This is a genomic window from Pseudomonas sp. GW821-FHT02A11 (assembly GCF_059421985.1).
In genome coordinates this window covers 344899-401088 of record NZ_JBWKWB010000005.1, presented here as the reverse complement: position 1 = coordinate 401088, position 56190 = coordinate 344899, and the positions used below count along the sequence as shown (strand labels likewise).

55 protein-coding genes, 3 tRNA genes and 3 pseudogenes (2 of these 61 cut by a window edge) are annotated in these 56190 nt (G+C 58.5%); 28 read left to right on the top strand and 33 right to left on the bottom strand.

Translation table 11 applies throughout. The features are described from left to right. Positions 1 to 736, top strand: the 3' portion of a protein-coding gene (locus AC07V9_RS11200; protein WP_495015768.1) for a methyltransferase. Its footprint begins 254 nt before the window's first position; the window shows 736 of its 990 coding nt (coding positions 255-990); the start codon falls outside the window, past its left edge; it ends in the stop codon at positions 734 to 736. A 70-nt stretch (positions 737 to 806) separates the two neighbouring features. Here the strand turns inward: AC07V9_RS11200 and AC07V9_RS11195 are convergent, their stop codons facing one another. Beyond that, entirely contained in the window at positions 807 to 1040 is a 234-nt protein-coding gene (locus tag AC07V9_RS11195; RefSeq protein WP_495015767.1) for a hypothetical protein, read from the bottom strand. A 169-nt stretch (positions 1041 to 1209) separates the two neighbouring features. On the opposite strand from AC07V9_RS11195, the gene AC07V9_RS11190 reads away from it, so the two are divergent. The 3 genes from AC07V9_RS11190 to AC07V9_RS11180 all read left to right on the top strand — a co-directional run bounded on the left by AC07V9_RS11190 (position 1210) and on the right by AC07V9_RS11180 (position 2990). After that, positions 1210 to 1401, top strand: coding sequence for a hypothetical protein (locus AC07V9_RS11190; RefSeq protein ID WP_495015766.1), 192 nt, complete (start codon positions 1210 to 1212; stop codon positions 1399 to 1401). A 118-nt stretch (positions 1402 to 1519) separates the two neighbouring features. Further along, the gene (locus AC07V9_RS11185; RefSeq protein ID WP_495015765.1) at positions 1520 to 2749 is read left to right on the top strand and encodes a zinc-dependent alcohol dehydrogenase; all 1230 of its coding nucleotides are present in this window, start codon (positions 1520 to 1522) and stop codon (positions 2747 to 2749) included. A 19-nt stretch (positions 2750 to 2768) separates the two neighbouring features. Further along, complete coding sequence (locus AC07V9_RS11180; RefSeq protein ID WP_495015764.1) at positions 2769 to 2990, top strand: PLD nuclease N-terminal domain-containing protein; 222 nt, start codon at positions 2769 to 2771, stop codon at positions 2988 to 2990. Positions 2991 to 3233: 243 nt separating this feature from the next. Here AC07V9_RS11180 and AC07V9_RS11175 read toward each other — a convergent pair whose 3' ends face one another. From AC07V9_RS11175 to AC07V9_RS11165, 3 genes are all read right to left on the bottom strand, one after another. Next, positions 3234 to 3665, bottom strand: coding sequence for an HhH-GDP family DNA glycosylase (locus AC07V9_RS11175; protein WP_495015763.1), 432 nt, complete (start codon positions 3663 to 3665; stop codon positions 3234 to 3236). Positions 3666 to 3751: 86 nt separating this feature from the next. Next, on the bottom strand, positions 3752 to 4129 hold the full coding sequence (locus AC07V9_RS11170) for a termination factor Rho (RefSeq protein ID WP_495015762.1): 378 nt from the start codon (positions 4127 to 4129) through the stop codon (positions 3752 to 3754). A 420-nt stretch (positions 4130 to 4549) separates the two neighbouring features. Beyond that, positions 4550 to 4741 (bottom strand): hypothetical protein, encoded by a 192-nt coding sequence (locus AC07V9_RS11165; protein WP_495015761.1) that lies wholly within the window; start codon positions 4739 to 4741, stop codon positions 4550 to 4552. 203 nt (positions 4742 to 4944) lie between these two features. Between AC07V9_RS11165 and AC07V9_RS11160 the strand changes: the two genes are divergently transcribed. The 3 genes from AC07V9_RS11160 (at position 4945) to AC07V9_RS11150 (ending at position 6312) form a co-directional block, all read left to right on the top strand. Beyond that, positions 4945 to 5196 (top strand): hypothetical protein, encoded by a 252-nt coding sequence (locus tag AC07V9_RS11160; protein ID WP_495015760.1) that lies wholly within the window; start codon positions 4945 to 4947, stop codon positions 5194 to 5196. A 36-nt stretch (positions 5197 to 5232) separates the two neighbouring features. Beyond that, complete coding sequence (locus AC07V9_RS11155) at positions 5233 to 5490, top strand: hypothetical protein (protein WP_495015759.1); 258 nt, start codon at positions 5233 to 5235, stop codon at positions 5488 to 5490. A gap of 225 nt (positions 5491 to 5715) precedes the next feature. Further along, positions 5716 to 6312 (top strand): chemotaxis protein CheB, encoded by a 597-nt coding sequence (locus AC07V9_RS11150; protein WP_495015758.1) that lies wholly within the window; start codon positions 5716 to 5718, stop codon positions 6310 to 6312. Between the two features lie 252 nt (positions 6313 to 6564). On the opposite strand, the gene AC07V9_RS11145 is transcribed toward AC07V9_RS11150, so the two are convergent. The 17 genes from AC07V9_RS11145 to AC07V9_RS11065 all read right to left on the bottom strand — a co-directional run bounded on the left by AC07V9_RS11145 (position 6565) and on the right by AC07V9_RS11065 (position 20310). After that, positions 6565 to 6640, bottom strand: a tRNA-Lys gene (locus tag AC07V9_RS11145). A 63-nt stretch (positions 6641 to 6703) separates the two neighbouring features. Next, positions 6704 to 7378 carry a 7-cyano-7-deazaguanine synthase QueC gene (gene queC / locus AC07V9_RS11140; protein ID WP_495015797.1) on the bottom strand — a complete coding sequence of 225 codons (675 nt, stop codon included), beginning with the start codon at positions 7376 to 7378 and terminating at the stop codon, positions 6704 to 6706. 16 nt (positions 7379 to 7394) lie between these two features. Further along, on the bottom strand, positions 7395 to 8042 hold the full coding sequence (gene queE, locus AC07V9_RS11135) for a 7-carboxy-7-deazaguanine synthase QueE (RefSeq protein WP_495015757.1): 648 nt from the start codon (positions 8040 to 8042) through the stop codon (positions 7395 to 7397). Between the two features lie 179 nt (positions 8043 to 8221). Beyond that, a complete protein-coding gene (gene ybgF, locus AC07V9_RS11130; RefSeq protein ID WP_495015756.1) occupies positions 8222 to 9055 on the bottom strand; it encodes a tol-pal system protein YbgF in 834 nt (277 codons plus the stop codon). 6 nt (positions 9056 to 9061) lie between these two features. Further along, a complete protein-coding gene (gene pal / locus AC07V9_RS11125; RefSeq protein WP_495015755.1) occupies positions 9062 to 9562 on the bottom strand; it encodes a peptidoglycan-associated lipoprotein Pal in 501 nt (166 codons plus the stop codon). Positions 9563 to 9614: 52 nt separating this feature from the next. Then, entirely contained in the window at positions 9615 to 10916 is a 1302-nt protein-coding gene (gene tolB, locus AC07V9_RS11120) for a Tol-Pal system beta propeller repeat protein TolB (protein ID WP_495015754.1), read from the bottom strand. Then, on the bottom strand, positions 10913 to 11983 hold the full coding sequence (gene tolA / locus AC07V9_RS11115) for a cell envelope integrity protein TolA (protein ID WP_495015753.1): 1071 nt from the start codon (positions 11981 to 11983) through the stop codon (positions 10913 to 10915). Before tolA ends, tolB begins: the two co-directional genes overlap by 4 nt. Then, positions 11983 to 12438: a protein TolR gene (gene tolR / locus AC07V9_RS11110; protein ID WP_274134464.1), complete on the bottom strand. Its 456-nt coding sequence runs from the start codon at positions 12436 to 12438 to the stop codon at positions 11983 to 11985. The genes tolA and tolR overlap by 1 nt, the downstream gene beginning before the upstream one ends. A 23-nt stretch (positions 12439 to 12461) precedes the next feature. Further along, on the bottom strand, positions 12462 to 13157 hold the full coding sequence (gene tolQ / locus AC07V9_RS11105; protein ID WP_110947339.1) for a protein TolQ: 696 nt from the start codon (positions 13155 to 13157) through the stop codon (positions 12462 to 12464). Next, positions 13147 to 13617: a tol-pal system-associated acyl-CoA thioesterase gene (gene ybgC / locus AC07V9_RS11100; protein ID WP_495015752.1), complete on the bottom strand. Its 471-nt coding sequence runs from the start codon at positions 13615 to 13617 to the stop codon at positions 13147 to 13149. Before ybgC ends, tolQ begins: the two co-directional genes overlap by 11 nt. A 138-nt stretch (positions 13618 to 13755) precedes the next feature. Further along, positions 13756 to 14811, bottom strand: coding sequence for a Holliday junction branch migration DNA helicase RuvB (ruvB, locus tag AC07V9_RS11095; protein WP_495015751.1), 1056 nt, complete (start codon positions 14809 to 14811; stop codon positions 13756 to 13758). Continuing rightward, positions 14812 to 15420 carry a Holliday junction branch migration protein RuvA gene (gene ruvA, locus AC07V9_RS11090; RefSeq protein WP_495015750.1) on the bottom strand — a complete coding sequence of 203 codons (609 nt, stop codon included), beginning with the start codon at positions 15418 to 15420 and terminating at the stop codon, positions 14812 to 14814. 115 nt (positions 15421 to 15535) lie between these two features. Continuing rightward, complete coding sequence (gene ruvC, locus AC07V9_RS11085) at positions 15536 to 16060, bottom strand: crossover junction endodeoxyribonuclease RuvC (RefSeq protein WP_495015749.1); 525 nt, start codon at positions 16058 to 16060, stop codon at positions 15536 to 15538. Positions 16061 to 16185: 125 nt separating this feature from the next. After that, on the bottom strand, positions 16186 to 16932 hold the full coding sequence (locus AC07V9_RS11080; RefSeq protein ID WP_495015748.1) for a YebC/PmpR family DNA-binding transcriptional regulator: 747 nt from the start codon (positions 16930 to 16932) through the stop codon (positions 16186 to 16188). Between the two features lie 133 nt (positions 16933 to 17065). Then, positions 17066 to 18841, bottom strand: coding sequence for an aspartate--tRNA ligase (aspS, locus tag AC07V9_RS11075; protein WP_495015796.1), 1776 nt, complete (start codon positions 18839 to 18841; stop codon positions 17066 to 17068). A 277-nt stretch (positions 18842 to 19118) separates the two neighbouring features. Continuing rightward, the gene (locus AC07V9_RS11070) at positions 19119 to 19460 is read right to left on the bottom strand and encodes a ribbon-helix-helix domain-containing protein (RefSeq protein ID WP_495015747.1); all 342 of its coding nucleotides are present in this window, start codon (positions 19458 to 19460) and stop codon (positions 19119 to 19121) included. A gap of 376 nt (positions 19461 to 19836) precedes the next feature. Continuing rightward, the gene (locus AC07V9_RS11065) at positions 19837 to 20310 is read right to left on the bottom strand and encodes a Dps family protein (protein WP_495015746.1); all 474 of its coding nucleotides are present in this window, start codon (positions 20308 to 20310) and stop codon (positions 19837 to 19839) included. A 465-nt stretch (positions 20311 to 20775) separates the two neighbouring features. Here AC07V9_RS11065 and AC07V9_RS11060 point away from each other — a divergent pair. Together AC07V9_RS11060 and AC07V9_RS11055 are read left to right on the top strand one after the other, a co-directional pair. Beyond that, a pseudogene (locus tag AC07V9_RS11060) lies at positions 20776 to 21099 on the top strand (cold shock domain-containing protein membrane protein); the annotation flags it as partial. 60 nt (positions 21100 to 21159) lie between these two features. Next, a complete protein-coding gene (locus AC07V9_RS11055) occupies positions 21160 to 21381 on the top strand; it encodes a cold shock domain-containing protein (protein ID WP_218568412.1) in 222 nt (73 codons plus the stop codon). 51 nt (positions 21382 to 21432) lie between these two features. Here AC07V9_RS11055 and AC07V9_RS11050 read toward each other — a convergent pair whose 3' ends face one another. Both AC07V9_RS11050 and AC07V9_RS11045 read right to left on the bottom strand, forming a co-directional pair. Beyond that, complete coding sequence (locus tag AC07V9_RS11050) at positions 21433 to 21636, bottom strand: SlyX family protein (protein ID WP_495015745.1); 204 nt, start codon at positions 21634 to 21636, stop codon at positions 21433 to 21435. Then, complete coding sequence (locus tag AC07V9_RS11045; protein ID WP_495015744.1) at positions 21633 to 22064, bottom strand: HIT domain-containing protein; 432 nt, start codon at positions 22062 to 22064, stop codon at positions 21633 to 21635. Before AC07V9_RS11045 ends, AC07V9_RS11050 begins: the two co-directional genes overlap by 4 nt. A 996-nt stretch (positions 22065 to 23060) precedes the next feature. Between AC07V9_RS11045 and AC07V9_RS11040 the strand changes: the two genes are divergently transcribed. The 3 genes from AC07V9_RS11040 to AC07V9_RS11030 all read left to right on the top strand — a co-directional run bounded on the left by AC07V9_RS11040 (position 23061) and on the right by AC07V9_RS11030 (position 27319). Beyond that, positions 23061 to 24395, top strand: a complete 1335-nt coding sequence (locus tag AC07V9_RS11040) for an OprD family porin (protein WP_495015743.1) — start codon at positions 23061 to 23063, stop codon at positions 24393 to 24395. A gap of 172 nt (positions 24396 to 24567) precedes the next feature. After that, positions 24568 to 26283, top strand: a complete 1716-nt coding sequence (locus AC07V9_RS11035; protein WP_495015742.1) for a proline--tRNA ligase — start codon at positions 24568 to 24570, stop codon at positions 26281 to 26283. Between the two features lie 79 nt (positions 26284 to 26362). Continuing rightward, a complete protein-coding gene (locus AC07V9_RS11030; protein WP_495015741.1) occupies positions 26363 to 27319 on the top strand; it encodes a hypothetical protein in 957 nt (318 codons plus the stop codon). Positions 27320 to 27329: 10 nt separating this feature from the next. On the opposite strand, the gene dinB is transcribed toward AC07V9_RS11030, so the two are convergent. Further along, the gene (gene dinB / locus AC07V9_RS11025) at positions 27330 to 28388 is read right to left on the bottom strand and encodes a DNA polymerase IV (protein ID WP_495015740.1); all 1059 of its coding nucleotides are present in this window, start codon (positions 28386 to 28388) and stop codon (positions 27330 to 27332) included. 236 nt (positions 28389 to 28624) lie between these two features. On the opposite strand from dinB, the gene AC07V9_RS11020 reads away from it, so the two are divergent. The 4 genes from AC07V9_RS11020 to AC07V9_RS11005 all read left to right on the top strand — a co-directional run bounded on the left by AC07V9_RS11020 (position 28625) and on the right by AC07V9_RS11005 (position 33291). After that, positions 28625 to 28701, top strand: a tRNA-Met gene (locus tag AC07V9_RS11020). A gap of 238 nt (positions 28702 to 28939) precedes the next feature. Beyond that, positions 28940 to 29016 (top strand) — tRNA-Met (locus AC07V9_RS11015). 331 nt (positions 29017 to 29347) lie between these two features. Beyond that, a complete protein-coding gene (gene mprF, locus AC07V9_RS11010) occupies positions 29348 to 31990 on the top strand; it encodes a bifunctional lysylphosphatidylglycerol flippase/synthetase MprF (RefSeq protein WP_495015739.1) in 2643 nt (880 codons plus the stop codon). Then, the gene (locus AC07V9_RS11005; RefSeq protein ID WP_495015738.1) at positions 31990 to 33291 is read left to right on the top strand and encodes a virulence factor family protein; all 1302 of its coding nucleotides are present in this window, start codon (positions 31990 to 31992) and stop codon (positions 33289 to 33291) included. Before mprF ends, AC07V9_RS11005 begins: the two co-directional genes overlap by 1 nt. A gap of 249 nt (positions 33292 to 33540) precedes the next feature. Here AC07V9_RS11005 and AC07V9_RS11000 read toward each other — a convergent pair whose 3' ends face one another. Then, positions 33541 to 35439 (bottom strand): potassium transporter Kup, encoded by a 1899-nt coding sequence (locus tag AC07V9_RS11000; protein ID WP_495015737.1) that lies wholly within the window; start codon positions 35437 to 35439, stop codon positions 33541 to 33543. A 272-nt stretch (positions 35440 to 35711) separates the two neighbouring features. Between AC07V9_RS11000 and rimO the strand changes: the two genes are divergently transcribed. From rimO to AC07V9_RS10985, 3 genes are all read left to right on the top strand, one after another. After that, positions 35712 to 37049, top strand: coding sequence for a 30S ribosomal protein S12 methylthiotransferase RimO (gene rimO, locus AC07V9_RS10995; RefSeq protein WP_495015736.1), 1338 nt, complete (start codon positions 35712 to 35714; stop codon positions 37047 to 37049). Positions 37050 to 37230: 181 nt separating this feature from the next. Continuing rightward, entirely contained in the window at positions 37231 to 37686 is a 456-nt protein-coding gene (locus tag AC07V9_RS10990) for a GNAT family N-acetyltransferase (RefSeq protein WP_495015735.1), read from the top strand. A gap of 73 nt (positions 37687 to 37759) precedes the next feature. After that, entirely contained in the window at positions 37760 to 38485 is a 726-nt protein-coding gene (locus AC07V9_RS10985) for a 4'-phosphopantetheinyl transferase family protein (RefSeq protein WP_495015734.1), read from the top strand. Between the two features lie 121 nt (positions 38486 to 38606). Here the strand turns inward: AC07V9_RS10985 and fhuF are convergent, their stop codons facing one another. From fhuF to AC07V9_RS10970, 3 genes are read right to left on the bottom strand one after another with little or no spacing between them, the layout of a single operon-like run. Beyond that, a complete protein-coding gene (gene fhuF, locus AC07V9_RS10980; RefSeq protein ID WP_495015733.1) occupies positions 38607 to 39323 on the bottom strand; it encodes a siderophore-iron reductase FhuF in 717 nt (238 codons plus the stop codon). Continuing rightward, positions 39320 to 40960 carry an ATP-binding protein gene (locus AC07V9_RS10975; protein ID WP_495015732.1) on the bottom strand — a complete coding sequence of 547 codons (1641 nt, stop codon included), beginning with the start codon at positions 40958 to 40960 and terminating at the stop codon, positions 39320 to 39322. Before AC07V9_RS10975 ends, fhuF begins: the two co-directional genes overlap by 4 nt. Before the next feature lie 3 nt (positions 40961 to 40963). Then, a complete protein-coding gene (locus tag AC07V9_RS10970) occupies positions 40964 to 41701 on the bottom strand; it encodes a response regulator (protein WP_495015731.1) in 738 nt (245 codons plus the stop codon). 820 nt (positions 41702 to 42521) lie between these two features. Here AC07V9_RS10970 and AC07V9_RS10965 point away from each other — a divergent pair. The 6 genes and pseudogenes from AC07V9_RS10965 (at position 42522) to AC07V9_RS10940 (ending at position 50946) form a co-directional block, all read left to right on the top strand. Beyond that, a complete protein-coding gene (locus AC07V9_RS10965; protein WP_495015730.1) occupies positions 42522 to 45434 on the top strand; it encodes a ribonucleoside-diphosphate reductase subunit alpha in 2913 nt (970 codons plus the stop codon). 314 nt (positions 45435 to 45748) lie between these two features. After that, complete coding sequence (locus tag AC07V9_RS10960) at positions 45749 to 46996, top strand: ribonucleotide-diphosphate reductase subunit beta (protein ID WP_495015729.1); 1248 nt, start codon at positions 45749 to 45751, stop codon at positions 46994 to 46996. A gap of 1032 nt (positions 46997 to 48028) precedes the next feature. After that, entirely contained in the window at positions 48029 to 49036 is a 1008-nt protein-coding gene (locus AC07V9_RS10955) for an HNH endonuclease (RefSeq protein WP_495015728.1), read from the top strand. 313 nt (positions 49037 to 49349) lie between these two features. After that, positions 49350 to 49880, top strand: a complete 531-nt coding sequence (locus AC07V9_RS10950) for a BRO-N domain-containing protein (protein WP_495015727.1) — start codon at positions 49350 to 49352, stop codon at positions 49878 to 49880. A gap of 122 nt (positions 49881 to 50002) precedes the next feature. Continuing rightward, positions 50003 to 50492: pseudogene (locus AC07V9_RS10945) on the top strand (type VI secretion system amidase effector protein Tae4). Positions 50493 to 50521: 29 nt separating this feature from the next. Further along, a pseudogene (locus AC07V9_RS10940) lies at positions 50522 to 50946 on the top strand (type VI secretion system amidase immunity protein Tai4). A 70-nt stretch (positions 50947 to 51016) separates the two neighbouring features. Here AC07V9_RS10940 and AC07V9_RS10935 read toward each other — a convergent pair. The 4 genes from AC07V9_RS10935 to AC07V9_RS10920 all read right to left on the bottom strand — a co-directional run bounded on the left by AC07V9_RS10935 (position 51017) and on the right by AC07V9_RS10920 (position 53442). Beyond that, positions 51017 to 51256: a hypothetical protein gene (locus tag AC07V9_RS10935; protein ID WP_495015726.1), complete on the bottom strand. Its 240-nt coding sequence runs from the start codon at positions 51254 to 51256 to the stop codon at positions 51017 to 51019. Positions 51257 to 51675: 419 nt separating this feature from the next. Next, positions 51676 to 51927, bottom strand: a complete 252-nt coding sequence (locus tag AC07V9_RS10930; protein WP_495015795.1) for a hypothetical protein — start codon at positions 51925 to 51927, stop codon at positions 51676 to 51678. A gap of 157 nt (positions 51928 to 52084) precedes the next feature. Beyond that, positions 52085 to 52786: a hypothetical protein gene (locus AC07V9_RS10925; RefSeq protein ID WP_495015725.1), complete on the bottom strand. Its 702-nt coding sequence runs from the start codon at positions 52784 to 52786 to the stop codon at positions 52085 to 52087. After that, complete coding sequence (locus tag AC07V9_RS10920) at positions 52783 to 53442, bottom strand: MarR family transcriptional regulator (protein ID WP_495015724.1); 660 nt, start codon at positions 53440 to 53442, stop codon at positions 52783 to 52785. The genes AC07V9_RS10925 and AC07V9_RS10920 overlap by 4 nt, the downstream gene beginning before the upstream one ends. 332 nt (positions 53443 to 53774) lie before the next feature. On the opposite strand from AC07V9_RS10920, the gene AC07V9_RS10915 reads away from it, so the two are divergent. From AC07V9_RS10915 to AC07V9_RS10905, 3 genes are all read left to right on the top strand, one after another. Next, positions 53775 to 53999, top strand: coding sequence for a hypothetical protein (locus AC07V9_RS10915; RefSeq protein WP_495015723.1), 225 nt, complete (start codon positions 53775 to 53777; stop codon positions 53997 to 53999). Between the two features lie 323 nt (positions 54000 to 54322). Further along, entirely contained in the window at positions 54323 to 54412 is a 90-nt protein-coding gene (locus tag AC07V9_RS10910) for a hypothetical protein (protein WP_495015794.1), read from the top strand. Between the two features lie 291 nt (positions 54413 to 54703). Continuing rightward, positions 54704 to 55339, top strand: coding sequence for a DcrB/PsbP domain-containing protein (locus AC07V9_RS10905; protein ID WP_495015722.1), 636 nt, complete (start codon positions 54704 to 54706; stop codon positions 55337 to 55339). 64 nt (positions 55340 to 55403) lie between these two features. Here the strand turns inward: AC07V9_RS10905 and AC07V9_RS10900 are convergent, their stop codons facing one another. Continuing rightward, on the bottom strand, positions 55404 to 56190 hold the 3' portion of the coding sequence (locus AC07V9_RS10900) for a hypothetical protein (protein ID WP_495015721.1). The gene runs 386 nt beyond the window's last position; the window shows 787 of its 1173 coding nt (coding positions 387-1173); its start codon lies beyond the right edge, outside the window — the gene reads right to left on this strand; its stop codon occupies positions 55404 to 55406.

The following is a 56190-nucleotide window of genomic DNA, read 5'->3' as shown; positions in this document are numbered from 1 at the left end:
GCTTGCCAGTGGTGTCATCAGGGCTCATGCCGGGTTGTGGGTCAGCGATGTCAGATGGTCGAGTCTGCACGACCTGCTCTTTGTCCATTCAGGTTTTCCCACCGTTGCACAGGACTCGGTGTTTTTCGGCCCCGACACCTATCGCTTCGCCCAAGCCATCGAAGAACACCTGCGCACCTCTACGCACCCCGTGCGTACGGCGGTGGACATTGGCTGTGGCAGCGGAGCGGGCGCCATCCTGATCGCCCGTGCCCGACGCGAAGCTCAGGTGCTGGCTCTGGACATCAACCCCACTGCGCTGAGGTTCACTGCCGTTAACGCGGCTTTGGCGGAGACTGACAACGTGTCAGCGTGGCACAGTGATCTGCTCGACAGCGCCTCAGGGGATTTCGATCTCATCGTCGCCAATCCGCCGTACATGCAGGACACCCAGAAACGAGCCTATCGGCATGGCGGAGACAGGCTGGGATCTGCGCTCTCCGTGCGCATCGTCGAACAGGCGATCAATCGCCTGGCCCCTGGTGGCAGCCTTGTGCTTTACACCGGCGCCCCGTGGGTTGATGGCGTGGATCTGTTCCTGCAGCACGCCCGACCTATCGTCGATCTTCCCGGCTTCAGCTGGTCGTACCGCGAGGTCGATCCGGACGTGTTCGGTGAAGAACTCGAGACCGAAAACTACACTCAGGCAGAACGGATCGCAGCAGTGGTGCTGACGGTAACCAAAGCGCATTCATGAAGCCACGTCGATGCGCTGGGCCGAGCGTCCTTCCCCGTCCCAGCGCAGCGGACCTCCCCCCCAAAATTGATCACGTTGACTGCGGATGCTCAGTCGAAACCTCATTATTGGCATCGACGTCGGAGGTATCTTCCTCCAGTCCGGCTTCGTCGTCAGAGTCCGGCGCAATCTCTGCTTCACTGTTCGCTTCACCCCCTCTGGCAGGGTGAGGATCAGGAATCACATCTGGCCTGCCGGGCTCCAGAGGTTCAATGGAGTCGACAGCGTTTTCGGTACCGCCGGGAATGCCTGCTGAATGAGTCATACATACCTCGCTTGGCCACGAATAAGTCGTGGCTCAACGCTTTCGAATCCATGCCTGAGCCGTCGTTCGATGAAGTTCTCGAACGGTCATTCTCCAGTGATAAATCGCGAACTCTGCTACCCGTAAACCCTAAGACGAGTAGACCCGGACTGCTCGAAGGCATGCAGAGATGGAAAACCTGATGATCGCCACGCTCAACCCAACAGCATCGGCGCCCGTCTGCCCAATTCGTTGCAATGGCCTGAGCATCCAAACATTCAAGAACGCTTGGGACAGCTTGACAGCGATGCTTGGGCAAACCTGCCCATTACCCCGGCAGACCATCACTGCCGACATCCGTCGCAGAGCCGGCCTGAAATAAAGCGAGCTCCCCTGAGAAGATGCACCGCTGATCACGTCCCCCGTCAAAGTCCTGAACTTAAATCCCCGCGCCCCGCTCCCCTGCTTATAGACCCCACCAAACAGCGGAGAAAAACACTATGCGAGCTCTCACCTATCACGGTGCCCATGACGTCAAGGTAGACACCGTTCCCGACCCGATCATCGAAGCACCGGATGACATCGTCTTGCGAGTCACCGCAACGGCGATCTGCGGTTCGGACCTGCACTTGTATCGCGGCAAGATTCCTACGGTTGAGCACGGCGACATCTTCGGCCATGAGTTCATGGGCATCGTGGAAGAAACCGGCTCGGCAGTCACCGCCGTTCAGCGAGGAGATCGCGTCGTCATCCCGTTCGTCATTGCCTGCGGAGCTTGTTTCTTCTGCCAACAGGATCTATTCGCAGCCTGCGAAACGACGAATACCGGTCGTGGTGCAATCATCAACAAGAAAGCTATCCCGCCAGGCGCGGCGCTGTTTGGTTTCAGCCATATGTATGGGGGCATTCCGGGTGGCCAGGCTGAGTACGTGCGTGTGCCGAAAGCCAATACAGGGCCGTTCAAGGTTCCAGGTACGCTGGCGGATGAAAAGGTGCTGTTCCTCTCGGATATTCTGCCCACCGCGTATCAGGCAGTAACCAACACCGGGATTGGCCAAGGCTCAAGCATTGCCATCTTCGGCGCAGGTCCTGTGGGGCTGCTCAGTGCTTCGGTCGCTCGGATGCTGGGGGCCGACCGGATTTTCATGGTCGATCATCACCCCTACCGCCTCGCCTACGCCCAGCAGGCGTACGGGGTGATTCCTATCAACTTTGATGAAGACGACGACCCTGCCGATACCATCATCCGTCAGACACCTGGTATGCGTGGCGTAGACGGTGTAGTCGATGCGGTGGGCTTCGAAGCGAAAGGCAGTACCACCGAAACGATCCTCGCCACGTTGAAGCTGGAGGGCAGCAGTGGCAAGGCGCTGCGTCAGTGCATCGCCGCCGTACGCCGCGGTGGGGTCGTAAGCGTGCCAGGGGTTTACTCCGGGTTCATCCACGGTTTCCTGTTTGGTGACGCTTTCGACAAAGGCCTGACATTCAAAATGGGCCAGACCCACGTGCAACGCTTCCTGCCTGAACTGCTGGAGCACATCGAGACCGGGCGGCTTTCTCCGGAAGCCATCATCACCCACCGAATGTCGTTGGAGCAGGCCGCCGAGGGCTACAAGCTTTTCGATAAAAAGCAGGAAGAGTGCCGCAAAGTCATCCTGACGCCCGGTGGAAACGACATCGCACTGCCGGAAGTCGATCCCACTGCAAACTCAACTGTTCCTGCCGTCTGACCGGCTTGGGAGGTGTGATATGGAATCAACGTTACTGTGGGTCGCCATTGCCGTCATCGTGTTGCTGGTAGACCTCTGGGCCATTGCAAGTGTCTGGCACACAACCAAATCGTCGAGCACGAAGCTTGGCTGGGCGGTTTTGATTATCGTATTCCCCGTGATTGGACTCGTTATCTGGGGCATTGCGGGGCCGCGAGGCGTGGCACAACCGCCGACCTCCAAAGAGCACAGCAAAGGGTGATTGACGCTGGCGTCCGCTGAGGATCAACCTCGGCGGACAGCCCTGATGACCAAAATCAAGACCCGCATGAACATCAACCCTGGCCTTCCTGGCGACTGCAGCAGAAGAACGTGACAACGTTTTTATCAGGTATGCCGCCCCCGCCAATGCAGAACTCAATGAGGGATTTTGCGTCATTCATTAACAGCATCAGCCTTACTGCGAGGCGTGCCTCCGAGCGCTCACCGCCGGCCGAGGAACCGCTCAAAACAAGGTATTCCGGGCGTCACGCATAAAGATTTCAACGGTCTTGGGGCCGATCCCTTCAAATTCCCCAAGGCGTTTTTCAAACTCCGCTTGGTCATGGCTTGCCTGGCGAATGTTCACAATCTTCCCGCCGTATTCATCGTTCAGTTTTTTGCTGAGTTTGATCAAACGTGCCGCAGTGGATTCGTCATATCGGGCGTAGCCCCCCTCGCCCAGCATTTTTACCAATTCCCCATGGGTGCACGCGCCTAGCTTGCGCGGGGTGTCACGGTGATGTTTTTCGATGATCACCCGGTAAGCAGCTGCGGCAACGTCCGCGCGGATCCGCTTCCCCATCAAAAAACTGGCGATAAACCATTTGAACAGTTCGTGCTCATCATCGCGGCTCAGATCAATATTCAGATCCGCAGCACTGATATTTTTGCTCATGGCTCACGTCCTTCAGGCAGCACGACGCCTCAAACCCTCAGGCCAGTTCCAGAAACGCCTAAGCCCGCCTCTTTATAACGTTCGAGTCATTTGCTTCGCAGCGCCTGAATCAACTCGGCCTTGGTCATTTTCGAGCGTCCAGACACATTGCGAGATCGCGCCTCTGTCATGAGACTCGCTTTACTCTGACTTTCAAGTGATGACTTGGAGTCGCGGCCATGACCACTGCGTGTTTGCGCAGCCCTCTTGCCCGAATCAGACTTGGCTTGAGCCTTGGCAGAGGCAGATGTTTTTTTACCTGAACCCCCTGCCTTGTTACCTCCACCTGACTGCTTGTTTACGGTCGCCCAGGCACGGGCCTGGGCTTCACCTTTTGGCGTGCCCTTATCCTCGTAGCTTTCTTCAATATGTTCCGCTTTGCGTTTCTGCTCTTCGGTGTACTTATCTTTGCTTCCACGTGGCATGGCTGATACCTCCAACTCGAAAATCGAAGACGCGTGGTCGCGCCCCTGCCAATAAGGAAGTCGATTTTTCCAAAAAAGTTCACCGAGTTTTCTACCAATTTACGGTGTCGCGATCAGGTTGGAGCGCATCGGCAGCGAACACCGTTCTCGATAACAGTCTTTGATCCATGCAACTACTTTTGCAACCACCTCCGCTGAGGCAGAAGGATCTTCAGCGCGCTTTGAGTGCCGCTCGGAGTGCTTTGCGTAGTGGTGCATTTTTCGCAATACGTGACGGACCAACATGCTGTCAGCGCAGATGAGCCTAGGGCATCTGATGCAAATGCCGGATAATTGGATACGCCTCAGCACAAGGGCTGACCAAGCCTCCATGGTTGAAAAATCTGGGATCGCATGGGGCACCGCTTCACACAAAAGCCACTAACGGGCATTAACGAGGGCTATTTTTCCTTTTGATGTTCGCTTGCCGATAACCTTCCCCGCTACCAGCTCTATCTCAACAAAACCCCGCTCCTTCAATTGCAGCAGGGTTGTGAAGTCGAGAGGATCAATGGCGCGTGAGGCATCGTCCTTGAAAGTCGATAAGAGCCTTAGCGCACGAGATTCGAGCATCGGTAATCACCTAATGAACTCACTGGTGGCGATTTGTCACCATGCTTCGTCAGTAGTTCCAAATCCAATCATTCTCTCTGGAATATGAGTTAGCCGAGCGGTATACCGGCTCACTTGAACGATTCCTGTCCATAAAGCTCCAGATAGGTGACCGAAGGGCTGGTTGACCCTGCATGAGTGCGTTCGAGAGGCTAGAGGAATCCATGGATTTTATTCAATGGCCTGCCATGGTTGCGATTCTGATCGCATCATGGCTTGCAGCATCCCAGCACGCCAAAAGGCGAAAGCTTGCTTTCCTTGGCTTTATCCTCGGCAACCTGTTGTGGATTGTCTGGGGGCTGTATGTAGAAGCTTATGCCCTCGCTTTGCTGGACGGGATACTGTGTGGGATGAATATCAGAGGTTTTATGAAAAACAGGACAGCCACTCAGCGAGATGAGCCCGATGCGGCATGAAGCCAGCTTCAATCCCCAGCCTCAGGAGCAGTTAGCATGGTGAACAGCGTTGACTGGGTGCAGTGGCCGGCGATGCTGGTGACCGTCTTGGCAGCGTGGCTTATTGGCTCGCAGCAAGCGCGGCGGAGAATGACAGGATTCTGGTGCTTCATTCTGAGCAATGTCCTATGGATTATCTGGGGGCTGCCAGCTCATGCCTATGCATTGATCGTCCTGCAGGTATGCCTGTTCGCGATGAACCTTCGCGGATTCAGAAAAAATTTCAGAAGCCATAAAAAAGAGCAAAGTCTCTAGCCTTCATCCCACCTCCCCAGGCCTTGGGGCCTTTGAGCGTACCCGCCTCCTGCACTCGTTCAATCCCTGGTACAGCCCCGAAGCCTCGAACTGGCGGACATTGAACGCAGCCACAGATGGCTCCCTTCGGCGGGTATTTCCCGTCGCATTATCCACAGGTATCACAATCAGACGGAACGGCTCGCAGGCCCACTATGTCAATGATTTAGGTGACCGGAGACGCCCATGGACATGCAGGTTCAAGCACCAACAAGAGACATCGTTGTGATAGGCGGATCTCAGGGCGCACTCGATGTCTTGAGAACCTTACTCGGTGCACTGCCCCGAGACTTCCCCGCAGCGATCATGATCGTGATCCATTCCGGGCCCTCCAGTCCTGGATATCTGGCCGACATCATTGGCCGGTATACGACGTTGCCGGTTGAATATGCGGGTGAGGGTGAAATGATCGAGCCGGGGCGGATCTATGTCGCCCCCGCCGATAGGCATCTGGAGATCGTTGCCCCCGGCTTGCTGCACCTGAGTGACGGGCCCAAGGTTCGATATTCACGGCCAGCAGCTGACCGTTTGTTCACGACGGCGGCTGAGGTATTCGGGCCACGGGTTATCTGTGTTGTTCTTTCAGGCGGAGACTGCGACGGCGCACAGGGAGCCAATGCTGTGGCAGCGGCGGGTGGTCAGTGCCTGGTTCAGGAACCACAAGATGCGGTCGTGGCCAGTATGCCCATCAGTGTCATCCAGCGAGACCATCCCGATGCCATAGTCAATAAAGACCACATGGCTGCGGCTTTAGTGAGAGCGGTTAACGGCGTGCTGATTTAGTTCATCCGTACCGATCCATGTTTGAAACAATCGATTTCGCAGGTCGCGGGGATGTCCGCTCGCTTGGGTGTCATTCGCATCCGACGGGATACATGCTGCGGATTGCTGCCGTCAGTTCAAATAGACTTTTCCGCTAAATTGAAACGGCTGACACTGGCACGCTAGCCAAGCCCCAGACCCGTGCCCCGCTTTTCTTCAGACGAAAAAAAACCCGAGAATTCACACTGACGTGGACCTCTCGGGTTTTGAAGATGGTGGGTCGTGTGGGATTCGAACCTACGACCAATTGGTTAAAAGCCAACTGCTCTACCAACTGAGCTAACGACCCGCTTCGTGGTGGTGCGTATCTTACTGTAATTTCTCAGTAATTCAACACCTTATCGAAAAAAAATTAAAAATAATTCGTTGGATCCGGCAAACCGGCTGCGGCGAAGCCTTCTGCGCGCAGGCGGCAGCTGTCGCATTTACCGCATGCACGGCCTTGATCGTCGGCCTGATAGCAGGAAACGGTCATTGCATAATTGACGCCGAGACGGGTACCGGCCTTGACGATATCGGCCTTGCTGAGCATCTGCAGTGGCGCCTGAATCGAGAAGCCCTGCCCTTCTACGCCGGCCTTTGTCGCCAAGTTGGCCATGCGCTCGAAGGCCTCGACGAACTCGGGGCGGCAGTCCGGGTAGCCGGAATAGTCCACCGCGTTGACGCCGATGAAGATATCCCGTGCGCCGAGCACTTCAGCCCAGCCCAGGGCCAGGGACAGGAACACGGTGTTGCGCGCAGGCACGTAGGTCACCGGGATGCCCTCGCTCGGCGCTTGCGGTACGTCAATGCTGCTGTCGGTAAGTGCCGAGCCGCCAATGCCGTTCAGGTCAAGGCCGATCACCTTGTGCTCGACCACGCCCAGATCCTTGGCCACGCGCTCGGCCGCCTGCAGTTCGGCGCGATGACGCTGACCGTAGTCGAAGCTCATGGTGTAGCAAGTGAAGCCGTCAGCTTTGGCCATGGCGACCACCGTGGCCGAATCCAGGCCACCGGACAGCAGGATTACCGCGCGTTTCTCAGTCATCGTGTGTTCACTCATTTCAGCGTCCTGGCTCGTCGTCCCAGAGAATTTTGTGCAATTGCAGCTGCATTCTTACCGGCAGGTTATCCGCCACGATCCAGTCTGCAAGATCCCGGGGACGCAGATCATGGGCAACCGGCGAGAACAGTACCTCGCCCGCACGACGTTCCAGGCCGTACTGAATCAGCTTGGAGACGGCCCAGTCGTAATCCTCACGAGAACAGATCACGAACTTGACCTGATCGTTCGGCGTCAGCAGCTCGACGTTTTCGTAGCGATTGCGCGCGACTTCTTTAGAGCCTGGGGTCTTCAGGTCGACGACACGACTGACGCGAGGATCAACCTTGGAGATATCCAGCGCACCGCTGGTTTCTAGGGAAACCTCATAGCCCGCGTCGCACAGGCGCTCAAGCAGCTTGATGGCATTGGGCTGGGCCAGGGGCTCACCGCCAGTCACGCAGACGTAACGAGGACGATAGCTCGCAACCTGCTCAATAAGCGAGTCGAGAGTTTGAATGGTGCCGCCCGTGAAGGCGTATTCGCTGTCGCAATAGCCACAACGCAGAGGGCAGCCGGTGAGGCGCACGAATACAGTAGGCAAACCTGCCGTGCGCGTTTCACCCTGCAACGAGTAAAAAACTTCGGTGATGCGTAATGTGTCTTGCATAAGGGCCACGGGCGTAACGGCTAAACAGGCCATCCGCCTCCGTCAGGCACCTCTGTACACCCTGCGCTCGCAGAATCTACAGAAGCGTAATCAATACCGGAATTTCGGGTGCGAGATTCTAACGAAAAAAGCCGCGCAACGCGCGGCTTTCTTGAATCGGGGGTCAAACCGTCTGACGATCAGAGACGCTGCAGGTCACGCTGAGCCAGTTGGGCTGCCGAGGTCCCAGGGTATTGGGCGACAACTTGTTGCAGGATACCTTTCACCTTGTCGGTGTGACCGAGGCGGCGTTCGACATCTGCCAGTTTGTAGAGCGAGTCAGGCACCTTGGCGTGCTTGGGGTATAGCTGGCTCACTTTGGCGAACGCTTGACCGGCACCTTGCAGGTCACCTTTGGCCAGGTTCACCTCGCCCAACCAGTACTGGGCATTACCCGCGTATTGGCTGTTCGGGTATTTGCGCAGGAACGCAGAGAACGCCTGGCTGGCCTTGTCGAAATCCTTGGCCTTGATCAGATCGAAAGCAGCGTCGTAGTAGAGCTTTTCTTTCGCCGGGTCACCGGGTTCTGCGCTGGCCTGCGACGCCTGTCCAGCAGCTGCGCCGGCAGCAGGTGCGACAGGTGTTCCGCCGGCATTGACGCCGCCGTCGGACGAAGAATTGTTGGCAGCCGGTGCGGCAGGTGCGCCCCCAGCTCCGATGCGGGAGTCGAGATCCTTGTAACGATCCAGCGCTTCTTGCTTCATCTGCTGGATGTCGTTCTGCTGGACTTCGACGATTCCGCGCAAGCGCGAAATTTCATCCTGCATTTGTTGCAACTGCATGAACAGCTGACCTTGCGCCGAAGGCTGGGCCGTAGCCCCGCCTCCGGCGTAGGCGCCCGCCGTACCATAACCCGATGGCGGATAACTGCTGCCAGCAGAGCCAGAGTTGTCATCGACCACAGGAACCGCACCCATCGCTGCAAGAGGAAGGGTGAGAGCCAAAACGGTTAAAGCACGGCGGCACGTTCGCATGTCAAATTACTTACGCAGTTCGACGCGACGGTTTTGAGCCCAGGATTGCTCGTCGTTGCCGGTAGCAACTGGACGCTCTTCACCGTAGGAAACCACTTCCAGCTGAGCTGGCGATACGCCTTGCAGAACCAGGTAGCGTTGAACGGCTTTCGCACGACGCTCGCCCAGTGCCTGGTTGTACTCGCGGGTACCGCGTTCGTCAGTGTTACCTTCCAGAACAACGCGAGCGCCGTTAGCTTTCAGGTCCTTGGCGTGAACGTCCAGAGCGCGCATGGCTTCTGGCTTCAGGTCGGAACTGTCGTATTCGAAGTAGAAAGTGGTGATTGCGCGCAGAGCAGCTTCTTCGCTCAGCGAGCCGTCAACGGCACCCGAGTTAGCGCCGTAACCAGCGTTTGGATCTACAGCAGCGCCTTGACCGGCATTGTCGCCGCCTTTGGACGAGCAACCTACAGCTACAGCCATGGCCAGAGCCAGCGCAGCAAATTTACCAAACTTCAGCATTTCCATCGTGAAACTCCTAATGAACCCCAGTGTGTTAAGTAAAACGTAAAGCGCCGCGTCAGTTCAGGTAAGGGGACCAGGAAGGTTCTCTGACTTCGCCTTGAGCGGTAGGAAGCGGGAGCCTTACGCGTCCGTTAATGGACACGAGCATCAAGACTCCCCGGCCCTGCTGGCGGGTGGCGTAGATTACCATGGTGCCGTTGGGCGCAACAGTAGGCGACTCATCAAGGTTGCTGTCCGTGAGAACTTTTACGCTACCACGTTGCAAATCCTGAGCTGCCACCTTGAAGTTGGTGAAGCCGTCCTGGCGGTGAATCATGACCAGCGTCTTTTCATCGGCAGACAACTTGGGTGCCGCATTGTAGTTGCCGATGAACGTGACGCGCTGTGCGCCGCCGCCATTGATACTGGATTTATAGATCTGTGGCTTGCCACCCCGATCAGACGTGAAATAAATGGTCGAGCCATCTTTACCGAAGAACGGTTCGGTATCGATGGAAGCGTCATTGGTTACCCGGCTCAATTGACGCGAAGCCACGTCCATCACATAAATTTCAGGGTTGCCGTCTTTGGACAACACCATCGCCAGCTTGCTGCCATCCGGGGACCATGCCGGCGCACCGTTCAGGCCTTCGAAGTTGGTAATCTGCTCGCGGCGACCGGTATCGATGTGTTGCACGAAAATGCGCGGACGCTTCTGTTCGAACGACACGTAGGCAATACGTTTGCCGTCCGGTGCGAAACGTGGCGACAGGATCGGTTCACGGGACTGCAGCAGGGTCACTGCGCGAGCACCGTCGTAGTCCGAACGTTGCAGCGTGTAACGGGTGTTGTTGGTACCGAAACGCTCGGCCGTGACGTACAGCATGCGGGTGGAGAACGCACCTTTGATGCCGGTCAGCTTTTCAAATGACTGGTCAGCAATATAGTGCGCCATGTCACGCAGCTGATCGGTCGTGCCCGACACGTTGCCGGTGAGCACCTGCTGCTCGGTGGCGACGTTGAACAGCGCGTACTGGACCTGCAGACGACCGCCAGCGGGCGAGATGCTACCCACCATGACGTACTGGGCACCCAACGCTTTCCAGTCACGGAAAATGACTTCGCTGGCCTGACTCGGCTGGCTGATCATGTTTTCCTTTGGAATAGGCGAGTAGTAGCCCGAATTCAGCAAGTCGTTGCTGATGATCTTGGCCATGTCTTCTGGCAGTACGCTGCCGCCCTGCAAGCCGAAAGGCACGATTGCGATAGGCGTGGCGCGGTCACTGCCGCTTGTGACCAGAATGTTCTTTTCGTCGGCAGCGGCGAAACCCGCTGCGCAACATAGAACGACAAGCAATCCTCGAAGAAGGTTAATCACAAGGCTAGATCCTCAGGTGTGAATGTCATCTTGAATGACCGGTAAGGTGCGAAATCCGAAGGTTTCAGCCCCTGCATTTCTGTCAAACGACCAATGTTCTTGACCGCAGCCACTGCCGAACTGTCGAACGGACCGTCGCCGCTGGACTTGCTGACCGCTACCGAACTGATGGTTCCATCCGGCAACATGGCGATCTGCAATACGACTGTCATGCCTTTGCGTGCAGAAGGTGGGCGTGCCCAACCCTCGGCAGCTCGCGAACGAATCAAGTCATCGAAGCTACCCGCGACCTCATCACCCTTCTCGTCGGCCAGTGCCTGTTGGCGTTCCGGCTTGTCGGAGAGCAGGTCGGCCAATGCTTGCGCCTTCTTCTCTTCGGCTGATTTACGGGCTGCGTCCTGGGCCTTCTTCTTGGCGTCGTCAGCGGCTTTTTTCTTGGCATCCTCAGCCGCTTTTTTCTTCGCGTCTTCGGCGGCCTTTTTCTTCGCGTCTTCAGCAGCCTGCTTCTTCGCGTCCTCGGCAGCCTGTTTCTTGGCTTCCTCGGCAGCGGCGCGCTTGGCGTCTTCCTCGGCTTTTTTCTTCGCGTCGTCTTCGGCTTTCTTCTTGGCTATATCAGCCAATTGTTTCTCTTCTGCGGCTTTCTTGGCGTCGTCCGCTTTTTTGGCTTCGGCTTTCTTGGCGTCATCGGCTTTTTTGGCCTCTTCGGCTTTCTTCGCTTCCTCGGCCTTTTGCTCTTCGGCTTTTTGAGCGGCGTCGGCTTTCTTTTGTTCCGCCGCCTTTATGGCCTCTTGCTCGACTTTTTTCTGCTCCATCTGCTCGACTTCTGTCTGTCGCGCAGCGGATTTCTTTGCCTCACCGGCAAGCTTCTGGTTGGTCTGGGTCGTCGCCTGACTCTTGGACTTCAACTGATAAAGCGTGGCCTGAACGATAGGCTTGGCTTCAGGCAGCTCCGGCGTCATTGCGAAGCTGACGAACAGCAGGCCAAAAATCAGGACGTGCAGTGCCACAGCCCAGACCGAGGGCCAGAAGTAGCTTTCCGAGGCTGACGGCTCTCGAATCGGCTGCATCAGGGCGCCTCGGTAATCAGACCAACGTTCCCGACTCCGGCCTTCTGCAACCCGCCCATCGTGCCCATCACGGCACCGTAATCAACGGATTTGTCGCCACGGATGAACACTTGGGTCTGTTTGCCCGCTTCACGACCGGCCGCGATGATCTTGGTCACGGCACTGGTCAGCTGCGGCAAGGTCATGGCCTTGTCCATCTGCTTGTCGGTATCGACTTCGCTGCCAAGGTTCCAGTAGTAGGTCTTGTCAGCCTTGATCGAAATGGTCAGGACCTGATTGTTGTTGTCCTGCGGCAAGGCCTCGCTGGAGACCTTGGGCAGATCGACTTTCACGCCCTGGTTAATCATTGGAGCCGTCACCATGAAGATGACCAGCAGTACCAGCATCACGTCGATGTAAGGCACCACGTTCATTTCGGCGACCGGCTTGCGTTTGCCGCGTCGGCCGCGAGCGATTAAAGCCATTGGGAAATACCTGCTTAGTCTTCGCTGGTGTGCACTTTACGGTGCAGGATGGCCTGGAATTCGTCGGCAAAGGTGTAGTAACGGCCGATCAGGTTCTCGCCACGGGCGGCGAAACGGTTATAGGCGATTACTGCAGGAATTGCGGCGAACAGGCCGATGGCGGTCGCGATCAGTGCTTCGGCGATACCCGGTGCAACGGTGGCCAGGGTGGCTTGCTGGGCAGTGGCCAGCCCGCGGAAGGAGTTCATGATCCCCCACACGGTACCGAACAGACCGACATAAGGGCTGGTGGAGCCAACGGTCGCCAGGAAGGGCAGGCTCTGCTCGAGCTTTTCTTCCTCACGGGAAATCGCAACGCGCATGGCACGTGCAACGCCTTCCATGACCGCATCAGGATCAACGCCTGGCTGCTGACGCAGACGGGAGAATTCCTTGAAACCGGCGCGGAAGATCTGCTCGACGCCCGAATCCGGGTCAGGGTTGCTGCCCGCCTGGCGGTACAGCTTGGACAGGTCGATACCCGACCAGAAGCGCTCCTCGAAACTGTCAAGCGCGCGGCGCCCGGCACGCAGCATCGAGCTGCGCTGAAAGATCATGATCCACGAGGTGACCGATGCGGCCACCAGGATCAGCATGACCAACTGAACCACCACGCTGGCATTGCTGACCAAACTCCACATGGAGGTATGGTCGACGACGTTAGCTTCCACGCTGTATCTCCTGCTCTGAATGTGTGCCCGCGCCGCTCTGGTCGGCAAAGGCCGCGCGCAGAGTTTGGGGAATGGCCCGGGGTTTCAAACTATCGGCGCGTACGCACGCCACCAAAAACTGCCCTTCGCAGAGCAGCACATCATCCGCGGCCCGCCTGACTTGTTGTTGAAAGCGCAGGCTGGCACGGTTCAATTCGATCACCTCGGCGCTGACAAGAAGCTCATCGTCCAGCCGTGCCGGCTTGTGGTACCGCGCTTCACTGGAATGCACGACAAACAGCAGGTTCTCGTTCCCGGCCATTGCAGACTGAGCAAAACCCAGATCCCGCAGCCGTTCGGTCCGAGCCCGTTCCATGAATTTCAGGTAATTGACGTAGTAGACGATGCCGCCAGCATCGGTGTCCTCGTAATAAACGCGACAGCGATGTGCGAACGACTGAGCCCCGTTTTGCGCGCGCATACTCTAGTGCTTACTCCTCAGGTTGCCAATCCGGCCAGGCAACTGTTTTTCATCGTTTTTCACCCAACGCGGGTCGCCACTTTGCCGTGACTGCCCGTCAGACCATCAAACGACCGAATAGATCGATCGCTGTCACTTTTATTCGTCAGCATCGTCGGCCAGTTCATCGGGCATCGCCCGCTCGCCCATCCTGGATGGGATGTTCAAACCAAAATGCAGGTACGCATGGCGCGTGACCATACGGCCGCGGGGTGTGCGCATCATATAGCCTTGCTGAATCAAATAGGGTTCCAGCACGTCCTCGATGGTATGGCGCTCCTCACTGATCGCCGCCGCGAGGTTGTCGACCCCCACCGGGCCACCATCGAACTTCTCGATCATGGTCAGCAGCAAGCGCCGGTCCTGATGATCGAACCCGCGTTCATCGACGTCCAAAAGGTTCAACGCCAGATCAGCGATGTCCTTGGTGATCTGCCCCTTCGCACGCACTTCGGCAAAATCGCGCACCCGTCGCAGCAGGCGGTTGGCAATCCGCGGCGTACCTCGCGCACGCCGCGCGATCTCGAACGCGCCTTGATCTTCGATATGCAGACCCAGAATGCCGGCCGAGCGCGAGACGATCGTCGCCAAATCCGCCGTACTGTAGAACTCAAGACGCTGGACGATACCGAAGCGGTCACGCAGGGGGTTGGTCAGCATGCCCGCGCGGGTCGTGGCACCGACCAGGGTGAAGGGCGGCAGGTCGAGCTTGATCGAGCGCGCCGCGGGGCCCTCGCCGATCATGATGTCGAGCTGAAAGTCCTCCATCGCCGGGTACAGAACCTCCTCGACGATGGGCGACAGGCGGTGGATTTCGTCGATGAAGAGCACATCGTGGGGTTCGAGATTGGTCAGGATCGCTGCCAGATCACCCGGACGCTCCAGCACAGGGCCCGAGGTACTTTTGATCGACACGCCCATTTCCTGGGCAATGATGTTGGCCAGTGTGGTTTTACCCAACCCCGGCGGGCCGAAAATCAGCGTGTGGTCCAGGGCTTCGCTGCGCCCGCGAGCGGCCTGAATGAACAGCTCCATCTGCTCGCGCACTGTGGGCTGACCAATGTAGTCGGCCAGGCTCAGCGGCCGGATGGCGCGGTCCAGTTGCTCGTCACGATCGCGCCCGGTGGCGGCGATCAGGCGGTCGGCTTCGATCACTTACAGCATCCCCTTGAGTGCGCGGCGAATCAGGTCTTCACTGCTCAGATTCTTGTCTTTGATGGCCGTAATCGCCTTGCTGGCTTCCTGGGGCTTGTAGCCAAGGGAAACCAGCGCGCTGATGGCATCGGACTCGGCAGTAGCCACCTGCAGCGGCGCCCCCGGCCCTTCGGACACCAGTGCGAATGCGCCCGGCAATGCATCCCAGGCCTTGAATCGGTCCTTGAGCTCGACCAGCAGGCGTTCGGCGGTCTTCTTGCCAACGCCCGGTACGCGAGTCAGCGCCGAGGTGTCCTGGGCCTGCACACACCGCACCAGCTCATCGACCTCCAGGGTCGACATCAACGCCAGCGCCAGTTTCGGCCCTACACCGTTGAGGCGGATCAGCTCACGAAACATCTCGCGGTCACGCTTTTCATAAAAACCGAACAGCAGATGGGCGTCTTCGCGCACCACCAGATGGGTGTGCAGCGTCACCGTCTCACCCACATGTGGCAGTCGATAGAGCGTTGTCATGGGGACTTCGACTTCGTAGCCCACACCATTGACATCAAGCACCAGGTGCGGGGGTTGCTTCTCGACCAGCGCACCGCGCAAACGTCCAATCACGTATCAGATCCTTTCCAGTAGCCCGTTACTGCCCGGGACCGGGCTAAAACCCTGGTCGCCATGTTTGCAGGACTCACGTGAGCTGCAAGTGAAAATTTATAAGCGGATGATGCTATCAGAGCCGTAGCCGCCCAGCGCGACTGCGTGCGGTATTCAGACCGTGGGGGATCAGACTTGAGCGGGTATGAGCATGGCACAACGCAATTGCCAGTGCGTCAGAGGCGTCGATCTGAGGCTTCTGGGTCAGTTTCAGCAGATGCATCACCATCATCATCACTTGCTCCTTGCTCGCCCCGCCCGTCCCCGCGACGGCCTGCTTGACCTGAGTGGCGGTGTATTCGGAAATCTCCAGACTCTCTTCCGCCGCAGCCACGATGGCTGCACCCCGGGCCTGACCCAGCTTGAGGGCCGAATCGGCGTTGCGCGCCATGAACACCTTTTCGATGCCCATGGTCATCGGCCCGTAAGTTTGAATCACCTCACGCACGCCGCGATAGACGATCTGAAGCCGTTCGTGGAGCAACCCGCTGCCGGTGCGAATACAACCCGAAGCGACGTATTCGCAGCCGCGCCCGGTGTCTCGCACCACGCCAAAGCCGGTGATTCGCGAACCGGGATCGATACCTAGAATAAGAGTCATAACGCCTGCAGCTTGGGAAGTGATACGCACAATTGAATGCAGCATAAAGGCAGAAGCCGAAGGACCCTAGCGTTGATCGAATCAGCGCTCGGTGCCTCCGGCCTCATGTCAGACGAGGGTGACGGTCAGCCAAGCTGTTCCATCACCTCATCCGGGATTTGCGCGTTGGAATAAACGTTTTGTACGTCATCCAGATCCTCGAGCATGTCGATCAGCTTGAGTACCTTTTCTGCCATTTCAAGGTCCAGCACGGCGCTGGTGGTCGGCTGCATGACGATTTCCGCATCTGCTGCCTTGAACCCTGCCGCTTCCATCGCGTTGCGCACAGCGTAGAAGTCGGCGAACGAGGTGAACACATCGATGGAGCCGTCTTCGTGGGTCACGACGTCGTCCGCGTCGGCTTCCATCGCCGCTTCCATCAACGCGTCCTCATCAACGCCCGGCGCGAAGGAAATCTGCCCCTTGCGCTCGAACAGGTAGGCTACCGAGCCGTCGGTGCCCAGATTACCGCCACACTTGCTGAACGCATGACGCACCGCCGCCGCCGTGCGGTTGCGGTTGTCGGTCATTGTTTCGACCATGACCGCAACGCCGCCCGGGCCGTAACCTTCGTAGCCCAGCTCGACCATATCGTCGGCATCAGCTGCACCGGCGCCACGGGCAATCGCCCGATCGATGATGTCGCGGCTCATATTGGCGCCAAGCGCCTTATCCTGCGCCAGACGCAGACGAGGGTTCGACGCCGGATCACCACCGCCCTGGCGGGCAGCAACGGTCAGCTCACGAATCCACTTGGTGAATATCTTGCCTTTCTTGGCATCTTGACGCTCTTTGCGGTGCTTGATGTTCGCCCACTTGGAATGACCAGCCATAACACGCTCCAAACCTTGAAACACGCACGCTGCCGCTCGATCAGTCTAACGGCAGCGCTTCACTCGAATCTGTGCCCGATAGGCGTGGGCCCGAGGCGAATCACCTGAGTGACTCACCCCCTCCCCTGACGGCTTACTCAGCCTTTGGCGTTTCGCGCAGGCGGATATGCAGCTCGCGCAGCGCCTTGGCATCGACGACGCCCGGTGCCTGAGTCATGACGTCTGCAGCGCTCTGGGTTTTCGGGAAGGCAATGACTTCACGAATCGACTGGGCGCCGGTCATCAGCATGACCAGACGGTCCAGACCGAACGCCAGACCGCCGTGCGGCGGTGCACCGTACTTCAGCGCGTCGAGCAGGAAGCCGAATTTCTCTTGCTGCTCGTCTTCGGCGATGCCCAGCAGACGGAACACCGCCTGTTGCATTTCCTTGCGGTGGATACGGATCGAACCGCCCCCCAGCTCGGTGCCGTTCAGAACCATGTCGTAGGCGCGCGACAGCGCAGTCGCCGGGTTGGCTTCCAGCTCTTCGGGCGAGCACTTCGGCGCGGTGAACGGGTGATGCAGCGCTGTGAAGCTGCCGTCTTCGTTTTCTTCGAACATCGGGAAGTCGACGACCCACATCGGCGCCCACTCGCAGGTCAGCAGGTTCAGGTCGTGGCCCAGCTTGATACGCAGGGCGCCCAGCGCTTCGCTGACAACTTTGAACTTGTCGGCGCCGAAGAACACGATATCGCCGTCGACCGCACCCACGCGATCCAGGATCACGTTCAGGTTCGCTTCAGGGATGTTTTTGACGATTGGCGACTGCAGCCCTTCAACGCCTTTGGCGCGCTCGTTGACCTTGATGTACGCCAGGCCCTTGGCACCGTAGATGCCGACGAACTTGGTGTAATCGTCGATCTTGCTGCGCGGCATGCTCGCCCCGCCTGGAACGCGCAGAGCCGTCACGCGGCATTTCGGATCGTTGGCCGGACCGCTGAAGACCTTGAATTCGACCTCCTTGAGCTGATCGGCAACGTCCACCAGTTCCAGCGGGTTACGCAGGTCTGGCTTGTCGGAACCGTAACGGCGCATGGCTTCTTCGAAGGTCATGTGCGGGAAGTCGCCGAATTCAAGATCCAGCACTTCCTTGAACAGCTTGCGAATCATGCTCTCGGTGAGACCCATGATGTCTTCTTCGTTGAGGAAGCTGGTCTCGATGTCGATCTGAGTGAACTCAGGCTGACGGTCGGCACGCAGGTCTTCGTCACGGAAGCATTTGGCGATCTGGTAGTAGCGGTCGAAGCCGGCGACCATCAGCAGTTGCTTGAACAGCTGAGGCGATTGCGGCAGGGCAAAGAAGCTGCCTGCGTGGGTGCGGCTCGGCACCAGATAGTCGCGAGCACCTTCAGGGGTGGCGCGGGTCAGGATCGGGGTTTCGACGTCCAGGAAGCCGTTGCCATCGAGGAAACCACGGATGCTGGACGTGATGCGCGAACGCAGGCGCAGCTTCTCTGCCATTTCCGGACGACGCAGGTCGATGAAGCGATAACGCAGGCGAGTCTCTTCGCCGACGTCGGAGTATTCGTTGAGCGGGAACGGCGGGGTTTCCGACTCGTTCAGCACTTCCAACTCGTAACCCAGCACTTCGATGGCACCGGAGGCCATGTTCGGGTTGACGGCGCCGGCAGGACGAGCGCGGACCTTGCCGGTCAGCTTGACGACGTATTCGCTGCGCACGCGGTCGGCAATGGCGAATGTGTCAGCGCGATCCGGATCGAAGACCACTTGAGCCAGACCCTCACGATCGCGGATATCGAGGAAAATCACCCCTCCGTGGTCGCGACGGCGGTGGACCCAACCGCAAAGGGTAATTTCCTGGCCTTCCAGGCTCTCGTTCAGTTGGCCGCAATAATGGCTGCGCATCATGATCGTGTATTCACTTCTCGTCATTCGGAATTCGGTGGAGCTCTCGCCCGTCGCCAGTGCGCAATGGTGCAGGAGCCGTGGCATGCAGTTCAACCCGACGGTCAGCCTGCCTTCCAGAGTAAGGCGGGGGATTATATAGGGTTAATCAAGGCTGTGCAGCCGCGCTGGCCGCTGTGGGGCAAGAAGTCGCCTGCCGCTTGGGCTGTCGCAGGCAGGCGACCATCGTCTAAAGCGGGCCCGCTTTGGGCGCACCCGCTGGAATAGGGGCCTTGCAGGATCAGACAGCCGACAACTGGAAGCCTTCAGGCTTCAACAGATGGGTGACGCAGACGACGCGAATCAGACCGCTGAAGTTCTTCACACCCCCGTATCGCAGATGAACCTCCCTGTCGACGTAGGACAAGACCGCGTTGATCGAACAACTGTTGCTGCTGGCTATTTCAGACAGAATGTTCCAATACACTCCTTCCAGACGCAGGCATGTGGCCAACCCGTTTAACCTGACTGAACGCGATTGAGGTTGCGCCAGCCCCATATTGAAGTTCTCGACGAACAGGTCATTGTGAACTTTGAAACATCGGGGCGCATCCCTGACCTCCCGTGCGGCATCCTGATTCATGAATCCTCCTGAACACTGATAGAACATGACCTTAGAAACATTTGAAATCAAATAACTGACATGCCTATCAAGCCCTATTCACAAGGGGTTAGCCAGCAGATGCAACACTCGTGACATGTAGGACATCACCACAATTACAGGATGAATTTCGCGAGGAAAACTTGAAAAACTCAGAAGGTATTACGCAGGTAGTACATATGTATTTTATTGCAAGAAACACACGCCAGGCGCACACCAAAACGCTCGTTAGTTAATCTGACAATTGCCAAAGACTTAACGTTTCAGCTACACCAAAAAATAGCCTTTAGCGTCAAAAAGTCTTCCTAAAGGGTTTGAGGGGGAGTGAGCGACCACTAACGCCGCTCACTCTGGCCGATTACTTGCCTTCCAGCATCGCGCGCAGCATCCACGCGGTCTTTTCATGGACCTGCATGCGCTGGGTCAGCAGGTCAGCGGTCGGCTCATCACTGACCTTGTCCAGCAACGGGAAGATGCCGCGAGCGGTACGTGTTACCGCTTCCTGGCCACTGACCAGAGAACGAATCATTTCCTCGGCCGCAGGAACGCCTTCTTCCTCTTTAATGGAGGACAGACGAGCGTAGGTCGAATAGGTGCCTGGTGCCGGGAAGCCCAGCGCACGAATCCGCTCGGCGATCAAATCCACCGCCAACGCCAGCTCGTTGTACTGCTCCTCGAACATCAGGTGCAGCGTACGAAACATCGGCCCCGTGACGTTCCAGTGGAAATTGTGAGTTTTCAGGTATAACACATAGGTATCTGCCAACAGGCGGGAAAGCCCTTCCACGATGGACTTGCGGTCCTCTTCACTGATGCCGATATCGATAGCCATATTTCGTCCTCTTGATGATGGGTTTGCGAGCAACTGGCAGCCACTCTAGCAAGACCGCACCGCTGTCGCAGCCATCTGTGGGTATTAGGAGATGTCTGTACTCCAAAGCTGACTGCATCAAGCACGCCGACGAAGAGTGAAAAGAGACCACGCACCACGGCTTGAAGGTCCTTCCTCACTGGAGAAAACCGAAGGCCGCGCATCTACGGCTCTGGAACAAGCCCCGCACGGCGACCCCGAACGAGAAACAAATCGCCATCATCTCCCGCGATCAGATCCGCTAAGCGCTTGATTTGAGTAGCCCTGCGCTTTGCTGTTAAATACAGAAGTGTCGTTACTGAAATGTCGAAAGACTGTAGCGCATAGGCTGAATCGAGGTGCGTGCCTCACGCTTTCCTTTTTCTAGAAGCGTACCGTTCGTCATCAGCTATTTCCTTGTGATCCATCTTAATGTGAGTCATCGAAATGTTGAAAATAGTCCACCTGCTAACGGGCGCAGCTGCCCTGCTGCTGTCATTCATCCCCAGCCTGCGTAGTGAAGCGTTGTCTTCTTACCTGTCCCAACCGGATGCGCTGTATCTGGCTCTGTTCGGCCTGATCAACCTGATCATCGCTCCGGTCATTCCCTTCTGGAACAAAGGTCCGCGTCATCAACTGCAAAACCTGGTCAGCGCTCTGCTGGTGCTGGCCGTCGTGCTTCAAGTCCTGACCCTGCTCGTCCCGCTGGAAACCATCGCAGGCCAACCTGCTGTGCTGGTCAGCCTGCTGGCGTTGCTGGTTGCTGTTGCCGTTCACCTGGGCGTCAGCTTCTACAGATCCTCGCCTTCGCCGTCGCTGCAGCCCCATGAGGTGGGCCAACGCGATACCGGGACCGTGAAGTGGTTCAACACCTCCAAGGGGTTCGGCTTCATCTCCCGCGACTCCGGCGACGACATCTTTGTGCATTTTCGTGCCATTCGCGGCGAAGGCCATCGCGTGTTGGTGGAAGGCCAACGGGTCGAGTTTTCGGTGATGAACCGTGATAAAGGACTGCAGGCCGAGGACGTGATTGCTGCGCTGCCGCGTCGCTGATCACCTCGCCTCAAAAAAAAGCCGCGCTCAAGAGCGCGGTTTTTTATGCCTTTAATAATGAGGCGGAGGCACATCCTCTTCGAATCCCCCCTGGCCACCCATTTCGTCCTGACGCTTGATCAGCGCAGCCATCTGCAGTTGCATTCGCTCCAGGGCTCGCTGCTGGGTCACCAGCACATCATTGAGGGCCTGAATCGTGTCGTCCTGAAAAGCCTGACGACTCTCCAGCTCCATTACCCGCTCTTCAAGATTCATGGCGCTACCTCGGCAAACGTCGGATCGTCCGCCAGCGCCGCTTTCAAGCGTCCGATAATGGCTGCGGCCTGCTCAGCCCCATACGGCACAGCAGGATGCTTGCCCCAAACCGGAGCTGGCCATGCCGCGTCGCCCTTGTGACGAACAATGACATGCATATGCAGTTGGCTTACCACATTGCCCAACGCCGCGACATTCATCTTATCGGCGTCGAACAATCGCTGCAGGGTACGCGACAACAGCGTGGTTTCTTTCCATAGCTGTAACTGCTCGGTTTCCGACAGCTGGAATATTTCGCTTATATCCGCCCGGCGGGGCACCAGAATAAACCAGGGATATTGAGCGTCATTGGACATAAGCAATCGGCTCAGTGGGAAATCTCCCACGGGCAAGGTGTCCTGCAACAAACGCTGATCTAACACGAACACGCAACAACTCCTGATCGTCGGGTTAAGTTTCGCCGGCAACGGCACGCGAAACATTGATCTGATTGCGGGCAGGATACTCGGGAATACGCAGCGAATCACGCAAGGGGTGCGATTGTGCCCATTTTGCGGGAACGCTGTTGTTCCTGGGTCAGCAAGGCAGCTCATAACCCCTGCGCACCTGCGAGGCTCGCTTGCTAGCCCTGCGCACTGACATGACGCACGAGCTGTCCGCACTGAGGCAAAGCAGATCAGCCCAAAGCCGCTGCTCCGGCCCTTTCTAATCAAGGCGTTGGACCTGTCGACAGAGCCGTGACATTGACTTTTAAGTCAGCCCAATAACCCAGCCATGGACGTACGTCCCAAATCCAAGCGAATTACAGCGCAGATGCACCAAAACGACTCACTCTCACAGCTGATCTTGCCTCACGCATCCGCCTTTTACTCAATTGCGCGCGGTAACAGGTAACGCCAGTGACACTTTTTGGCGGTAACCTGAGCGTCGACTGCATCACAACAGCTTTTTTTACTATTTTTTTATCCTTTTAAAACAGTGTATTACGAAGGTTTTTGAAAGTATTTAGCGGTGTTCAGACATTTTTTTCACCTGCATGGGAACTTTGTGCACGGTTGTTGCTTTGTCACACACAAGACTGACAAGCGCCGGTCGCGGACCTGACGCACCAGTCAAATAGAAGAATGGCGAGCAAGCTCCTGGGGCGATCGAAACGATAGGATGCAGGTCACTGCGGACACGCATCAGACGGTCGAAAAGTACTGCGGTAGTTGCACGTTTTCAGATAGGGAGCTGTTCAGTAGCGACATGGACAGAGCTGATTTGCGACATGGCCGTAAAGAAATTGAAAGGATAGGTTTGTAACTATCGCCAATAATGTCTGCGTGCTATAAGTTTCGCCGACACCAAAAAGAAAGAGCCGTTCAGATAAAAAAACAGGTGAACGGCGGTACTCTTCTTAAAACCAAAGGAGCAAAGTCACGATGAGAGTGATGAAGTGGAGCGCAATCGCACTGGCAGTTACTGCAGCCAGTACCCAATTGGCATCGGCTGCGGCATTCGTAAGCGACCAGGCCGAAGCAACTGGTTTTGTTGAAGGTAGCAAGCTGGACGTCAAGGCGCGTAACTACTATTTCAACCGTGATCGCAAGAACACCGGTGTTGACTCCAAAGACTGGACTCAAGGTTTCTGGGGCAACTACACCTCCGGTTACACTCAGGGCCTGATCGGCGTAGGTATTGACGCGTTTGGTTATGCAGGCTTCAAGCTTGACGGCCAAAACCACTATTCTGGTTCGCAAAACCTGACAGTAGACAGCAATGGCGACAACCACGACTCCTTCGGCAAGGCTGGCGGCGCTGTGAAGTTCCGCGTATCGAAGACCGAATTGAAAGTCGGCGACATGCAGCCTCAGAACCCTGTGTTCGCTGTAGGCGGCTCGCGTCTGGTTCCTCAAACTGCCAGCGGTATCTCCCTGCAGAGCAGCGAGATCAAAGGTCTGGATGTTGAAGGCGGCCACTTCTACTCTGGCACTTCGCAAGACAGCACAAACCGTGACGGCGCCATCGGTACCGCTTACGGCCCGGGCAGTCTTGATGTCAGCAGCGTTGACTACGCTGGCGGCAAGTACTCCATCACTGACAGCCTGGGTGTTGCGTTCTATGCCTCCAAGCTGGAAGACGTGTTCAAGCAGTACTACGGTAACGTCAACTACGCTCTGCCACTGACCGACGATCAGTCTCTGGCATTCGACTTCAACATCTATAACACACGTGACACCGGCAGAAAGGAACTGGGTGACATCACCAACACCACCTGGTCCGCTTCCGCTGCCTACTCCTTCCTGGCTGCGCACACGTTCACAGTGGCATTCCAGAAGGTAAACGGCGACGTACCATTTGACTACATCTCGCTCAACGATGCGGGCAAAGTCCGCGGTGGCGACTCAATCTTCTTGGCGAACTCGGTTCAATACTCTGACTTCAACGGCCCAGGCGAACGTTCGTGGCAAGCTCGCTACGACCTGAGCATGGCCCCGTACGGTGTGCCTGGTCTGAGCTTCATGACCCGTTACATCAGCGGTACCAACATCGATGGCACCCACACTCCATCCAACAGCCTGTACGCAGGTCTGTACGGTGAAGACGGTAGCCACCACGAAACCAACCTTGAGGCCAAATACGTTGTCCAGACCGGTCCTGCTAAAGACCTGTCGTTCCGTATTCGTCAAGCCTGGCACCGTGCCAACACCGATCAGGGTGAAGGCGATATCAACGAGTTCCGTCTGATCGTCGACTACCCGATTTCGGTCCTGTAATCGCGCTGTCTGACACTCGTTACTGAAAAGCCTGGCCTTGTGCCGGGCTTTTTCATGCCTGCCAGAAGGCCAATCCTATCTACTCTGGAGGGCGGGCGGCCTGTACTCACCGGTATCGCCCCCGTACAATGCCAGGTCATTTCCCAGTCACAGCAACCGACAACGGCCGACCATGCGTACCAGTCAATATTTGCTCGCCACACAAAAAGAAACGCCAAACGACGCGGTGGTCATCAGCCATCAGCTGATGCTTCGTGCTGGCATGATCCGCAAGCTCGCCTCCGGTCTCTATACCTGGCTGCCCATGGGCCTGCGTGTTCTGCGCAAGGTCGAAGCGGTGGTTCGTGAAGAGATGGACGCCGCCGGGGCACTCGAAGTGCTGATGCCAGGCATCCAGCCGGCAGAGCTGTGGCAGGAATCCGGTCGCTGGGAGCAGTACGGCCCAGAGCTGCTGCGCCTCAAGGATCGTCACGACCGTGACTTCTGCGCCGGCCCGACCCACGAAGAGGTCATCACCGATCTGGCTCGCAACGAACTGAGCAGCTATAAACAGCTGCCGATCAACATGTACCAGATCCAGACCAAATTCCGTGACGAGATCCGCCCACGCTTCGGGCTGATGCGCGGTCGCGAATTCATCATGAAGGACGCCTATTCATTCCATGCGACCCAGGATTCCCTGCAGGAAACCTACGACCGCATGCATCAGGCGTACTGCAACGTCTTCACCCGCCTGGGCCTGAATTTCCGCCCGGTGGTGGCCGACAACGGCTCGATCGGTGGCGCGGGCTCACACGAATTCCACGTACTGGCCGAGTCGGGCGAAGACGACATCGTGTTCAGCGACACCTCTGACTACGCCGCCAACATCGAGAAAGCCGAGGCCATTCCCCGGGAGAAATCCCGTGGCGCGGCGACTGAAGAACTGCGTTTGGTCGACACCCCTGATGCCAAGACCATCGCGGCGCTGGTCGAACAGTTCGGTCTGCCCATCGAGAAAACCGTCAAAACCCTGGTCGTGCATGCCGCTGAAGAAGGCAAGCTGATTGCGCTGATCATCCGTGGCGACCACGAGCTCAACGAAATCAAGGCGTCGAACCATCCGCTGGTGGCGAGCCCGCTGGTCATGGCCAGTGAAGCTGAGCTGCGTGCTGCCATCGGCGCGGGGGCCGGCTCCCTCGGCCCGCTGAATCTGCCACTGCCGTGCATCATCGACCGCTCGGTCGAACTGATGAGCGACTTCGGCATCGGCGCCAACATCGATGACAAGCATTATTTCGGCGTGAACTGGGAGCGCGACCTGCCGGTGCCTGAAGTAGCCGACCTGCGCAACGTCGTCGAAGGCGATCCAAGCCCGGACGGCCAAGGCACCCTGATCATCAAGCGTGGCATCGAAGTCGGTCACATCTTCCAGCTGGGTACCAAGTACAGCGACGCGATGAAGTGCCAGGTGCTGGGCGAAAACGGCAAACCTGTAACCCTGACCATGGGCTGTTATGGCATTGGCGTGTCCCGCGTGGTCGCCGCTGCGATCGAGCAGAACTACGACGACAACGGCATCATCTGGAGCGACGCATTGGCGCCGTATCAGATCGCCCTGGTCCCGCTGCGCTACGAAACCGACGCCGTTCGCGAAGCGACCGACAAGCTGTACGCCGAGTTGACCGCTGCAGGTTTCGACGTACTGCTGGATGACCGTGACAAGAAAACCAGCCCGGGCATCAAGTTCGCGGACATGGAACTGATCGGCATCCCGCACCGCATCGTGGTCAGCGACCGCGGTCTGGCGGAAGGCAATCTGGAGTACAAGAGCCGCACCGAGTCAGAGGCTCAGGCCTTGCCGGTTGCCGACGTGCTGTCCTTCATCAAGGGCCGGATCAAGCGCTGAGTCCCTGGCGCGCCCGCTTCACGCGGGCGCGCCGTTCAGCCGCCGGTATCGTCCAGCCTTTTCTGCACCAAGAGATCTCATGTTCAAGCGAAGTTCCTCAAGCCTCGCGGGTGCCGCGTTGTGTGGCAGTCTGCTCGTCAGTGGTTGCGCCAATCATCTGTCTCAACGCAGCGAACACGAAGAGCGGATCGACCGCAAACTGCTCGATCACAGCTTTCAGATCGACGTCGGCGAACCCAAGACCCTCGAATTGCCTCAGCGTCGTGTGCGCATTCAGGAGCTGAAAACCTTCGACATCACTGAATACGATGTCACCCGTCATTACGACCGCTACACCCCCTATCAACCCTGGCGGGAAATCTACGAAATCCCGCTGGGCGCCGTGGCCATCGTCGCGGGCGTTGGCGCCAACGTGGTCAACGTGCTGACGTTCGGCAGCCTGCCGGACAGCGTGACCAAGGACTGGCTCAGCTACGGCATCGCCGGTATCAACCCGTTCATGAACGCGCCGTCCCATGGTCGCGCCCAGCAGAACCTCGCGGGCATCGACGAAGTCCAGCGCGAACACCGCGTCGAGCACACCAGCCTGCCCTGGAGCGAAAGCCCGGTGCAAATCAAGGCCGGCAAAGACACCAACGAGCTCAGCACCGATCGCATTGGCGTGCTGCGCATCAACCTGCTGGACAGCCCGTTCGCTGAACAGGACCTGAGCCGCATCACCCAGTTGAACCTCAAAGTCGTCGACGAACAGACCAACGTACAGGCCAGCGCCAATTTGCCCCTGAGCAAAACGTTGCGCGGCAAGCTGATCGAAGCCCATGGTCTGATTTACGACGACCTTGAAGACGACGAAGTGGGCCAGTGGGTCCATCGGGTCAAACGCCTGTCGGAGCTGGGCCTGGAAGAACAGGCCAGCGATCTGGAACAGTCACTGATCGAAATGACCCGCAACGATCCGCAGCTGCAGCACGAGTTTTTGCGTGCCCTGGCCAAGGACGCCGGGCGACTGGTGGCAGTGCCCGCTGGCAGCGAGTGATCAGTCGGCGTCAGGTGAACAGTTGCAGCTGTTCATGGGCGCCGCGCAAGTCATGCAGCCGCACGCCAATTCCCAGCAATCGCACCGGTTTTGCACCACGTGCGAACGCTTGGGTCAGCAATTGCTCGTAACTTTCCAGGTCCCTCCCCGCCCCCGCCTGCTCCAGCGTCGTCTGGGTGAAGTCATGAAACTTCACTTTCACGAACGGCTTACCGGGCCGGTACTGGGTGTCGATGCGCGCAATACGCCCGTTGAGGTTTTCCAGTAGCGCCGGGAGCTTTTCCAGGCAACTCGCCAGATCCGGCAGATCGGTGTCGTAGGTGTTTTCCACGCTGACCGACTGACGACGGCTGTCGTTCTGCACGGGCCGCTCATCGATCCCATGGGCCAGATTCCACAGTCGTTCACCAAACGAGCCAAATTCGCGCACCAGCGCCAATTTGCTCCACTGGCGCAGATCGGCACAACTGATGATGCCCGACCGGCCCAGTTTGTCGGCGGTTACCTTACCGACGCCGTGGAGCTTGGAAACGGGAAGCTCGGCGACGAAGTCTTCGACCTGATCAGGCGTAATGACGAACAGCCCGTTGGGTTTGCGCCAGTCACTGGCGATCTTGGCCAGAAACTTGTTGGGCGCCACGCCGGCTGACACCGTGATGTGCAGCTGACTGGACACCCGCCGACGGATGTCCTGGGCAATCCGCGTAGCACTGCCAGCAAAATGACTGCACTCAGACACATCCAGATAAGCCTCATCCAGTGACAACGGCTCGATCAGGTCGGTGTAGTCGCGAAAGATCGTGTGGATTTCCTTCGAGGCTTCTTTATAGGCATCCATGCGCGGCTTGACGATGGTAAGGTCCGGGCAGAGCGTCAACGCGTGCCGCGAAGACATCGCAGAGCGCACGCCATAAGCCCGCGCCTCGTAATTGCAGGTCGCGATGACCCCACGCCGATCCGCCGAACCGCCCACTGCCAATGGCTTGCCAGCCAGGTCGGGGTCGTCGCGCATTTCGATGGCGGCATAGAAGCAGTCACAGTCGATGTGGATGATTTTGCGCTGCGGCATGACATGAGTCGTAGGAAAACGGTTGAGCAGTATCTCATTCGCGCAGGCGTCTGACACTCATCGCGCCTGACGAGGTACTCAGCAATGGGCGCCGTTGCTGCCCTGATACGCCCGCGCGGCAGGCCTCACAGGGGACCAGCCAATGAAGAAGGCCGCTAAGCAATTGAAGAAAAAGCACTTTTTTCAGCGTTCTGCTTGACACCTCGGCGTTCCTCTGTAGAATGCCGCCACACAGACGCGGGATGGAGCAGTCTGGTAGCTCGTCGGGCTCATAACCCGAAGGTCGTCGGTTCAAATCCGGCTCCCGCAACCAACATCGAAAAAGCCACTCAATCGAGTGGCTTTTTTGTGCGCGTTTGAAAAACATGCCGCGTCACATGAATGAAATATCTTTCATCAATGATGGCGCCCTGCCCCGTGATGCCGTCGCGATAAAAGCCTTGCCCGACGTCCACTTAGGCGTGCCAGCAGCAAGAATGCGGTTATTTTGTCGATCCTGAGGTTTAAAGGTTGACACATAGCCGTTCGGCTGTAGAATGCCGCCTCACAGACGCGGGATGGAGCAGCCTGGTAGCTCGTCGGGCTCATAACCCGAAGGTCGTCGGTTCAAATCCGGCTCCCGCAACCAAACGTCTGAAGAAAGGCTACTCGAAAGAGTGGCCTTTTTTTTGCCCTGACGAAAAGCGCCGAACAGCTCGGCCAAAGACTTGTCACAAGTCGTTGCCGGATTCATTTGGCCTGGGCCGCTTGTTACCGTATGTTGCCGACCGCGATAGTTTTTGTGTCCATGGCCGATACGCTGCCAAGCATCTGAACCTAGACTCAATGGTCATGGAACGTATCTGCCGTATTCGCCCGTTAGACGTTCAAGCGCTAACATCCTGAATTATTTTTTGCGTAGGGATTGGTAACTTGGCTGTATACCCCCATCCTGTCGCGCACGATCCAAGGAGTGATTGATGCGCGTCAACCCATCCGACACCCATGAAGCCGTTCCAGAGCTGCCTCCGGCTTCCCCTGCCCGGCCGCGCTTGCGCGAATGGGTGAGCAAATATCGTCAACCTATCGGGCTGGCTGTCACCATCGTGTTGTTCGCCCTGGCGCTGATCGCCTGTCGGCACATGCTGACCGAACTCGACATTTATGCGCTGCAGGACTCACTGCTCAGCGTGCCCCTGCCGTCTCTGGGCGGCGCCGTACTCGCCACGGCCATCGGCTTCACCATCCTGTTGGGCTATGAATGGTCGGCCAGTCAATACGCCAACGTCGACCTGCCACCCAAGTCCCTGATCATGGGCGGCTTCTGCGCGTTTGCCATCGGCAACGCCGTGGGCCTGTCGATGCTGTCGGGGGGCTCAGTGCGTTACCGCCTATATTCCCGCCTAGGCCTGGGAGCCGGCGAAGTCGCTCACATGACCCTGTTCGCCAGCCTTTCGCTGGGCTGCGCACTGCCGCCATTGGCTGCGCTCGCGACCCTGAGCGATCTGCCATCGGCCTCGCTGGCGCTGCATCTGTCGGTTCCGGTGCTGGCGACCATCGCCATTGCCGTGTTGGTGCTCAGCCTGATCATTGGCGTTGCGGTCTATCGTCGACGCCTGCCTGAACAGACCATCCCGCACAACCTGCTGGTGCGCGCCGGTCGCCGCACCCTGCGTCTGCCAGGCCTGCGTCTGACGTTGATGCAACTGGTCATCACCGCACTGGACGTCGCCGCGGCTGCCGCCGTGCTTTATCTCTTGCTGCCATCGGCTCCGCCATTTGGTGCGTTTCTGCTGGTGTACCTGCTGGCGCTGGCCGCGGGCGTACTCAGTCATGTGCCGGGCGGTGTGGGTGTTTTCGAAGCGATCCTGCTGACCGCCTTCGCTGATGAACTGGGCGCTGCACCGCTGGCCGCTGCGCTGCTGCTGTATCGCCTGATCTACGTGGTGCTGCCGCTGCTGATCGCGTGTCTGGTGCTGCTGTTCAGCGAGGCCAAGCGCTTCCTGTTCGCCCGTCAGGCCATGCGTGTGGCATCGGGCCTCGGCGCGCCGATTCTGGCGCTGCTGGTGTTCCTGTCCGGCGTGGTGCTGCTGTTTTCCGGTTCCACTCCGGAAATCGACACACGTCTGGAAAGCCTCGGGTTTCTGATCCCCCATCGTCTGATCGACGCGTCGCATTTCGGCGCCAGCCTGATCGGCGTGCTGTGCCTGCTGCTGGCTCAGGGCCTGCGTCGGCGGTTGTCGGCGGCCTGGATGCTGACCACGATCCTGCTGTTCACCGGCTCTGTCCTGTCGATCCTTAAAGGCTTCGACTGGGAAGAAGCGAGCATGCTGCTGCTGACGGCGTGTCTGCTGGCGATCTTCCGTCGCTCGTTCTATCGCCCGAGCCGCCTGCTGGAACTGCCGTTCTCGCCGCTGTATCTGGTGGCCAGCATCTGCGTGCTGGGCGCTTCGTTCTGGTTGTTGCTGTTCGCCTATCAGGACGTGCCGTACAGCCATCAGCTCTGGTGGCAATTCACCCTCGACGCCGACGCCCCGCGCGGCCTGCGTTCGGCGCTGGGCAGTGCAGTGCTGCTGGTGATCGTCTCGCTGACCTGGCTGCTGCGCACCGCTCGCCCACAGATAGACCTGCCTGATGAAGCTCAACTGGCCAAAGCCGCCGAGATCATCAAGGCGTCCAACCAGCCCGATGGCGGCCTGGTGCTGACCGGCGACAAAGCCGTCCTGCTGCACCCCGATGGCAACGCATTCCTCATGTACGCCCATCGCGGTCGCAGCCTGGTGGCGTTGTACGACCCGATCGGCCCGACCCAGCAACGCGCCGAACTCATCTGGCAGTTCCGTGACCTGTGCGACGTGCACCACGCCCGCCCTGTGTTCTATCAGGTGCGCGCCGAGAACCTGCCGTTCTACATGGACATCGGCCTGACGGCGATCAAGCTGGGTGAAGAGGCGCGGGTCGACCTGCTCAAGTTCGACATCGACGCCAAAGGCAAGGAAATGAAAGACCTGCGCTACACCTGGAACCGGGGTGGTCGCGATGGTCTTTCGCTGGAAATCTACGAAGTCGGCGAAGCACCGATGGACGAGCTCAAAGTGATTTCCGATGCCTGGCTCACCGGCAAGAACGTGCGCGAAAAAGGCTTCTCGCTGGGCCGTTTCAGCCTGGATTACCTCAAGCACTTCCGCATTGCCATCGTCCATTTCCAGGGCAAGCCGGTCGCGTTTTCCAACCTGCTGGAAACCTCGCGGCATGACCTGGCAAGCCTGGACCTGATGCGTTCGCATCCGGACGCGCCGAAGCTGACCATGGAATTCATGATGGTCGGCCTGATCCTGCATTACAAAAAGGAAGGCTATGCCCGTTTCAGTCTGGGCATGGTGCCGTTGTCCGGCCTGCAGCCACGACGTGGCGCGCCGTTGACCCAGCGTCTGGGTTCGATGGTGTTCAGTCGCGGCGAGCAGCTCTACAACTTCCAGGGACTGCGTCGCTTCAAAGACAAATTCCAGCCTGACTGGGAACCCCGTTATATGGCCGTGCCCGCAGGACTCGATCCGCTGGTGGCACTGGCAGACACTGCTGCCCTGATTGCAGGCGGCCTGACTGGATTGGTGAAACGCTGATGATTCAACGCTACTGGCGCTTTTTGCTTGCAGCCCTGGTAATTCTGGTAGTGGCACTGGGTTTCTGGCTGTGGAACCGCCCTGCCGCACAACCAACACTTGAACGCGTGACGCTGGATGACGGCTCGACGCTGATCCGCGCCACCCCGTCGACCAAGGTCAAGACCCGTGTGGCCCTTGCCGTGACCACCGAAGATGCCCTGACCGAGAAACAGGTCCTGGCGCTGAGCTACGATGCGTCGGCTCAGGTCATTCAGGTCGTCCTGCCTAAAGATGACTGCCAACTGCAGGAGAAGGCCTTCACCGCCGCGCTGCAGAAGCTCGATGGCACGCCGGATGTCGTCGCCGGGATCAGCGCGGGCGGCTCGGTCGCCTGGGACTGGCTGGCGAGTCAGAACAACGACAAGGCCCAGGCCATCTCGGTGAACTTCGTGCTTAATCAACCCGAGTGCAAAGTGGCACCGCCTAAAGCGGCCGCCCACGGCAAGTGGACCGTGGCCTGGAACGACGGCCCGGACGACGAAACCGCCGTGTTCGTGCGCGATACGCCCAACGCCGAAACCAAGATCAGCGACTACGACATCAAGTACCCGCAGATCCTGAACACCGAAGTCCGTCATTTGCTGATTGCTGACGACGCCAACGGCGGCCTGAACATCCCTGTGGTGGAGGTGCCTTCCAGCCAGCCATCGGACACCGTCACCCTGTTCCTCTCCGGCGACGGCGGCTGGCGCGACCTGGACAAGGACGTGGCCGGCGACATGGCCAAGTCCGGCGGCTACCCGGTGGTCGGCATCGACACCCTGCGCTACTACTGGGAACACAAGTCCCCTGAGCAGACCGCCACCGACCTGAGCGAGCTGATGGCGCACTACCGACAAAAATGGGGTGCCAAGCACTTCGTCCTGGCCGGCTACTCGTTCGGCGCCGACGTGCTGCCTGCGATTTACAACCGCCTGCCTGAAGACGACAAGGCCCGCGTTGACGGCATCATCCTGCTGGCCTTCGCCCGCAGCGGCAGCTTCGAGATCGCCGTGGAAGGCTGGCTCGGCGCGTCCGGCAAGGAAGCCGCCACCGGCCCGGAAATGGCCAAGCTGCCAGGTGACAAGGTGTTCTGCGTGTATGGCGTGGAAGAGAAAGACGAAAGTGGCTGCACCGAAGCCACCGCCCCAGGCCAGAAGCAACAGCTGCCAGGGGGCCACCACTTCGACGAAGACTACCCCGCTCTGGCCAAACGCCTGATCGCGGTCATCGACAAGTGGAAAGGCAAGGAAGCGCCGGAATCTGCCAGCGCTGACTGAAGCCCGGTCATAAAAAAATCCCCGCACTCCTGAGACTGCGGGGATTTTTTATGCCTGCGGAAGGCTTAATGATTGGGTGATCGTGCGCCATGGGCGGCGTCGACCACCTGTGGGAGCGAATTGAATCGCGATGGGTCAGTGCGACCGATACGCCTCTGTCGCCTGACCCTTTTTTCGCGAATGAATTCGCTCCCACAGGTGGACAGCATCAGGTTCTTACCCCGTAGCGCTGCACTTACGTTAGGTGGCTCACATCTCCACCTGCGTCCCCAACTCGATCACGCGGTTGTACGGCAGCTTGAAGAAGCGCAGGTTGCCGTTGGCGTTTTTCAACATGAAGGCGAACAGCCCTTCGCGCCAGCGGGCCATGCCGGTCAGTTTGGTGGCCACCACGGTTTCGCGGCTGAGGAAATAGGTGGTGCGCATCGGGCTGAAATCCAGTTCGGGCAGATGGCACAGTTTCAACGCGGCCGGGACGTCCGGTTCGTCGATGAAACCGAAGTGCAGGATCACCCGGAAGAATCCTTCGCCGTAGGACTCGACCTCGACACGTTGCGCCGCCGGGACGCGTGGGGTGTCCTCGTAGACCACCGTCAGCAGCACTACCTGTTCGTGCAACACTTGGTTGTGCAGCATGTTGTGCAGCAACGCGTGGGGCACGGCGTCGGGGCGGGCGGTCAGGAACACGGCAGTGCCCTGCACGCGATGGGGAGGCTGCACGCGAATACTGCTGATGAAGATCGGCAGCGGCAGGCCGCCTTCGTCGATGCGATCGACCAAGAGCTGTTTGCCGCGCTTCCAGGTGGTCATCAGGATGAACAGCGCGATACCCGCCAGGAACGGGAACGCCCCGCCCTGCACTACTTTCGGCACGTTGGCGGCGAAGAACAGGCCGTCGACCAGCAGGCAGCCCAGCAAGATCGGGACGGCGATGACAGGCGACCACTTCCAGGCCAGCAACATCACCGACGCCACCAGAATGGTGGTGCAGAGCATGGTTCCGGTCACGGCCACGCCGTAGGCCGAAGCCAGCGCACCGGAAGATTCGAAGCCCAGCACCAGCAGGATCACGCCCACCATCAGCGCCCAGTTCACCGCGCCGATATAGATCTGGCCCTGAGCGTCACTGGAGGTGTGCTGGATGTACATGCGCGGGATGTAACCCAGCTGAATGGCCTGCAGCGTCATGGAGAACGCGCCGGAAATCACTGCTTGCGAAGCGATAATGGTCGCCAGCGTGGACAGGCCGATCAGGGGCAGCAGCGCCCAGCCAGGCGCCAGCAGATAGAACGGGTTACGCACCGCTTCAGGGTTTTCGATGACCAGCGCGCCCTGGCCGAAGTAGTTGAGCACCAGCGCCGGCAGCACCAGGCCAAACCAGGCGCGGGAGATCGGCTTGCGACCGAAGTGGCCCATGTCGGCGTAAAGGGCTTCGGCCCCGGTCAGCGCCAGCACCACGGCGCCCAGCACAGCCACGCCGATGCCTGGGTGATCGATGAAGAAACGCACCGCCCACACCGGGTTGACCGCGTGCAGCACTTCAGGCTGCTGGACGATGCCATGAATGCCCAGCACGCCCAGGGTGACGAACCACAGCACCATGATCGGGCCGAACATCACGCCAATGCGCGCGGTGCCGTGGCGTTGAATCAGAAACAGCGCCACCAGCACGATCAGGGCGATCGGCACGACCCAGTGATCCAGGCCGTCGAACGCCAGCTCCATGCCCTCGACCGCCGAGAGTACCGAGATCGCCGGGGTGATCATGCTGTCACCGTAGAACAGCGCAGCGCCGAACAGACCAAAGACGATCATCGTCGCCTGCAGTTTCGGGTACTTGGAGGACGCTCGCCGGGCCAGCGCGGTGAGGGCCATGATGCCGCCCTCGCCATCGTTGTCGGCCCGCAGCACCAGCGCCATGTATTTGAAGGACACGACCCAGACCAGCGCCCAGAAAATCAGCGACAGAATCCCCAGCACCGAATCATGCCCGGCCTGTACGCCGTAGCCGCCCACAAAGACTTCTTTAATCGTGTACAACGGGCTGGTGCCGATGTCGCCATACGCGACTCCCACCGCCCCCACCAGCAAACTCAAGGGTTTGACTGAAGAATGCCCGGTCTGTGCCTGACTCGTTGCGTGACCCATTTACCACTCCTGAAACCATGACTCGAGCACCGCGATACGCAGCTGTCAGATGGACCTGCCGCGTACCGGTAAATTCCGATGCACACGGACGACACAGGTCATCGGGCGCAACGCCGCGAAGCATAGCGCAGCACTCGTCGTAATTCTCGGTATAACGCTGGTCAATCGCTGCGCTCATCGCTAGAATTGCGCACTTTTTGATCAGAGGCGCAGCAAGCGCCCAGTCAATGCCCAGGCCACAGGCCGGGGCGTACCTACGCCGAGGTTAGTCAATGTCCACCGTCCCCACGTCTGCCGCCCCCAAGGTCGGCTTTGTCAGCCTTGGTTGCCCGAAGGCTCTGGTCGATTCCGAACGCATCCTGACCCAGCTGCGCATGGAAGGCTATCAGGTCGTGCCGACCTACGAAGACGCCGACGTGGTCGTGGTCAACACCTGTGGTTTCATCGACAGCGCCAAGGCCGAGTCGCTGGACACCATCGGTGAAGCCCTCGCTGAAAACGGCAAGGTGATCGTCACCGGCTGCATGGGCGTGGACGAAAGCGTGATCCGCACCGTGCACCCGAGCGTGCTGGCCGTGACAGGCCCGCAGCAGTACGAACAAGTGGTCAACGCCGTGCACGACGCAGCGCCGCCCAAGCTCGATCACAACCCGCTGATCGACTTGGTGCCGCCACAAGGCATCAAACTGACCCCGCGCCACTACGCGTACCTGAAGATTTCCGAAGGCTGCAACCACAGCTGCAGTTTCTGCATCATCCCGTCGATGCGCGGCAAGCTGGTCAGCCGTCCGGTGGGCGACGTGCTCGACGAAGCCCAGCGTCTGGTCAAGGCTGGCGTCAAGGAGCTGCTGGTCATCTCCCAGGACACCAGCGCCTACGGCGTCGACGTCAAATACCGCACCGGTTTCTGGAACGGCCAGCCGGTCAAGACCCGCATGACCGAACTCTGCGTGGCCCTGAGCTCGCTGGGCGTGTGGGTGCGCATGCACTACGTCTACCCGTACCCGCACGTCGACGAGATCATCCCGTTGATGGCTGAGGGCAAGATCCTGCCGTACCTGGACATCCCGTTCCAGCACGCCAGCCCCAAGATCCTCAAGCTGATGAAACGCCCGGCCTTCGAAGACAAGACGTTAGCGCGCATCAAAAAATGGCGCGAACAGTGCCCTGACCTGATCATCCGCTCGACCTTCATCGTGGGCTTTCCTGGCGAAACCGAAGAAGACTTCCAGTACCTGCTGGACTGGCTGACCGAAGCGCAGCTCGACCGCGTGGGTTGCTTCCAGTATTCGCCGGTCGAAGGCGCGCCGGCCAACCTGCTGGACGCGCCAATCGTGCCGGACGACGTCAAGCAGGAACGCTGGGACCGCTTCATGGCCCATCAACAGGCCATCAGCGCAGCGCGTCTGCAAATGAAGATCGGCAAGGAAATCGAAGTGCTGATCGACGAAGTGGACGAGCAAGGCTTCGTTGGCCGTTCGTTCTTCGATGCCCCGGAAATCGACGGCAACGTGTTCGTCGAAAGCGATCGCGACCTCAAGCCAGGCGACAAGGTCATGTGCCGCGTGGTCGATGCCGATGAGTACGACCTGTGGGCTGAGCCTGTCTAAAGCATCGTGAGCAAGCTCACTCCCACAGTTCGGCGTTTGCACTCGCTGTGGGAGTGAGCTCGCTCGCGAATGGGTCGTGACATGCCGGATCCTGACAACCCCGCCCTTCAAACGGCGGGGTTTGTTTTTTCTGACTATCGTCTCCACATCAGGACAACGATAAAAAAGGAGAAGAGGCGACATGGCCCACCACTCGGTCATTTACCTGCCGAAGAAACACGATTACGCCGAACTGACCCGAATCTGGGAGGCCTCGGTTCGCGCGACTCACGATTTTCTGCCGGACAACTACATCACCCTGCTGCGCAATCTGCTGGAAACCCAGTACCTGGACGCTGTGAACCTGTTCTGCACCCGCGACTCGCAACTGCACATCACCGGCTTCGGCGGCACCAGCCCCGGCAAGCTGGAAATGCTGTTCATCGCCCCGGATTATCGGGGGATGGGCCTGGGCAAGAAGCTGCTGGACTATGCGATTGAGCACTTCGAGGTGACTGTACTGGACGTCAACGAACAGAACCCGCAGGCGCTGGGCTTTTATGAAAAGCAGGGCTTTGAAGTGATCGGACGCTCTGAGGTGGACGGGCTCGGCCGGCCTTATCCGATGCTGCGGATGAAGCTGAAACCAGCCCGTTGACGTCAAGACCGGGAGCGGCCACGCGCAGGATTGCCGCTTTCCTTGCCAAGCCAGCCCCGGCAAAATGCTGACCATGAGCCTAACCATCCCCCTCCCCCCGTGCTGCCCCACCCTCACCTCACATTGGCCACTGCCTCAGGCGCTGGACAACGTGGTGCTGGTCAGCAGCCCGTTCGACCCCCGTCAATTGGCCGATGGCGACTTTCAACGCTGCCTCATCGATCCACCGGCAAGCATTCAGCGCTCGGTGGCCAAGCGTCAGACCGAATTTCTCGCAGGCCGTTTGTGCGCGCGGGAAGCGATGCGTCGGCTCGACGGCCGTCAGCATGTGCCCCTGATCGGCGATGACCGCGCGCCGGTCTGGCCACAGGACCTGTGCGGCTCGATTACCCACAGCACCGGCTGGGCCGCCGCCATCGTCGCCAGCAAACAGCACTGGCGCGGGCTGGGTATGGACGTTGAGCAGGTGATTAACAGCGAACGCGCCACGCGGCTGGCAGGGGAAATCCTCACCGCCCCTGAACTGCAACGCATGGCCGCCGGCCCCGAACAGCAGATCGCGCTGCTCGTGACCCTGACCTTCTCCCTCAAGGAAGCGCTGTTCAAGGCGCTCTACCCCCTCGTGCTCAAACGCTTTTATTTCGAAGACGCCGAATTGCTGGAATGGTCGGAAAACGGCAGCGCGCGATTGCGGTTGAAGATGGATTTGTCCGAAGAGTGGCACAGCGGCAAGCAATTGCAGGCGCAGTTCAGTGTGGAGGGGGGGCAGTTGTTGAGCTTGGTGGCGATTGCCAACTGAACGGGGATTACCACGGCGCACATGACCCCTGTGGGAGCGAATTCATTCGCGAGAGGTGGGTACATTCGACAGAGATCTATCGCCCGGTAACCCGCATCGCGAATAAATTCGCTCCCACAGGTTAGCGACCACCTGCGATTTCTGACTCTCCCAACGGACAATGCTCACACCGCCCCACCCACTCAACCCGATGGTTCAAACAACAACTGCGCCGCTGTCTCAGGGGTTGGCCATCTGGCCCCTGCTTGTAGGAAATGGCATTGAACAATGGATTACGCTGACCATTGGTTCGCAGGCGTTGGCGTAACAGGCCGTAGCCGATATCGCTCGCTTCACGATCAACCTCGGCCAGTTGCCGCAGGCAGGTCTCCAGATAATCCCCGGCCGTGCCCCACAACACCCCTGCCGCCACTTCGCCATACACGCTGAGCCGCTCGATGACCTGTTGCAGGTTGTCCAGCAGTGGCGCGAATCGATCGAATGGGTCAGATGAAGGTGACGTTCGAAACGCCTCGCCCTCAAACCTCACCCCATCGAGAAAACCCCGCTCATGCAGGGCGAATTCCAGCCGATCCAGCTGCAGCGGCCAGCCCACGCCGTGAATCAGGCTGGCGACCACCACCGGCGCAATCAGCTGCATCGAGTAGAACTTGAACCACTGCGACACCAGCACCGGCAACTGGTCGGGCATCAGTTGCGCGCCATACACCTTGAGCAACAGGCGATCCAGGGTTTCATCACGCAACAGATCGGGCAGCGCCACCACTGGTCGCGACTCGTCGCGCAGCCAGGTTGTGCCGAACACGGCCAGTGGCCCTTCGAATAAACCGCTGCTCACACATCACTCTGCTGACGCGGCCAGGCGAGGCTGAAACAGGCGCCGCCCAAGGCCTGGCTGCGTCCGATCAAGGCTCGCCCTGCGTGCCAATGAATGATCCGCCGCACGATGGACAAGCCCAAGCCATGCCCGCCCGACGCCCTTGTACGGCTGTCGTCCAGGCGCATGAACGGGGTGAAAATCCGCTCCCAGGCGCTTTCCGGCACTCCGGGGCCATCGTCTTCGACGTCGATGCGGCAGCGCTCCTGACTCAACTCAAAGCCGATCCGCACCTCGGATTCGGCATGGCGCATGGCGTTGCCCACCAGATTCTGCAACGCCCGATGCAGATAACGCGGCTCGGCCTCGACCCAGGCCTGCGGCTCATCGGAGGGGTCATCGTTGACTGACACACAGGTGCCCCGAGTCACCCGCACGTTGGCGCGCAAAGGCGCAAGTTCAGTGATCACCTGATTGATCAGGGCGTCGAGATCGATGCGCTGGAAGCTCAGGGTCGGCGAGCCCTGCTCCAGACGCGCGTAGGTCAGCATCTCGTCCACCAGCTTGTCGAGATCCTGAATGTCGTTGTCCATGCCCACCAAGTACTTGCGCCGCGCCTCGGGGGTGCTGGCGTCGCTGACCATCTCCAGACCAAAGCGCAGGCGCGCGACCGGCGTGCGCAACTCATGGGACACCGCTCGCACCAGCTCGCGCTGGATGGTCAGCGAACGCTGCAAATGCTCGGCCATGCCGTTGAACGCCGAAGCCAGCCGTCCCACCGAATCGGCGCCGGTTGCCGGCACGCGGGTGTCGAGGCTGCCCTGGGCGATCTGCGTGGCGGCCGCTTCCAGGCCGCGCAGACGATGCTCCAGACGGCGCACCAGCAGATACACCACCAGCCCGATCAGGCACAGGCCGAGAAACGCGATCAACACCAGCAACTCGGGCGGATAGGGGTTGAGCTGATACAGCGGGCCAATTTCCAGCACCCACGGGGTTTCGCCAACGCCTGAGAGCACGCGGATCGAATCGCCGCCCTTGCCCAGCGCCATCACCGTGTCGCCCTCGTCGATGCGCCGACGCTGGTCATCGTCGACGTCGGCCTGCTCAAGCTTGATCAGGTGCATGTCAAAGCCAAAGCCCTTGCTCAGGCGCAGGGTTTCCAGGCGAATGGGCTGCTCATCGACAGGGAAACGCACCAGTTCATCGAGCAGCAGAAAGATGGTCGCCCGCGCCAGTTGCTCGCTGATCTGCTGCACCTCGCCGGTCAGCAACAGCGCGCTGCCGGGCTTGCCGGAGGCGCCTGGTTCAACCTCACGAAACACCCGCGCGGCATGCGGGCCGGTCTGCTCGACCACCACTTGGCCGCGGCTCAGGCGATTGCGCGCGCCGCCGTCCAGGTGCGCCTGCTCACTGGTCTCCAGCATCAACGGAATGCCCAGCAAGCGCTCCCACACCGCCAGGGCGCGGGTGCGCTCGATGCTGCCCATGGCCTTGAGGTTGTCGGCCATCAGGGTGAAGGTGCCGTGGGCCAGTTGCTCGCGGTACTGCTCGCCGCGCACCTTGTTGGCCACGTGCAGCGTCAGCACGCCCAACAGCGCGACCAACACCAGCACGCCCAGCATGCCGCCATAAATACGCAGGAAAATGGAATTCATGGTTTAACCGTTGAGCATGAACGGATTCATGTCCCTGGCCGCTTCCGGCACGAACAGATAGCCCTTGTTGCGCACCGTCTTGATCAGGCGCGGATGAATGGGGTCGTCGCCGATTCTGGGGCGGATTCTGGAAATACGCACATCGATGGAGCGGTCCTGGCCGTCGTAGGCGACGCCGCGCAGGGCCGTGAAGATCTCCTCGCGGGACAGAATGCGCCCGGCGTTAGTCACCAAAAGCCATAAAAGGTCAAATTCGGCGCTGGTCAATTCGATGGTCTGCTCGTTGAGCCAGGCTTCGCGCAGGGCGTTGTCCACAGTCAGCGGGCCGAACACCAGACGCCGGGATTCCTGCGCTGCAGGTTCGGCGCTGTCGCTGCGCCGCAACAGGGCATGAATGCGCGCCAGCAACACCCGAGGGTGCACGGGCTTGCAGACGAAATCGTCGGCGCCCATGTCCAGCCCCTGCACCTGATCGCTGTCATCGGTGCGCGCGGTCAGCATCAGAATCGGCCCGTCGTACTGGTGGCGCACCTTGCGGCAGATGCTCAGGCCATCCTCGCCGGGCAGCATGAGGTCGAGGATCACCAGGTCCGGCTGCTCATCGACGATACGTTGCGCCGCCCGCGCGCCGTTGCCTTCAAGGGAAACCTTCAGGCCGTTGCTCTCGAGGTAATCGCGGGTCAGTTCGGCCAGCCGAAGGTCGTCCTCGACGATCAGCACCTGCCAGGGCTCTTGCTGCACGGTGTGTCTCTCCCGGGTTGTTCTTATTAATAGAAGGTGCAGGACGACGCCTTTCCTGTGGGAGCGAATTCATTCGCGATGGGCCGTACGCTCACTCCATCCATGTCGGCCATGCCTAGGCTTCGCGAATGAATGCGCTCCCACAGGGGACCTGCACAGACGCAAGGCCGTCATACTAATCGGCGAACCTTGAGGGTGGAAAACATCTCTCACCCGCGCTTGAGCGGCTCGGTGTTTGTGATTGAGTTCGCGACCTCAAAAAAACCGCCTGGTCTAAATATCCCTGCAAAAAACAGTGATCGGCGGTCCATCCCAGTGACTACGCGGCCTACGCGCGGTTTCCCCAATTCCCACACACATTACACACAGACTTATCCACAGTTCGTACGTTGCATTTAGTGTCACGAGCACATAATCTAGTACCTCGTTGCTCAGCCAGACCCTACATGTAGGGGTTTTGCAGAAAAACCAAACACAAGTGACCGAGAGATTTCAAGCCTTTTTCTCGCGCCAAACGGGTTGACACACCCCCTGTTTCACCGCCTGACCGCTCACACGCGAATGGCAGACAGCACGCTTCATGATCTGCGCGTTACGGTACAAGTGTTGCAACACAGAAAACGCATATTGAACAGGTTTTTATCGGGTGCCGAGCCATAGAGCCGCGCCCTTTTGGACTTCAAAGCCAGGGTCGGCAATCCTTCAGCCTTCCCATCCGTTTTGAAGTCATTGGATCGACACTCGTCGGTCAACTGCCTCAAGACGGAACGGTGGGTACCTCAACCGTGCCCAAACAAACATAGAGAACGTGGAGACACCCATGCAAACAGACACAACTCGCGAGAACTCGCCGGCCATTGCGCCGCAGACAGGTGCGACCCAGCAGGACCTGTCCGCGACCGCACCGGGTCAGCTGCGTGTGATCAAGCGTAACGGCACCGTTGTTCCGTACACCGATGACAAGATCACCGTCGCCATCACCAAGGCTTTCCTCGCAGTTGAAGGCGGCACTGCCGCTGCGTCGTCGCGTATCCACGACACCGTTGCCCGCCTGACCGAACAGGTCACCGCGACCTTCAAGCGTCGCATGCCTTCGGGCGGCACCATCCACATCGAAGAGATCCAGGATCAGGTAGAACTGGCGCTGATGCGCGCTGGCGAGCAAAAAGTGGCTCGCGACTACGTGATCTACCGTAACGACCGCTCCAAAGAGCGTGCCGGTCGTGGCGGCGAAGTGCCGGTTCAGGCTCACCCATCGATCCGCATCACTGCCAAAGACGGCAGCCTGGTGCCACTGGACATGGGCCGTCTGAACACCATCGTGACCGAAGCGTGTGAAGGCCTGGCTGAAGTCGACGCCAACCTGATCCAGAACGAAACCCTGAAAAACCTCTACGACGGCGTCGCGCTGACCGACGTCAACACCGCGCTGGTGATGACCGCGCGTACCCTCGTTGAACGCGAGCCGAACTACTCGTTCGTCACCGCGCGCCTGTTGATGGACACCCTGCGTGCCGAAGGCCTGGGCTTCCTGAACGTCGCCGAGAGCGCCACTCACCACGAGATGGCCGACCTATACGCCAAGGCCCTGCCGGCATACGTCGCCAAAGGCATCGAGTACGAGTTGCTGAACCCTGTCCTGGCCGAATTCGACCTGGAAAAACTGGGCAAGGCGATCAACCACGAGCGCGACCAGCAGTTCACCTACCTGGGCCTGCAAACCCTGTACGACCGTTACTTCATCCACAAGGATGGCGTGCGTTTCGAACTGCCGCAGATCTTCTTCATGCGTGTGGCCATGGGCCTGGCGATCGAAGAGAAAGCCCGTGAAGACCGCGCCATCGAGTTCTACAACCTGTTGTCGTCCTTCGACTACATGGCCTCGACCCCGACCCTGTTCAACGCCGGTACCCTGCGTCCACAGCTGTCGAGCTGCTACCTGACCACCGTTCCGGATGACCTGTCGGGCATTTACCACGCCATCCACGACAACGCCATGCTGTCCAAATTCGCAGGCGGTCTGGGCAACGACTGGACTCCGGTTCGCGCGCTGGGCTCGTACATCAAGGGCACCAACGGCAAATCCCAAGGCGTCGTACCGTTCCTGAAAGTGGTCAACGACACCGCTGTAGCGGTAAACCAGGGCGGCAAGCGCAAAGGCGCTGTCTGTGCGTACCTGGAAACCTGGCACATGGACATCGAAGAGTTCATCGAGCTGCGCAAGAACACCGGTGATGATCGTCGTCGTACCCACGACATGAACACTGCCAACTGGATCCCTGACCTGTTCATGAAGCGTGTCTTCGACGACGGCAAGTGGACCCTGTTCTCGCCATCCGAAGTCCCGGACCTGCACGACCTCACCGGCAAGGCCTTCGAAGAGCGCTACGAGTACTACGAAGCGCTGACCGAGTACCCAGGCAAGGTCAAGCTGTTCAAGACCATCCAGGCCAAAGACCTGTGGCGCAAAATGCTGTCCATGCTGTTTGAAACCGGCCACCCATGGCTGACCTTCAAAGACCCGTGCAACCTGCGTTCCCCGCAGCAGCACGTGGGCGTGGTCCACAGCTCGAACCTGTGCACCGAGATCACCCTGAACACCAACAAGGATGAAATCGCGGTCTGCAACCTGGGCTCGATCAACCTGCCGAACCACATCGTCAACGGCAAGCTGGACACCGACAAGCTCAAGCGCACCATCGACGTCGCCGTTCGCATGCTCGATAACGTCATCGACATCAACTACTACTCCGTGCCGCAGGCGAAGAACTCCAACTTCCGCCACCGTCCGGTCGGTCTGGGCATCATGGGCTTCCAGGACGCGCTGTACCTGCAGCACATCCCTTACGGCTCCGACGCTGCCGTCGAATTCGCCGACCGCTCCATGGAAGCCGTCAGCTACTACGCGATCCAGGCTTCTTGCGATCTGGCGGACGAGCGCGGTGCCTACGAGACGTTCCAGGGTTCGCTGTGGTCCAAAGGCGTGCTGCCGCTGGATTCGCAACAGATCCTGATCGAAGCCCGTGGCCAGAAGTACATCGACGTCGACCTGACCGAAACCCTGGACTGGGCGCCTGTTCGTGCCCGCGTTCAGAAAGGCATTCGTAACTCGAACATCATGGCCATCGCACCGACCGCGACCATCGCCAACATCACTGGCGTTTCGCAGTCGATCGAACCGACCTACCAGAACCTGTACGTGAAATCGAACCTGTCGGGCGAATTCACCGTGATCAACCCGTACCTGGTTCGCGACCTCAAGGCTCGCGATCTGTGGGACTCGGTCATGATCAACGACCTCAAGTACTACGACGGTTCGGTTCAGCAGATCGAGCGCATCCCGCAAGAGCTCAAAGACCTCTACGCCACCGCGTTCGAAGTCGAAGCCCGCTGGATCGTCGACGCTGCAAGCCGTCGCCAAAAGTGGATCGACCAGGCTCAGTCCCTGAACCTGTACATCGCTGGCGCATCGGGCAAGAAACTGGACGTGACCTACCGCATGGCGTGGTTCCGTGGCCTGAAAACCACTTACTACCTCCGTGCCCTGGCCGCGACCAGCACCGAGAAATCGACCATCAACACCGGCAAGCTCAACGCCGTTTCCAGTGGCGGCCACGGCCCGGACGACTCGGCGATCACCGCCCCGCGTCCAGCCGAAGCAGCACCCGCCGGCCCAGCGCCAGTGCCAAAGGCTTGCGCCATTGATGAGCCGGATTGCGAGGCTTGCCAATAAGGCAAAACGCGCTCCTCCTGTAGGAGCGCGCTTGCCCGCGATAGCGGTCTCCAGGAGCCACTTGGGGTTCTGGCTGACCGCAATCCGATGTCTCCACCCAACGGGTGGCAGTGAGCTTGCTCACGAAGAGGCCCGCACAATCACCCGATTGCCAGAGCCTGCACTGAAGCCCGACCGCTTCAGCAATAAAGAAACACCGAGGGTCACCCCTCACCTATTCATGTTCTTTGCGTGCAACGCCTGATACGCAACCAACACTCAAGATCCATCAGGTCAGTCATTACCACTGACCCTCACGCAGGAGACTCAACGTCATGCTGAGCTGGGACGAATTCGACAAAGAAGACGCCGCTGAACCCGCCAAAGGCGCCAACGCCGGCCACGCTTCTGAAGTCGCCATGGACAAACTCGACAGCGCCGGTGGTGCCGCCGCTCGCGAAGCACGCGCCGTCAACACCAACGACTCCGCTGCCGTCGCCCGCGCCAAAGCCGCGCTGGACAAACTCGACATCGCCGAAGGTCTGGCCGAACTCGAAGGCTCCGCCGCCCGCGTTGCCGTCGACGAAAAGCGCATGATCAACTGCCGCGCCGACCTCAACCAACTCGTGCCATTCAAGTATGACTGGGCCTGGCAGAAGTACCTGGACGGCTGCGCAAACCACTGGATGCCGCAAGAAGTCAACATGACGGCCGACATCGCCCTCTGGAAAAACCCGGAAGGCCTGACCGACGACGAACGCCGCATCGTCATGCGCAACCTGGGCTTCTTCTCCACCGCCGACTCCCTGGTTGCCAACAACCTCGCGCTGGCCGTGTATCGCCTCATCACCAACCCTGAATGCCGCCAGTACATCCTGCGCCAGGCCTTCGAGGAAGCGATCCACACCCACGCCTACCAGTACTGCATCGAATCGCTGGGCATGGATGAAGGCGAAATCTTCAACATGTACCACGAGATCCCGTCGGTCGCGAAAAAAGCCGCTTGGGGCCTCAAATACACCCGCGCCATCTCCGACCCGGAATTCAACACCGGCACCGTCGAGACCGACAAAGAACTGCTGCGCAACCTGATCGCCTACTACTGCGTGCTTGAGGGCATCTTCTTCTACTGCGGCTTCACCCAGATCCTCTCCATGGGCCGCCGCAACAAAATGACCGGCGTCGCAGAACAGTTCCAATACATCCTGCGCGACGAATCCATGCACCTGAACTTCGGCATCGACGTGATCAACCAGATCAAGATCGAAAACCCACACCTGTGGGACGCCGAATTGAAGGAAGAAGCCTCGCAAATGATTCTGCAAGGCACCCAGCTGGAAATCGAATACGCCCGCGACACCATGCCCCGCGGCGTACTGGGCATGAACGCCGCGATGATGGAGGACTACCTGAAGTTCATCGCTAACCGCCGCCTGTCGCAGATTGGTTTGAAGGAAGAGTACCCAGGGACGACCAACCCGTTCCCATGGATGAGCGAGATCATGGACTTGAAGAAAGAGAAGAACTTCTTTGAGACTCGGGTGATTGAGTATCAAACGGGTGGGGCGTTGAGCTGGGATTGATTTGATCCCGGATCCCTGCATTTGAATGAAAGGGCTGCCAGAGATAGCGGCCCTTTTCTTTTAAATGAAGGTACCCAAAGGTTCGTTAGCAACCAGAGATCAGATGCGGCGACCGCCCATCTTTGTCGGTTATACCTCCCAGGTTGAATCCTCCAAATTCCACTTAGCAGGCGTCGCCCCTTCGACGAACCTAAGGCGCCCACCCTCTAGGATGAGCGGTCGATCGTTCTTCCCACACTGTTGCCAGATCTCGTAATAATTGCCCTTGTCGTAGAAGATGACTTGATCCATTTTGGAGCCGACGGGCTTGACCCCATCCGTCACTGGAATCGATGTACATCCCCTTGTCGGTAGCAGAAGTGATCTGGAGGTAGCCGCCCCAGTCACCATTCTCGGTCCAGCCATCGATGACCTTGACCCAAAGACTCCCGGACTGGGAGCCATCCGAAACATACTGGTTCTTCTGTTCGTCATAGCGAGCCTGTAAGCACTGCAGTGATGCCCAGATGACCATCGGAGCGGAACCGCACGGTGCGATCGAACGAGTATTTCGGTTCGTGCGCCTCATCCCGAGAGGTGGGTGCGTCAGGGTCTAAGAAGATCAAGAAGCTTTTTGTACGTAAGCGGCCCATGAAGTTTTCCTTTCATTCCTTGAGTAGTGAACAGCTCTATTGCCGCCCGATATCGGACACACGAAAGCATGTACCTGAGTTATCGCACTCCTATTGCAGCAAGAGCAGCTTGCGAGGGAGCGCCTCCCGATCGCTGTCATAAAGATAGCCTCGTGATTGATGTTGTTTCTGGCTTTGTCATGTTTCAGCGATGTCTTACAAAGATTTGATGATCATTCCCACACGCTGCGTCGGAGCACAGCTGCTCAAGCTCCGCCTCCCAGTCCGATACACGCCCGCACTGACGCTCCGCTTCAACCCTCCCGTATATCTGTCTTGGCATCCTGAAACCAGTTGTAACAACGCTTCACACTGAAGCAACATCCCTTTTCCTACAGGCAACATGGAAAGGAACTACAACGTGGCGGAAAAGAACTCGCAGCAGGTGCTCACTGGCTCATACGCATCGCAGTCGCTTGAGGAAGGTCGTGTCTACACCCGCGACGACCTGCGCGCACTCTTCGCCATCACAGCTTCGAGCATCAACAACGGAATCTTCAAACCCGCTGCCTACGACTCCGTGTGGATCTTTGTCACAGAGCACAAGACAGCCGACCGCACCCAGTACAACGACGTGCTGATTGACGACGTGTTGAACATGGAAGGCCAGACGCAAGGCGCTACCGACTACCTCATCAGGGAGCACGTCGTACGCGGCTTAGAGCTGCTGTTGTTCTACCGAACGAAAAAGTACGAGCACCCAGGCGCGGGCTTCACCTATAAGGGCAAGTTTCTTTATCAAAGTGATGAAGGCTCAGGCCCGACTAAATTCACGCTTCGCCAAGCCAGTAGCCCAACGCTGAGCATTCCTTTCATCGAGGCGGAGTTGGAGGTTTCAGGCGAGTTCGATCCTGGGGACATCATCGACGCTCGGCAAAAGGTCCTCGCCTCTGTAGTGCGCCGGCAAGGCCAGGCCAAATTCAGAGCGGCGCTGCTCAAGGCCTATGAGGGTAAGTGCGCCGTCACAGGTTGCGCTATAGAAGCGTTGCTAGAGGCAGCGCACATCGTTCCTTATCAAGGTGCCGATACCAATGTGGTCAGTAATGGTCTGCTGCTTCGCGCTGATATCCATACCCTGTTTGATCTCGGGCTTTTGCGGATCGATCCAGACCATCAAGTTGTGAGGCTGGCTGAGGCATTGAGGGAGAGCGAATACCAAAACTGGGCAGACAAGCCGATCTTCGTCCCGCATAACTCATTTGATCAGCCGAGCGCGATGGCTCTCCTTTCACACATCAATTCGTTCAAATCAATGGAAAAAACGTACAGCGGATCTGAGACGCCAAACAGCGAGAACCAAGCGCTGCTCACGAATTCCGCTGAGATCACCCTCACCAACGAATTAGCTGCCAGAGTCGCTAATGGGTAAAGGTGTGCTCGATTCGAAATTTTCAGAAACGTCCTACAGCATCGGCGCTTGATGCGCTGTGCTTCGGCACCTACCCTGCGTCGGCGCCTAAGAAACGCAGCAGAAACTCAAAAAGTAGCGGCCAGCCCGCTCCCGATAGATGCGGCTTTTTTGCGCCTGTGGCTCTTGCCTGCGCGTCGTAAAATCTCTGCTATGTCGGGAGTGGGCTAATAAAAGACCCGTCAGGGGAATACGTCCGGCCCGTTTACTACTTTGGGGTTTCTTAGCTCCCGACACCCTTAGCCATGGAAGGCTATCAAGAAGAGATACGGACATGCCCAAGACCCTCTCCCCCACCACCTTCCACCGCCACAACCGCCCCCTACGCACTTTCCTCCTGGAATCCGAAGCCTGGTTCTGCGCCCGCGACCTTGGCCGTCTCATGGGCTGGCCGTTGAACGAGCGCACGACGCGCAAGCTGGATGCCGATCAGCGTCGGGTGGTGACGCTGGTCGATGGGCAGGGTGAGGAGGAGGCGTTGGTGGTGAGTGAGTCGGCGGTGTATGCGCTGTTGACGTATCACTACCACGGGGAGAATCGGGCGTTGCGGCGCTGGATTACCCATGAGGTGGTGCCGTGTCTGCGGGATGAGGCGGTGCCGCCGGCGGCCTGTCATCCCTGCGTGAGTTTTCTGCAGTGGCCGGGGTTGTCGGTGAGCATGCTGCATTGGCAGAGCGAGCCGTGGATTCGCTTGCGGGATATGCCGCAGGTGTTGGCGGTGGATGAGGTGCGAGCTGATATCGGCGAGCGCAAGTCGCATGCGCCTTGGTGGAGACTGGCGATTCAGGTGTTGAGATTGGGATGACGTGTGGGTAGGACGCATCCCCTTAGCCAAGTGCGACTTGTCCTGATTTTTGGGAGCGAGGTGAGTTAACCGAAAACGCTGGTAGCGTCACGAGCTCACATCAAGCTGATCCTGGATACGAGATGACTCGCCCTCTTTTTTCTTACGCTTGGGCTGCCTCGCAGCGAATCTATGACCCTTCTCAATCTGGCAGCAGGGTGTCGGAAATAATCGGCGGCTACGTCGAGAAGAACATCAATAACCCAGACCCTGCTCAGCGTTGGAGTAACACCTGCGCTGTGCGGATGAGCTATATCCTCAATGAAGCGGGTTTAGCCGTTCCAACTGTTCGGGGTCAGACCGTATCCGGGGCAGATAAGCGCCAATATTTCTTTCGGGTCAGGGATCTGATCGGGTTCTTGCGACAGCGCTGGGGAAATCCTGACGTTGTGAAATTCCCACCTGCTGGGGCATTTTCAGGCCAGAAAGGCGTGATCCTTTTTGAGGTTTCCGGTTGGTCCGATGCACAGGGGCATGCGACGTTGTTCGATGGCCTCAAGTGCTACGATCAGTGCTATTTCAACTCGCCAGAAGCAACGAACCGATCGAGCCAATTTCTGGAGCCTGCCGTGACCGATTACCGGAGTCTCTTTTCAGCTGCCATAGCGGCGCTCATTTTCGCATCGATCGGAGACGCCGTTGCGCAACCTCCTCAATCCCCCAAGCAGCCAGTCGCACTTACGCGCAGAACTACAAGGACATGGTTCTGGCTACCTGCATCGCGAATGCCTACAAAGGCAACAAGCAAGCGGCTATCGACGCGGGAAGCAGTGTCAGCGCATTACGGGACTGGGCGTATTACGACCTTGAAAAAGCCCCGGACGAGATCAGCGGGTTGGTGGATGAGTTTCTGGCGCGGGACTATCACAACCCGTTGGCGGACTCTGAGAGGAAAGGCGTCAGGTTCGATTTGCTCAAGTGCCTGGACCTGTATCACAGCCCTGAACTGGATCGGCAGGTTGGGCGGATGGTCATCAATCCTGAGCGCACTTACAGGCAGGACCTTTCGTTGCCAGCCAGGCCTTGAACCTTAGATCCTCGTTCATAGGGCAGCGGTCAATCGCGCAGCCCCTTTATACCGAGCCGAGTGGCAAGACCTACCAGTAGTAATCCTTGTACTTCTCACAGTTGAAGAACAGCTCCAGACCAATGCACCAAGCGACGACGAAGCCCCAAATGAAGAAGCCGTCTATATGCGAATCAAGCGTGAAGGTCGCTGTGGCTCCGATGCTTATGAGGGCAAGGCCGGTCCATTTCCGAGGAGCTTTGTGAATGAGTTTTCGGTCGAGCAGGTAGTAGGCGGCGCAGGTGAGGAAGATTCCGAGGATGAAGAGCATCGGGTTCAGTCCTCTTCCTGAGCGAACTGGTCGCGAGCCGAGAACAGAGACCATCCGATCATGAAGGCAATGAAAAACAACAGGGACGTTTCACTGCTCTGACCTTTGAGCTTGAACATCGCAACGCCCCCAAAAATCAGCAGCCCCAAGCCCAACCATTTTCGCTATGCTCGGGGTTTGAGCGTGTAGATCAGCAGCCAGTTGATTGTCATGCCGAGGCCGAAAATCATAGGGATTGTCATCGCCCCTCCCCCTTAGCTCTAGTGATGAGGGACTGGATTCTGAAGGTGAGATTCGCATTGAGGAATGCAGACTCGGATGAAACAGACAGACCTTACTGAAGCTTCGGAGACGTCCTACGCAGCATCAGGATTCTGTGAAGCCGCCGTCTTGCTCCACGGCGGCAACAACCCAAAACATCACCCCTTCGTGCGCTGCCGATACTCCTGAACCATCTCCTTCGACACATCCTCCTTGAAGCACAACGGCGCGTACCCGCCTGCGCGGTTGTAGGCGCTGCGTTTGCCGCAGCGGCTGCCGTTGCGGGCTGAGTTGTAGGGGCATGGGCAGTTGCCGGAGTAGTTGGCGATGGAGTCTTCGATGAGGATCTGCGCGATAGCGGCATCGGTGAGGCGGGTTTCCTTTGCAGAAACGGTGAAGGCGCTGAGCAGTGCGAGGGCTGCAACGCCTGCGCCAACTCCGCGCTTCCGGGTTTGCTGGTGCCATCAGCGATGACGAAAATGCCAGTCGTCCCACTGTGGGATGCACCCGCTCGATCCCCGTTGGAATTCCGACTTGCGCCTTGAACCGAGCGTACGACATACATCATCAGAGGCTTGCCAGAGACTTGAACCGATCGAAGATCAGCTTGCCGCGACCTGGATTGGCCCTGACCGAGCCTGAGCTTTCAATGGCATAAGGTGCGGTGTCGAGCGCCAGTAGCTCGGCCATCCCCTTCGCGACATACGCGCGCAGTTCAGGCTCAGAACTGCTGACTTCAGCCAACAATGCCTCACGTCCGTCGACCAGAATCAGAATGTCCTCGAAGTCTTTGTGATACGCCGTTCCGTCGCCCCGCCCTTTGAATGCTTCGAGCTTGGTGGCAAGAAAATACGTTGATTTGAAGATTCTGATGCGATGACCGGAAGGCAACTCGACCGTATCGGCGTGAGTCAGGCCATCCACAAACCAACGATTGGCGTAACCGAGGACCTCAGGCAGTGAAGGCATGACATCCACAATGAGGTCGTTGAACCGAAACCTGCAGGTGACGTCGCTGTCCTCCTGAGTAATCTTGAAACCTTTGCTGGCCAGACGCTCGGTCAGTCGCTGCCAGTCGGCGATTGCGCCTAACTCAATGACCAGATCGACGTCGTCGGTATAGCGGATGTCATCCAGAACCACGTCGTCAGTACAGAGCAGCCACGTCGTTGTCCCGCCAATGAATGCCACCTGCGCGAGCAGTTCATCGCCCAGGCCATCTGCCACATGACTGAGCATGTCGAAGCTGTGATCGGCCGCTGCGCTCATAACCCCATCCCTGTTTTCAGTAATTTGATTGCCACCGCTGACTCCCTGGGGCCGCCCAGGCGAATGGCGTCCACCAGCGCGAGGTAGTGATACAGGAGGCGGTCCTGCTTCACCGCATAGGGGACGCTTTTGTACAACGGTTCTACGCCCTGCCCTTTCGCTTTGCCGTGTGGGTCCGGCCAGACGAGAATCTGATCTCCCGCGCTTTTGAGATGTTTTGCCAGCACCGGCGATGCGAACCCTGTTGGAATACCTCTTGTCAGCGCTCCGGGTTTTACCGGAAAAAAGTACTTGAGTGCATGCTCGGAAATACTGAGCAACGCTCTTCGATTCACACTTGGAAGCAAGGACTCGTAATCGGTCGTCAGCAGGCCCGCCTCGCGGCAACGAGTGAGCGAATTGGAGATTTCGCTTTTGCTGAGGCCCAGTGAGTCGGCGAGTGCTCGCAGGGAGTAGCAATAGGGGATTCGTTCAAGGGGCGATGGTGCGCAGGAGCCACTGGGATAGTCCTGTTCTGAAATGTCGATTTCCAGCCCGTCTGCCGACAGATCGAGCCCTTCTGACCCGCCTTGATGCAGAACGTGAAGGCCGACCAATTTGAATAGCAGCAGGATATCTTGACTCTTCATTACGGGCAGCAGCTCCAGTGTCCACATTCCATGAAACGTGGACAGATAACAATCCAAACCAGAGTGGATGTCAATGCCCTTGGGCGGATGGCGATTCGGACGCGCCGAGGACGGGGGCTCGAGGGTGTTTGTCTCACGCAGGGAGATCAGTAGGTATGAGTCAATTTGACACAACTGACGACGCAGTCGATAGCGAGTAGCCGTGGGATCGCGCGCGATGGGATGGCGTTAATATTCCCTGAACCCACCTAACATTTTCGCTAAACAATATTTAAAGGGGTTTCATTTGATCAACGGTCACTGACTTCTTACAGTGGCCTCACCTAATCGAACTTGCACACGCAAGAAGGTTGACTCAAATGTTTAAATCCATCGGAATTATCAGTGCTCTGGCTGTTTCTTCTTTAATGGCTTCACCCATTGTTCTGGCGGGAGAGTCTTCTGCATTCGTGGCGCGTAATGAAGCGATTCATACGAACTTCGAACGGCACGAGGAAGCCCTGGCTGCCAAAGCCAAGGCGCAGGACAACACCCAGCAGGCCTCGACCTATAACCCTCAAGTGGAGAATGCCAAACACGCCTGACCTGTACATGACTTCACGTTTCTCTCGTTTCTCCTTTGTGTTTCTGTTGGTTGTATCTGCCACGCCGTTGCTCCCGACGTGGCGCCCCAAGGCTCCAAACTTCAGCCGCTTTCCCTAGCGGCTTTTTTTTGAGCGCGAAAACGTGTTGGACCGTATGACAACAATAAGGCTGCATCCATATAACAACTGCCGAATGTCATTAAAAGTCTACTGAGGTAATCTGTGAAAGCCTCTTTCAAATTCAGCACGCTATTCGCTGCCATGACGGCGATGACGACCACTGCGGTGTATGCCGATGATGCGCGAGTGATAAGGACGGTTTTATCGAGGGGTCGAGTTTCAATCTCGGTTTGAAGAACTATTACTTCAATCACGATCGGCACGACGGCAAGCAGGACAGCAAAGAGTGGTGACAGGAGTTTGTGGGGGGGTCGAGTCCGGGTTTACGCAAGGGCCGGTGGGTTTCAGCGTGATTGTGGATCACCCGATTAACGTGTTCTGAAAACGGTTGAACGGTCTCATGTAGGAGCGCGCTTGCCCTCGACGCCGTTGTGACGGTCCCCATGCATTACCGAAAAAGCTATCGCGGGCAAGCGCGCCCCTACAGCACTCGGTGTCGGCTGATCGCTTTCCTACCCATCAGCAACAGCCCTCAGGCAAAATGCCTACCCTCCGTGTAGGACTCAGCCTTTAAAGGGGTAGGAATGCGCTTGTTCACCTTGAAATCCGCCATGATCTGTACGGCGCTGGCCTTTGCCCTGGGCACTGCCGGTGCGCATGCGGCGACTGAAACCAAACACCCTGCCAAGTCGAGCAAAACCACGCATTCGTCCAAAACCGCGAAAAAGGCGCCGGCCAAACCTACAGGTCAGAAGGTCTCGATGCTGGGCGGCAAGTTCGTGTTCTATCTGCCGAAGGACTACGTCCAGGGGCCGATGGAAGAGATCGACGACAAGGCCAAAGCCGCAGGCGTGACCGGTTCGCTGTACATGAACAAGCCCGCCAAACGCGTGGTGATCATCACCGAAACGCCGCTGCCGGACGGCAAGAGCGTCCCCTCCAACGACACCCAGACCCTGGACACCATCATTGCCGAGACCCTGGTGCAGCAGCAGTCCAGCTACAAGGACTTCACCAAGCTCGGCGAGAAGAAGATCGTCAGAAAAGGCCTCGGCCTTCGTCAGCTGGATATCTCCGGCAACGTCGAAGGCGGAAAAGTCCTCAGCACCACCATCGCCGCCGCCTCAGGTACCCGCACGGCAATGGTCAACGTGATCTCGCTGGCCAAAGACGCTAAGGCTCATGGGGTGGTGGTGAAGGGTGTGACAGGGAGCAAGTGAGCAATGCTGCTTTTTTGGCAGCGATTGCTGCCTTAAAGGCAGCAATCACCTCAGGTCAACGCCTTCACTCCGGCAATTTCACCTTCACGCCCCCCGGGTGCGCCTTGATTGCGCTGTAGGGCACCACTGACCATTCAGGCGCTTCGCAGGCGCGCATGACGCGGGCGAAATAGGGGCCGACGTAGAGGCCTTTTTCGGTGAAGTACCAGGACGGGAAATCCCAGACCGATTCGTCGGTGTAGTCGCAGTCGTCTTCGCTTTCGGGGACTTTCATCTCATCGGGGTGGGCAGCTTGCAGCTGGCTGACGAGCCAGGGGGCGAAGGTGTTGCTGCGGTAGTCCGAGTAGGTGTCGAAACTCGTACCGCCCTTTTCATCACGCACATAGTGGAATGGCTTGCCTTCGCCGACCCAGAGCACGTCTTCCAGGGTGAGTTCCCGGCCGGTGGTCACGTCCAGATTGAGTGGCGAGTCGCCGACATCCGGGTGTGCGCCACCGCAGTCGTAGGACGTGGAGATGTTCAGGCTGACGATGCCGGGGGTCATCAGTTGCGGGCTGACCGACTGCTCGAAATCGCCCCCCATGCGGCTGCCGCCGAGCATGCATTCGTGATAGCTGACGACCTCATGCCAGAGGCGCGAGCGCAGTTGCCGGTTGATGCGTGCGGCTTGCTCGGGGGCGTAGCCAGAGGTGATTTCGAAAAAGGTGATGCCTGATTCTGGCTCGACCCACCACTGCAGGCCGTGGCCCATGAAGGTCTCTTTCTTGTCGGCCTTGAGCGTGAGCTGGCTCAGGCGCAGATAGTCGTAAGCCGATTCGCGATAGATGCCCTGCCAGCCGGGCTCCGCCGAG

What these genes read in the sequence shown, in the direction of transcription:
- AC07V9_RS11195 (WP_495015767.1), bottom strand. Translation starts at nt 1,040, where the DNA reads ATGACTCATTCAGCAGGCATTCCCGGCGGTACCGAAAACGCTGTCGAC.
- AC07V9_RS11190 (WP_495015766.1), top strand. Translation starts at nt 1,210, where the DNA reads ATGGAAAACCTGATGATCGCCACGCTCAACCCAACAGCATCGGCGCCC.
- AC07V9_RS11185 (WP_495015765.1), top strand. Translation starts at nt 1,520, where the DNA reads ATGCGAGCTCTCACCTATCACGGTGCCCATGACGTCAAGGTAGACACC.
- AC07V9_RS11180 (WP_495015764.1), top strand. Translation starts at nt 2,769, where the DNA reads ATGGAATCAACGTTACTGTGGGTCGCCATTGCCGTCATCGTGTTGCTG.
- AC07V9_RS11175 (WP_495015763.1), bottom strand. Translation starts at nt 3,665, where the DNA reads ATGAGCAAAAATATCAGTGCTGCGGATCTGAATATTGATCTGAGCCGC.
- AC07V9_RS11170 (WP_495015762.1), bottom strand. Translation starts at nt 4,129, where the DNA reads ATGCCACGTGGAAGCAAAGATAAGTACACCGAAGAGCAGAAACGCAAA.
- AC07V9_RS11165 (WP_495015761.1), bottom strand. Translation starts at nt 4,741, where the DNA reads ATGCTCGAATCTCGTGCGCTAAGGCTCTTATCGACTTTCAAGGACGAT.
- AC07V9_RS11160 (WP_495015760.1), top strand. Translation starts at nt 4,945, where the DNA reads ATGGATTTTATTCAATGGCCTGCCATGGTTGCGATTCTGATCGCATCA.
- AC07V9_RS11155 (WP_495015759.1), top strand. Translation starts at nt 5,233, where the DNA reads ATGGTGAACAGCGTTGACTGGGTGCAGTGGCCGGCGATGCTGGTGACC.
- AC07V9_RS11150 (WP_495015758.1), top strand. Translation starts at nt 5,716, where the DNA reads ATGGACATGCAGGTTCAAGCACCAACAAGAGACATCGTTGTGATAGGC.
- queC (WP_495015797.1), bottom strand. Translation starts at nt 7,378, where the DNA reads ATGACTGAGAAACGCGCGGTAATCCTGCTGTCCGGTGGCCTGGATTCG.
- queE (WP_495015757.1), bottom strand. Translation starts at nt 8,042, where the DNA reads ATGCAAGACACATTACGCATCACCGAAGTTTTTTACTCGTTGCAGGGT.
- ybgF (WP_495015756.1), bottom strand. Translation starts at nt 9,055, where the DNA reads ATGCGAACGTGCCGCCGTGCTTTAACCGTTTTGGCTCTCACCCTTCCT.
- pal (WP_495015755.1), bottom strand. Translation starts at nt 9,562, where the DNA reads ATGGAAATGCTGAAGTTTGGTAAATTTGCTGCGCTGGCTCTGGCCATG.
- tolA (WP_495015753.1), bottom strand. Translation starts at nt 11,983, where the DNA reads ATGCAGCCGATTCGAGAGCCGTCAGCCTCGGAAAGCTACTTCTGGCCC.
- ybgC (WP_495015752.1), bottom strand. Translation starts at nt 13,617, where the DNA reads ATGCGCGCGCAAAACGGGGCTCAGTCGTTCGCACATCGCTGTCGCGTT.
- ruvC (WP_495015749.1), bottom strand. Translation starts at nt 16,060, where the DNA reads ATGACTCTTATTCTAGGTATCGATCCCGGTTCGCGAATCACCGGCTTT.
- AC07V9_RS11080 (WP_495015748.1), bottom strand. Translation starts at nt 16,932, where the DNA reads ATGGCTGGTCATTCCAAGTGGGCGAACATCAAGCACCGCAAAGAGCGT.
- aspS (WP_495015796.1), bottom strand. Translation starts at nt 18,841, where the DNA reads ATGATGCGCAGCCATTATTGCGGCCAACTGAACGAGAGCCTGGAAGGC.
- AC07V9_RS11070 (WP_495015747.1), bottom strand. Translation starts at nt 19,460, where the DNA reads ATGAATCAGGATGCCGCACGGGAGGTCAGGGATGCGCCCCGATGTTTC.
- AC07V9_RS11065 (WP_495015746.1), bottom strand. Translation starts at nt 20,310, where the DNA reads ATGGCTATCGATATCGGCATCAGTGAAGAGGACCGCAAGTCCATCGTG.
- AC07V9_RS11050 (WP_495015745.1), bottom strand. Translation starts at nt 21,636, where the DNA reads ATGAATCTTGAAGAGCGGGTAATGGAGCTGGAGAGTCGTCAGGCTTTT.
- AC07V9_RS11040 (WP_495015743.1), top strand. Translation starts at nt 23,061, where the DNA reads ATGAGAGTGATGAAGTGGAGCGCAATCGCACTGGCAGTTACTGCAGCC.
- AC07V9_RS11035 (WP_495015742.1), top strand. Translation starts at nt 24,568, where the DNA reads ATGCGTACCAGTCAATATTTGCTCGCCACACAAAAAGAAACGCCAAAC.
- AC07V9_RS11030 (WP_495015741.1), top strand. Translation starts at nt 26,363, where the DNA reads ATGTTCAAGCGAAGTTCCTCAAGCCTCGCGGGTGCCGCGTTGTGTGGC.
- dinB (WP_495015740.1), bottom strand. Translation starts at nt 28,388, where the DNA reads ATGCCGCAGCGCAAAATCATCCACATCGACTGTGACTGCTTCTATGCC.
- mprF (WP_495015739.1), top strand. Translation starts at nt 29,348, where the DNA reads ATGCGCGTCAACCCATCCGACACCCATGAAGCCGTTCCAGAGCTGCCT.
- AC07V9_RS11005 (WP_495015738.1), top strand. Translation starts at nt 31,990, where the DNA reads ATGATTCAACGCTACTGGCGCTTTTTGCTTGCAGCCCTGGTAATTCTG.
- AC07V9_RS11000 (WP_495015737.1), bottom strand. Translation starts at nt 35,439, where the DNA reads ATGGGTCACGCAACGAGTCAGGCACAGACCGGGCATTCTTCAGTCAAA.
- rimO (WP_495015736.1), top strand. Translation starts at nt 35,712, where the DNA reads ATGTCCACCGTCCCCACGTCTGCCGCCCCCAAGGTCGGCTTTGTCAGC.
- AC07V9_RS10990 (WP_495015735.1), top strand. Translation starts at nt 37,231, where the DNA reads ATGGCCCACCACTCGGTCATTTACCTGCCGAAGAAACACGATTACGCC.
- AC07V9_RS10985 (WP_495015734.1), top strand. Translation starts at nt 37,760, where the DNA reads ATGAGCCTAACCATCCCCCTCCCCCCGTGCTGCCCCACCCTCACCTCA.
- AC07V9_RS10975 (WP_495015732.1), bottom strand. Translation starts at nt 40,960, where the DNA reads ATGAATTCCATTTTCCTGCGTATTTATGGCGGCATGCTGGGCGTGCTG.
- AC07V9_RS10965 (WP_495015730.1), top strand. Translation starts at nt 42,522, where the DNA reads ATGCAAACAGACACAACTCGCGAGAACTCGCCGGCCATTGCGCCGCAG.
- AC07V9_RS10960 (WP_495015729.1), top strand. Translation starts at nt 45,749, where the DNA reads ATGCTGAGCTGGGACGAATTCGACAAAGAAGACGCCGCTGAACCCGCC.
- AC07V9_RS10950 (WP_495015727.1), top strand. Translation starts at nt 49,350, where the DNA reads ATGCCCAAGACCCTCTCCCCCACCACCTTCCACCGCCACAACCGCCCC.
- AC07V9_RS10935 (WP_495015726.1), bottom strand. Translation starts at nt 51,256, where the DNA reads ATGCTCTTCATCCTCGGAATCTTCCTCACCTGCGCCGCCTACTACCTG.
- AC07V9_RS10925 (WP_495015725.1), bottom strand. Translation starts at nt 52,786, where the DNA reads ATGAGCGCAGCGGCCGATCACAGCTTCGACATGCTCAGTCATGTGGCA.
- AC07V9_RS10920 (WP_495015724.1), bottom strand. Translation starts at nt 53,442, where the DNA reads ATGTGGACACTGGAGCTGCTGCCCGTAATGAAGAGTCAAGATATCCTG.
- AC07V9_RS10915 (WP_495015723.1), top strand. Translation starts at nt 53,775, where the DNA reads ATGTTTAAATCCATCGGAATTATCAGTGCTCTGGCTGTTTCTTCTTTA.
- AC07V9_RS10905 (WP_495015722.1), top strand. Translation starts at nt 54,704, where the DNA reads ATGCGCTTGTTCACCTTGAAATCCGCCATGATCTGTACGGCGCTGGCC.